Annotated in this window: 51 protein-coding genes and 1 pseudogene (1 of these 52 cut by a window edge); 38 read left to right on the plus strand and 14 right to left on the minus strand. The window is 70.1% G+C overall.

Annotation, left to right across the window (positions count from 1 at the left end):
* Both ACWFRU_RS26400 and ACWFRU_RS26405 read right to left on the minus strand, forming a co-directional pair.
* Positions 1 to 73: the 5' portion of a response regulator gene (locus tag ACWFRU_RS26400; RefSeq protein ID WP_135332738.1), read on the minus strand. 599 nt of this gene lie to the left of the window's left edge; 73 of the gene's 672 nt are visible here — the first part of the coding sequence; it begins with the start codon at positions 71 to 73; its stop codon lies beyond the left edge, outside the window.
* 14 nt (positions 74 to 87) lie between these two features.
* Positions 88 to 969, minus strand: coding sequence for a RecB family exonuclease (locus tag ACWFRU_RS26405; protein WP_453690647.1), 882 nt, complete (start codon positions 967 to 969; stop codon positions 88 to 90).
* 128 nt (positions 970 to 1,097) lie between these two features.
* Here ACWFRU_RS26405 and ACWFRU_RS26410 point away from each other — a divergent pair, with 128 nt between their 5' ends.
* The 3 genes from ACWFRU_RS26410 (at position 1,098) to ACWFRU_RS26420 (ending at position 4,360) form a co-directional block, all read left to right on the plus strand.
* Positions 1,098 to 2,609 (plus strand): site-2 protease family protein, encoded by a 1,512-nt coding sequence (locus tag ACWFRU_RS26410; RefSeq protein ID WP_453690648.1) that lies wholly within the window; start codon positions 1,098 to 1,100, stop codon positions 2,607 to 2,609.
* A gap of 49 nt (positions 2,610 to 2,658) precedes the next feature.
* The gene (locus tag ACWFRU_RS26415; RefSeq protein ID WP_249590980.1) at positions 2,659 to 3,570 is read left to right on the plus strand and encodes a tRNA (adenine-N1)-methyltransferase; all 912 of its coding nucleotides are present in this window, start codon (positions 2,659 to 2,661) and stop codon (positions 3,568 to 3,570) included.
* 202 nt (positions 3,571 to 3,772) lie between these two features.
* Complete coding sequence (locus ACWFRU_RS26420) at positions 3,773 to 4,360, plus strand: hypothetical protein (protein WP_453690649.1); 588 nt, start codon at positions 3,773 to 3,775, stop codon at positions 4,358 to 4,360.
* Positions 4,361 to 4,447: 87 nt separating this feature from the next.
* Here ACWFRU_RS26420 and ACWFRU_RS26425 read toward each other — a convergent pair whose 3' ends face one another.
* Positions 4,448 to 4,762, minus strand: coding sequence for a ferredoxin (locus tag ACWFRU_RS26425; RefSeq protein ID WP_367040204.1), 315 nt, complete (start codon positions 4,760 to 4,762; stop codon positions 4,448 to 4,450).
* Positions 4,763 to 5,016: 254 nt separating this feature from the next.
* On the opposite strand from ACWFRU_RS26425, the gene arc reads away from it, so the two are divergent.
* From arc to prcA, 6 genes and pseudogenes are all read left to right on the plus strand, one after another.
* On the plus strand, positions 5,017 to 6,783 hold the full coding sequence (gene arc, locus ACWFRU_RS26430) for a proteasome ATPase (RefSeq protein ID WP_453690650.1): 1,767 nt from the start codon (positions 5,017 to 5,019) through the stop codon (positions 6,781 to 6,783).
* A 213-nt stretch (positions 6,784 to 6,996) separates the two neighbouring features.
* The gene (dop, locus tag ACWFRU_RS26435; RefSeq protein ID WP_365820895.1) at positions 6,997 to 8,508 is read left to right on the plus strand and encodes a depupylase/deamidase Dop; all 1,512 of its coding nucleotides are present in this window, start codon (positions 6,997 to 6,999) and stop codon (positions 8,506 to 8,508) included.
* Between the two features lie 124 nt (positions 8,509 to 8,632).
* Positions 8,633 to 8,851, plus strand: a complete 219-nt coding sequence (locus tag ACWFRU_RS26440) for a ubiquitin-like protein Pup (RefSeq protein WP_249590985.1) — start codon at positions 8,633 to 8,635, stop codon at positions 8,849 to 8,851.
* Between the two features lie 71 nt (positions 8,852 to 8,922).
* Positions 8,923 to 9,118, plus strand: a pseudogene (locus ACWFRU_RS26445) (endonuclease VII domain-containing protein); the annotation flags it as partial.
* Positions 9,070 to 9,915 (plus strand): proteasome subunit beta, encoded by an 846-nt coding sequence (gene prcB / locus ACWFRU_RS26450; RefSeq protein ID WP_453690651.1) that lies wholly within the window; start codon positions 9,070 to 9,072, stop codon positions 9,913 to 9,915. The pseudogene ACWFRU_RS26445 and the gene prcB, both read left to right, overlap by 49 nt.
* Before the next feature lie 60 nt (positions 9,916 to 9,975).
* Positions 9,976 to 10,740, plus strand: coding sequence for a proteasome subunit alpha (gene prcA, locus ACWFRU_RS26455; RefSeq protein ID WP_453690652.1), 765 nt, complete (start codon positions 9,976 to 9,978; stop codon positions 10,738 to 10,740).
* A gap of 65 nt (positions 10,741 to 10,805) precedes the next feature.
* On the opposite strand, the gene ACWFRU_RS26460 is transcribed toward prcA, so the two are convergent.
* Entirely contained in the window at positions 10,806 to 11,894 is a 1,089-nt protein-coding gene (locus tag ACWFRU_RS26460; protein WP_453690653.1) for a LacI family DNA-binding transcriptional regulator, read from the minus strand.
* A gap of 68 nt (positions 11,895 to 11,962) precedes the next feature.
* Between ACWFRU_RS26460 and ACWFRU_RS26465 the strand changes: the two genes are divergently transcribed.
* The 17 genes from ACWFRU_RS26465 to ACWFRU_RS26545 all read left to right on the plus strand — a co-directional run bounded on the left by ACWFRU_RS26465 (position 11,963) and on the right by ACWFRU_RS26545 (position 29,049).
* A complete protein-coding gene (locus ACWFRU_RS26465) occupies positions 11,963 to 13,222 on the plus strand; it encodes an MFS transporter (RefSeq protein WP_453690654.1) in 1,260 nt (419 codons plus the stop codon).
* A 9-nt stretch (positions 13,223 to 13,231) separates the two neighbouring features.
* On the plus strand, positions 13,232 to 14,593 hold the full coding sequence (gene pafA / locus ACWFRU_RS26470) for a Pup--protein ligase (protein WP_135334215.1): 1,362 nt from the start codon (positions 13,232 to 13,234) through the stop codon (positions 14,591 to 14,593).
* Positions 14,594 to 14,723: 130 nt separating this feature from the next.
* Positions 14,724 to 15,725 carry an FKBP-type peptidyl-prolyl cis-trans isomerase gene (locus tag ACWFRU_RS26475; protein WP_453690736.1) on the plus strand — a complete coding sequence of 334 codons (1,002 nt, stop codon included), beginning with the start codon at positions 14,724 to 14,726 and terminating at the stop codon, positions 15,723 to 15,725.
* 44 nt (positions 15,726 to 15,769) lie between these two features.
* Positions 15,770 to 16,144 (plus strand): FKBP-type peptidyl-prolyl cis-trans isomerase, encoded by a 375-nt coding sequence (locus tag ACWFRU_RS26480; protein WP_363210887.1) that lies wholly within the window; start codon positions 15,770 to 15,772, stop codon positions 16,142 to 16,144.
* A 147-nt stretch (positions 16,145 to 16,291) separates the two neighbouring features.
* Positions 16,292 to 17,245, plus strand: coding sequence for a helix-turn-helix transcriptional regulator (locus ACWFRU_RS26485; RefSeq protein WP_453690655.1), 954 nt, complete (start codon positions 16,292 to 16,294; stop codon positions 17,243 to 17,245).
* Positions 17,246 to 17,262: 17 nt separating this feature from the next.
* Positions 17,263 to 18,261, plus strand: coding sequence for a helix-turn-helix transcriptional regulator (locus ACWFRU_RS26490; protein ID WP_453690656.1), 999 nt, complete (start codon positions 17,263 to 17,265; stop codon positions 18,259 to 18,261).
* 11 nt (positions 18,262 to 18,272) lie between these two features.
* Positions 18,273 to 18,524 carry a hypothetical protein gene (locus ACWFRU_RS26495; RefSeq protein WP_160510146.1) on the plus strand — a complete coding sequence of 84 codons (252 nt, stop codon included), beginning with the start codon at positions 18,273 to 18,275 and terminating at the stop codon, positions 18,522 to 18,524.
* Positions 18,525 to 18,533: 9 nt separating this feature from the next.
* Positions 18,534 to 18,731, plus strand: a complete 198-nt coding sequence (locus ACWFRU_RS26500) for a hypothetical protein (RefSeq protein WP_363312693.1) — start codon at positions 18,534 to 18,536, stop codon at positions 18,729 to 18,731.
* 248 nt (positions 18,732 to 18,979) lie between these two features.
* A complete protein-coding gene (gene tatA, locus ACWFRU_RS26505; protein ID WP_160503964.1) occupies positions 18,980 to 19,273 on the plus strand; it encodes a Sec-independent protein translocase subunit TatA in 294 nt (97 codons plus the stop codon).
* Positions 19,274 to 19,320: 47 nt separating this feature from the next.
* Positions 19,321 to 20,283 carry a twin-arginine translocase subunit TatC gene (gene tatC / locus ACWFRU_RS26510; protein WP_453690657.1) on the plus strand — a complete coding sequence of 321 codons (963 nt, stop codon included), beginning with the start codon at positions 19,321 to 19,323 and terminating at the stop codon, positions 20,281 to 20,283.
* A gap of 41 nt (positions 20,284 to 20,324) precedes the next feature.
* Entirely contained in the window at positions 20,325 to 21,233 is a 909-nt protein-coding gene (locus ACWFRU_RS26515; RefSeq protein ID WP_453690658.1) for a diacylglycerol kinase, read from the plus strand.
* Positions 21,234 to 21,285: 52 nt separating this feature from the next.
* Complete coding sequence (locus ACWFRU_RS26520) at positions 21,286 to 24,096, plus strand: DEAD/DEAH box helicase (RefSeq protein WP_453690659.1); 2,811 nt, start codon at positions 21,286 to 21,288, stop codon at positions 24,094 to 24,096.
* A 383-nt stretch (positions 24,097 to 24,479) separates the two neighbouring features.
* Positions 24,480 to 26,117 (plus strand): ATP-binding protein, encoded by a 1,638-nt coding sequence (locus tag ACWFRU_RS26525; RefSeq protein ID WP_453690660.1) that lies wholly within the window; start codon positions 24,480 to 24,482, stop codon positions 26,115 to 26,117.
* A complete protein-coding gene (locus ACWFRU_RS26530) occupies positions 26,114 to 26,521 on the plus strand; it encodes a roadblock/LC7 domain-containing protein (RefSeq protein WP_363210896.1) in 408 nt (135 codons plus the stop codon). The genes ACWFRU_RS26525 and ACWFRU_RS26530 overlap by 4 nt, the downstream gene beginning before the upstream one ends.
* Positions 26,518 to 26,907: a DUF742 domain-containing protein gene (locus ACWFRU_RS26535; RefSeq protein WP_453690661.1), complete on the plus strand. Its 390-nt coding sequence runs from the start codon at positions 26,518 to 26,520 to the stop codon at positions 26,905 to 26,907. Before ACWFRU_RS26530 ends, ACWFRU_RS26535 begins: the two co-directional genes overlap by 4 nt.
* Positions 26,888 to 27,502 (plus strand): GTP-binding protein, encoded by a 615-nt coding sequence (locus ACWFRU_RS26540; RefSeq protein WP_453690662.1) that lies wholly within the window; start codon positions 26,888 to 26,890, stop codon positions 27,500 to 27,502. Before ACWFRU_RS26535 ends, ACWFRU_RS26540 begins: the two co-directional genes overlap by 20 nt.
* A 35-nt stretch (positions 27,503 to 27,537) precedes the next feature.
* A complete protein-coding gene (locus ACWFRU_RS26545; protein WP_453690663.1) occupies positions 27,538 to 29,049 on the plus strand; it encodes a cytochrome P450 in 1,512 nt (503 codons plus the stop codon).
* Here the strand turns inward: ACWFRU_RS26545 and ACWFRU_RS26550 are convergent.
* The 4 genes from ACWFRU_RS26550 to ACWFRU_RS26565 all read right to left on the minus strand — a co-directional run bounded on the left by ACWFRU_RS26550 (position 29,043) and on the right by ACWFRU_RS26565 (position 32,574).
* Complete coding sequence (locus ACWFRU_RS26550; RefSeq protein ID WP_453690737.1) at positions 29,043 to 29,951, minus strand: RluA family pseudouridine synthase; 909 nt, start codon at positions 29,949 to 29,951, stop codon at positions 29,043 to 29,045. The two genes, ACWFRU_RS26545 and ACWFRU_RS26550, sit on opposite strands and share 7 nt — an antisense overlap.
* Positions 29,952 to 30,062: 111 nt before the next feature.
* Entirely contained in the window at positions 30,063 to 30,659 is a 597-nt protein-coding gene (locus tag ACWFRU_RS26555; protein ID WP_453690664.1) for a GNAT family N-acetyltransferase, read from the minus strand.
* Positions 30,660 to 30,770: 111 nt separating this feature from the next.
* Positions 30,771 to 31,616 (minus strand): siderophore-interacting protein, encoded by an 846-nt coding sequence (locus ACWFRU_RS26560; protein WP_453690665.1) that lies wholly within the window; start codon positions 31,614 to 31,616, stop codon positions 30,771 to 30,773.
* Positions 31,617 to 31,668: 52 nt separating this feature from the next.
* Positions 31,669 to 32,574, minus strand: a complete 906-nt coding sequence (locus tag ACWFRU_RS26565) for a 5'-3' exonuclease (protein WP_453690738.1) — start codon at positions 32,572 to 32,574, stop codon at positions 31,669 to 31,671.
* Between the two features lie 278 nt (positions 32,575 to 32,852).
* Between ACWFRU_RS26565 and ACWFRU_RS26570 the strand changes: the two genes are divergently transcribed.
* The 5 genes from ACWFRU_RS26570 (at position 32,853) to ACWFRU_RS26590 (ending at position 39,222) form a co-directional block, all read left to right on the plus strand.
* On the plus strand, positions 32,853 to 34,013 hold the full coding sequence (locus ACWFRU_RS26570; RefSeq protein ID WP_453690666.1) for a quaternary amine ABC transporter ATP-binding protein: 1,161 nt from the start codon (positions 32,853 to 32,855) through the stop codon (positions 34,011 to 34,013).
* Positions 34,006 to 36,618: an ABC transporter permease/substrate binding protein gene (locus ACWFRU_RS26575; protein WP_453690667.1), complete on the plus strand. Its 2,613-nt coding sequence runs from the start codon at positions 34,006 to 34,008 to the stop codon at positions 36,616 to 36,618. Before ACWFRU_RS26570 ends, ACWFRU_RS26575 begins: the two co-directional genes overlap by 8 nt.
* Before the next feature lie 161 nt (positions 36,619 to 36,779).
* Complete coding sequence (locus ACWFRU_RS26580) at positions 36,780 to 37,784, plus strand: hypothetical protein (RefSeq protein WP_453690668.1); 1,005 nt, start codon at positions 36,780 to 36,782, stop codon at positions 37,782 to 37,784.
* Between the two features lie 105 nt (positions 37,785 to 37,889).
* Positions 37,890 to 38,462: a helix-turn-helix domain-containing protein gene (locus ACWFRU_RS26585; protein WP_365820918.1), complete on the plus strand. Its 573-nt coding sequence runs from the start codon at positions 37,890 to 37,892 to the stop codon at positions 38,460 to 38,462.
* 25 nt (positions 38,463 to 38,487) lie between these two features.
* The gene (locus ACWFRU_RS26590; protein ID WP_453690669.1) at positions 38,488 to 39,222 is read left to right on the plus strand and encodes a helical backbone metal receptor; all 735 of its coding nucleotides are present in this window, start codon (positions 38,488 to 38,490) and stop codon (positions 39,220 to 39,222) included.
* Here ACWFRU_RS26590 and ACWFRU_RS26595 read toward each other — a convergent pair.
* Positions 39,149 to 40,312 (minus strand): TDT family transporter, encoded by a 1,164-nt coding sequence (locus tag ACWFRU_RS26595; protein ID WP_453690670.1) that lies wholly within the window; start codon positions 40,310 to 40,312, stop codon positions 39,149 to 39,151. The two genes, ACWFRU_RS26590 and ACWFRU_RS26595, sit on opposite strands and share 74 nt — an antisense overlap.
* Before the next feature lie 70 nt (positions 40,313 to 40,382).
* On the opposite strand from ACWFRU_RS26595, the gene ACWFRU_RS26600 reads away from it, so the two are divergent.
* Entirely contained in the window at positions 40,383 to 41,351 is a 969-nt protein-coding gene (locus tag ACWFRU_RS26600; protein ID WP_453690671.1) for a LysR family transcriptional regulator, read from the plus strand.
* A 23-nt stretch (positions 41,352 to 41,374) separates the two neighbouring features.
* Here the strand turns inward: ACWFRU_RS26600 and ACWFRU_RS26605 are convergent, their stop codons facing one another.
* From ACWFRU_RS26605 to ACWFRU_RS26615, 3 genes are all read right to left on the minus strand, one after another.
* Positions 41,375 to 42,073 carry a gamma-glutamyl-gamma-aminobutyrate hydrolase family protein gene (locus ACWFRU_RS26605; RefSeq protein ID WP_453690672.1) on the minus strand — a complete coding sequence of 233 codons (699 nt, stop codon included), beginning with the start codon at positions 42,071 to 42,073 and terminating at the stop codon, positions 41,375 to 41,377.
* Between the two features lie 32 nt (positions 42,074 to 42,105).
* Positions 42,106 to 43,551, minus strand: coding sequence for an ethanolamine permease (gene eat / locus ACWFRU_RS26610; RefSeq protein ID WP_453690673.1), 1,446 nt, complete (start codon positions 43,549 to 43,551; stop codon positions 42,106 to 42,108).
* Positions 43,552 to 43,702: 151 nt separating this feature from the next.
* Positions 43,703 to 44,473, minus strand: a complete 771-nt coding sequence (locus ACWFRU_RS26615; RefSeq protein ID WP_453690674.1) for a FadR/GntR family transcriptional regulator — start codon at positions 44,471 to 44,473, stop codon at positions 43,703 to 43,705.
* A 77-nt stretch (positions 44,474 to 44,550) separates the two neighbouring features.
* Here ACWFRU_RS26615 and ACWFRU_RS26620 point away from each other — a divergent pair, with 77 nt between their 5' ends.
* From ACWFRU_RS26620 to ACWFRU_RS26645, 6 genes are all read left to right on the plus strand, one after another.
* Positions 44,551 to 45,921, plus strand: a complete 1,371-nt coding sequence (locus ACWFRU_RS26620) for a glutamine synthetase family protein (RefSeq protein WP_453690675.1) — start codon at positions 44,551 to 44,553, stop codon at positions 45,919 to 45,921.
* A 7-nt stretch (positions 45,922 to 45,928) separates the two neighbouring features.
* A complete protein-coding gene (locus ACWFRU_RS26625) occupies positions 45,929 to 47,323 on the plus strand; it encodes an aldehyde dehydrogenase family protein (RefSeq protein ID WP_453690676.1) in 1,395 nt (464 codons plus the stop codon).
* 5 nt (positions 47,324 to 47,328) lie between these two features.
* Positions 47,329 to 48,111, plus strand: coding sequence for a 3-oxoacyl-ACP reductase (locus tag ACWFRU_RS26630; RefSeq protein WP_453690677.1), 783 nt, complete (start codon positions 47,329 to 47,331; stop codon positions 48,109 to 48,111).
* A 102-nt stretch (positions 48,112 to 48,213) separates the two neighbouring features.
* Entirely contained in the window at positions 48,214 to 49,506 is a 1,293-nt protein-coding gene (locus ACWFRU_RS26635) for a haloacid dehalogenase-like hydrolase (RefSeq protein ID WP_453690678.1), read from the plus strand.
* A 34-nt stretch (positions 49,507 to 49,540) separates the two neighbouring features.
* Complete coding sequence (locus tag ACWFRU_RS26640; protein WP_453690679.1) at positions 49,541 to 50,836, plus strand: haloacid dehalogenase-like hydrolase; 1,296 nt, start codon at positions 49,541 to 49,543, stop codon at positions 50,834 to 50,836.
* A gap of 28 nt (positions 50,837 to 50,864) precedes the next feature.
* On the plus strand, positions 50,865 to 51,833 hold the full coding sequence (locus ACWFRU_RS26645; RefSeq protein ID WP_453690680.1) for a DUF2510 domain-containing protein: 969 nt from the start codon (positions 50,865 to 50,867) through the stop codon (positions 51,831 to 51,833).
* 22 nt (positions 51,834 to 51,855) lie between these two features.
* Here ACWFRU_RS26645 and ACWFRU_RS26650 read toward each other — a convergent pair whose 3' ends face one another.
* Together ACWFRU_RS26650 and ACWFRU_RS26655 are read right to left on the minus strand one after the other, a co-directional pair.
* Positions 51,856 to 53,058 carry an amino acid deaminase/aldolase gene (locus ACWFRU_RS26650; RefSeq protein WP_453690681.1) on the minus strand — a complete coding sequence of 401 codons (1,203 nt, stop codon included), beginning with the start codon at positions 53,056 to 53,058 and terminating at the stop codon, positions 51,856 to 51,858.
* A gap of 234 nt (positions 53,059 to 53,292) precedes the next feature.
* A partial coding sequence (locus tag ACWFRU_RS26655; RefSeq protein ID WP_453690682.1) for a hypothetical protein occupies positions 53,293 to 53,626 on the minus strand: 334 nt, incomplete at its 5' end.

The following is a 53,626-nucleotide window of genomic DNA, read 5'->3' on the forward strand; positions in this document are numbered from 1 at the left end:
CGGCCTCCAGAATCATCCGGAATCCCGTGCGCAGCAGTGGCTGGTCGTCGACCAGTAGGACACGGATCGCCACGTAACTCTCCTTCGCTAGCCCGGGGCCATTCTGCCCTGCGCGTCCTCCTCGGACTCGGGCACCCTCACCGCAAGGGGGTACGGCGGGGGAGTCCCGCCGAATTCCGGACATACGGCCTGGTGGTCGCACCAGCCGCAGAGCTTCGTCGGCCTCGGGCGCCAGTCACCCGTCTCGGTGGCGAGCGTGATCGCCTCCCACAGCGCGTGCAGCTTCCGCTCGACCTGCTCGAGGTCCTCGGTCCTGGGGTCGTACGTGATGACGTCGCCGCTGCCCAGATAGACGAGCTGGAGGCGGCGCGGGACCACGCCCTTCAGCCGCCACACCACCAGGGCGTAGAACTTCATCTGGAAGAGGGCGCCCTCCGCATACTCCGGGCGGGGCGCCTTGCCCGTCTTGTAGTCGACGATCCGCACCTCGCCGGTGGGCGCCACGTCCACGCGGTCGATGATGCCGCGCAGCTTCAGGCCGGACTCCAGCTCCGCCTGCACGAACAGCTCCCGCTCGGCGGGCTCGAGACGGGTGGGGTCCTCCAGGGTGAACCACCGCTCGACGAGCTTCTCCGCGTCCGCCAGCCAGCGCGCGAGCCGCTCACCCCGCTCGTCGCCCGCGAACAGCTCCGTCAGCTCCGGCTTGGCCTCGCGCAGACGGTCCCACTGGCCCGGGATCAGCGACTTGGCGCTCGACGCCGTCCGCTCGCCCGCGGGCGCGTCGAAGAGCCGCTCCAGGACGGCGTGCACCAGCGTGCCGCGGGTCGCCGCCTCGCTCGGCTTCTCCGGCAGCTTGTCGATGACCCGGAACCGGTAGAGCAGCGGACACTGCATGAAGTCACTGGCGCGCGAGGGCGACAGGGACGCCGGACGCACGGCCGTCACGACACCGTCGGTGCTGGTTTCCATAGGGACAGACCCTACGACCCGCCACTGACAACGGCCGCATACCATCGACGACAGACCCTCTCGCCCTGCATGATCGTGCGTGTACCGCGCCGGGCAGGGGCGAGGGACGCTTCGAACGAGGGGACATCGTGGACGAGAGCGGCGGGAGCGGCAGGCCGCGATCCGACGGCACGGACGGCCGACGACCGGGCGCCGCGGAAGACTCCGGCCACCCGGAATCGTCACGTCCGGTGGACACGGCCGCGGACACCGCCGGGAGCGGCGGCACCGAGGACACCGCCCCGGCCCGGACGGGCGAGGCGACGACACCGCGGGCGCCCGAGCCCGTGGAAGCACCGCGCCCCGCGGCCGAACCCGCGCGCCCCGCCGACCGCCTCACCAAGACCCCGCACGACACGCCCGGGAAGCCCCCGCGCGACACGCACCCCGAGTTCGCGCACGCCACCCACGGCCCCGCCCCCAAGGCCACCCCGCCCCAGGGCAAGAAGGGCCCCGGGGGAGGGCTCCTGATGGGACGGCCCTTCGGCGTGCCCGTGTACGTGGCGCCGAGCTGGTTCCTCGTCGCCGCCCTCATCACCTGGGTCTTCGGCGGCCAGCTCGACCGCGTCCTGCCCGAACTCGGCGCCGCCCGCTACCTGGTCTCGCTCTTCTTCGCCGTCGCCTTCTACGCCTCGGTGCTCGTGCACGAACTGGCGCACACCGTCGTCGCCCTGCGCTACAAGCTGCCCGTGCGCCGCATCCAGCTGCAGTTCTTCGGCGGCGTCTCGGAGATCGAGAAGGAGTCCGAGACCCCCGGACGCGAGTTCGTCCTCGCCTTCGTGGGCCCGCTGCTCTCCCTCGTCCTCTCGGGCGTCTTCTACGGGGCCATGCGCCTCGTGGAGCCCGGCACCGTACCCGGCGTCCTGCTCGCCGGGCTGATGATCTCGAACCTCATCGTCGCCGCCTTCAACCTCCTGCCCGGCCTGCCCCTGGACGGCGGCCGCATGCTCCGCGCCGTCGTCTGGAAGATCACCGGCAAGCCCATGAGCGGCACCATCGCCGCGGCCTGGGTCGGCCGCGCGCTCGCCATCTCCGTCCTGATCGGCCTGCCCCTGCTCAACCAGTCCGGCGCCCTCGGCGGCGAGAGCCAGGACATCGGCGGCATGGACACCGTCACCGACGCCCTCCTCGCCGCGATCCTCGCCGCGATCATCTGGACCGGCGCCGGAAACAGCCTGCGCATGGCCCGCCTGCGCGAACACCTGCCCGAGCTCCGCGCCCGCGCCCTGACCCGCCGCGCCGTCCCCGTCGAGTCGGACACCCCGCTCTCCGAGGCGCTGCGCCGCGCCAACGCCTCCGGGGCCCGCGCCCTCGTCGTGGTCGACGCCGACGGCGACCCCATGTCGGTGGTCCGCGAGGCGGCCATCGTCGGCGTGCCCGAGCACCGCCGCCCCTGGGTCACCGTCAGCGGCCTCGCCCAGGACATCACCGAAGGCATGCGGATCTCCGCGGAGCTGGCCGGCGAGGAACTCCTGGACACCCTCCGGGCGACTCCCGCCACCGAGTACCTCGTGGTCGAGGCCTCCGGCGAGATCTACGGGGTGCTGTCCGCCGCCGACGTGGAGCGCGCCTTCGTCAAGGCGATGGCCCGCCCCAGCTGACCTCGCCACCCTGGTCGGCGGCCCCCGAACGGCCCGGTAGGCTGGTCACATGTCCGAACCGACCGGTGCCGCCCGCCGACGCGGGCCCTTCAAGGTCGGGGACCAGGTTCAGCTGACCGACCCCAAGGGCCGCCACTACACGTTCACGCTCGAGGCCGGGAAGAACTTCCACACCCACAAGGGTTCCTTCCCCCACGACGAGCTGATCGGCGCTCCCGAGGGCAGCGTTGTCCGCACCACGGGGAACGTCGCCTACCTCGCGCTGCGCCCCCTGCTCCCCGACTATGTCCTGTCCATGCCCCGCGGCGCCGCCGTGGTCTACCCCAAGGACGCGGGGCAGATCCTGGCCTTCGCCGACATCTTCCCCGGCGCGCGCGTCGTCGAGGCGGGCGTGGGCTCCGGCTCGCTCAGCAGCTTCCTCCTGCGCGCCATCGGCGACGAGGGAATGCTGCACTCGTACGAGCGCCGCGAGGACTTCGCCGAGATCGCCCAGCAGAACGTGGAGCGCTACTTCGGCGCCCCGCACCCCGCCTGGCAGCTCACCGTCGGCGACCTCCAGGACAACCTGAGCGACACGGACGTCGACCGCGTCATCCTCGACATGCTCGCCCCCTGGGAGTGCCTGGACGTCGTCTCCAAGGCGCTCGTCCCCGGCGGCATCCTCTGCTGCTACGTCGCGACCACCACCCAGCTCGCACGGACCGTCGAGTCCATCCGCGAGATCGGCGGCTTCAACGAGCCGACCGCCTGGGAGTCGATGATCCGCAACTGGCACGTCGAGGGCCTGGCCGTCCGCCCCGATCACCGCATGATCGGCCACACCGGCTTCCTGCTCACCGCCCGCCGTCTCGCGGACGGCGTCGAGCCGCCCATGCGCCGCCGCCGCCCCTCCAAGGGCGCCTACGGCGACGACTACACCGGCCCGAACGCCGACGGCGGCACACCCCGCGCGGAGCGCTGACCGCCCCGCCGCCGCAGGCACGCGCGTACCACCGCTGAACGCACAGGCGCCGCCGCCGAGTTCCTTCCGAAGACCGGGGAACTCGGCGGCGGCGCCTTTCCGTTCCGGAACACGCCGACCCCGGTGTTCCGCCGCACTGTGAGGTATGGCACGATGCTGGCCACCTCCCCCACCGGCACAGCCCTCACAGGAGACACTCCTAGTGCAGCACCCCGCCGTCCCGGAACTGGCACACAACACCACCCGCCCCATCCACTGGCTGGCCACCGCGGCCGCGCTCGCCGCCGTCATCGCCGGCTCGTCGTTCCTGCAGCCCGACCCCGCGACCGCCGCCCAGCCGAGCTCCGAGCCGTCCGGCAAGACCGCCGCGGCCCCCGCGCCGCCCGCGACCGCACCGGATCCGGCCACCGTCACGTTCCCCCTCGCCTGCGGCAAGGTGAAACCCGTGGTCAAGAAGAAGGCCTCCGGAGACCTCGACGGGGACGGCAGGCCCGAGACCGTCGCCGTGGTGCACTGCGCCGCCGGCTCGGGCACACCCCCCGACGGCGTGTACGTCATCACCCGCCCCACGCAGGGCAAGCCCCGCGTCGTCGCCACCCTCGTCGACCCGAAGGACCGCCAGAACGTCAGCGACTTCGCCGTGCGTGACGGTGTGATCACCGCGACACTCCTCGGCTACTCCGCGCCGAACGTGCCCAGCTGCTGCCCCGACATCGAGGACGCGGCCAAGTGGCAATGGAAAGACGGCACGTTCGAGCGGTCCACGCCGGCCGAGGCGCACACCGTGTGACGGTTCACGCCGAACAAGGGCCTGTGCCCGCCGTCCAGCGGCGGGCACAGGCCCTTGTCCATGCGTCAGTTCGCGCGGTCGGCGGCCTCAGGCCGCGTCGGGGCCGTAGACCTCGACCCTGTCCGAAACGCGGCGCACGTGAATGCAGTCGCCCGGGCACTCCTTCGCCGAGTCGACCACGTCACGCAGAAGCGGCAACGGAACGGGCGTTGTGGCGCCCGGAGCCTGCAACAGCTCGTCGTCGCCGCTCTTCACATAGGCCAGTCCGTCGATGTCCAGCTCGAAGACCTCAGGCGCGTACTGCGCACAGATGCCGTCGCCGGTGCAGAGGTCCTGGTCGATCCAGACCTCCAGTGGATCACGGCTCTCGGAGCCGGTACCGGCCTTGTCTCCCACGGTCATCTCTCCTGCCGGTCGTCACGCCGAGTGAGCCGACTTTGCAGCAAGTCGGGCCAGCCCTGACGGGTGTTGAACGCTTCGACGATACAACCGCCCGCTTTCCGATGTTGTTGGGTGGGTAATGACCTGACGTGAGGGAGAGCGCAAGGGTGAAGATCGGACACACCTCTACCGTCTTTGTGATCTAGGGGTTTCAATCGACACCCACCCAGGTAGGGTCTGGAAGCGTCCAGCTCCCCTTGGAGGAGGTGAGGACCGTGGCAGCCCACGACGACGACATCAACCGCGGCATCCGGCCGGGGCGAGGGTCTGAGGACCCCGCCGGTCAGGTTGCCTATCTCGAGCAGGAAATCGCCGTCCTGCGACGCAAGCTCGCCGACTCTCCGCGTCATACGAGGATTCTCGAAGAGCGGATCGTCGAGCTGCAGACCAATCTGGCGGGCGTGTCCGCACAGAACGAGCGGCTCGCCAACACGCTCCGTGAGGCCCGCGACCAGATCGTGGCCCTCAAGGAAGAGGTCGACCGGCTCGCGCAGCCGCCGGCCGGCTTCGGAGTCTTCCTCGTGGCGAACGAGGACGGCACGGCGGACATCTTCACCGGGGGCCGCAAGCTCCGGGTGAACGTCAGCCCCGGCGTGGAGCTCGAAGAGCTCAGGCGTGGCCAGGAAGTAATGCTCAACGAAGCGCTCAACGTGGTCGAGGCCATGGAGTACGAGAGCGTGGGAGACATCGTCACCCTCAAGGAGATCCTCGAGGACGGCGAGCGCGCCCTGGTGGTCGGGCACACCGACGAGGAGCGGGTGGTCCGGCTCGCCGAACCACTCCTCGACGTCACCATCCGCCCCGGTGACGCACTCCTGCTCGAACCCCGCTCCGGCTACGTCTACGAAGTGGTTCCCAAGAGCGAGGTCGAAGAGCTCGTCCTCGAAGAGGTACCGGACATCGGCTACGAGCAGATCGGCGGCCTGGGCAACCAGATCGAGCTGATCCGCGACGCGGTCGAACTGCCCTACCTCTACCCGGACCTCTTCAGGGAGCACGAACTGCGGCCGCCCAAGGGCGTCCTGCTGTACGGGCCCCCCGGCTGCGGCAAGACGCTCATCGCGAAGGCCGTCGCCAACTCCCTTGCCAAGAAGGTCGCCGAGGTGACCGGACAGGCGTCGGGGAAGAGCTACTTCCTCAACATCAAGGGTCCCGAGCTCCTCAACAAGTACGTCGGCGAGACCGAGCGTCACATCCGCCTGGTCTTCCAGCGTGCGAGGGAGAAGGCGAGCGAGGGCACCCCCGTCATCGTCTTCTTCGACGAGATGGAATCCCTCTTCCGCACCCGCGGATCCGGTGTCAGCTCGGACGTGGAGAACACCATCGTCCCCCAGCTGCTCGCCGAGATCGACGGCGTGGAAGGCCTGGAGAACGTCATCGTCATCGGTGCCTCCAACCGTGAGGACATGATCGACCCGGCGATCCTGCGCCCCGGACGACTCGACGTGAAGATCAAGATCGAGCGCCCGGACGCCCAGGCGGCCAAGGACATCTTCGCCAAGTACCTCACCGAGCGGCTCCCGCTGCACGCGGACGACCTCGCCGAACACGGCGCCGACCGGCGCACCACCGTGGACGGCATGATCCAGTCCGTCGTGGAGCAGATGTACGCGGAATCCGAGGAGAACCGCTTCCTCGAGGTGACGTACGCCAACGGCGACAAGGAAGTCCTGTACTTCAAGGACTTCAACTCCGGCGCCATGATCGAGAACATCGTCGGCCGCGCCAAGAAGATGGCCATCAAGGCCTTCCTCGACGCCAACCAGAAGGGCATCAGGGTCTCCCACCTCCTGCAGGCTTGCATCGACGAGTTCAAGGAGAACGAGGACCTGCCCAACACCACCAACCCGGACGACTGGGCCCGCATCTCCGGCAAGAAGGGCGAACGGATCGTCTACATCCGTACGCTCGTCACCGGAAAGCAGGGCGCGGACACCGGACGCTCCATCGACACGGTGGCCAACACCGGTCAGTACCTGTAGAAGACAGGACGGCTGCGGGTGTCCTTCGTGGGTACCCGCAGCCGTCTGTTTTTCAATGAAGGCAATGATCTCCCCACCAGCGCAAAGGCGCTCTAGGCTCTTCGGTACCGCCGAGTCGCGCAGTGCGGGGACGGGCACCGCACACGCACCGGAGAACCAGCGGTACTTGAGCGCCGTTCCCGGAGGGGAGCGCCGCCGGGCAAGGAGGGCCGCATGACCGTACGGCGAGTAATGGGCATCGAGACGGAGTACGGCATCTCCGTCCCCGGCCACCCGAACGCCAATGCCATGCTCACCTCGTCCCAGATCGTCAACGCCTACGCCGCGGCGATGCACCGGGCGCGACGCGCCCGCTGGGACTTCGAGGAGGAGAACCCCCTGCGGGACGCGCGGGGCTTTGACCTCGCCCGTGAGACCGCCGACGCCAGTCAGCTCACCGATGAGGACATCGGCCTCGCCAACGTGATCCTCACCAACGGGGCGCGCCTCTACGTGGACCACGCGCACCCCGAGTACAGCTCACCCGAGGTCACCAACCCCTGGGACGCCGTCCTGTGGGACAAGGCCGGCGAGCGCATCATGGCGGAGGCGGCCGAACGCGCCGCGCAGCTGCCGGGGGCCCAGCCGATCCACCTCTACAAGAACAACACCGACAACAAGGGCGCCTCCTACGGCACGCACGAGAACTACCTGATGAAGCGGGAGACCCCCTTCTCGGACATCGTGCGCCACCTGACGCCGTTCTTCGTGTCCCGGCAGGTCGTCACCGGCGCGGGACGCGTCGGCATCGGCCAGGACGGCCACGAGCACGGCTTCCAGCTCAGCCAGCGCTCGGACTACTTCGAGGTCGAGGTGGGCCTGGAGACCACCCTCAAGCGGCCCATCATCAACACCCGGGACGAGCCGCACTCGGACGCCGAGAAGTACCGCCGCCTGCACGTCATCATCGGCGACGCGAACCTCTCCGAGATCTCGACGTATCTGAAACTGGGCACGACATCGCTGGTCCTCGCCATGATCGAGGACGGCTTCATCGCGGTGGACCTCGCCGTCGACCAGCCCGTGCGCACCCTGCACCAGGTCTCCCACGATCCGACGCTCCAGCGCCTGATCACACTCCGTAGCGGCCGGACACTCACCGCTGTCCAGCTCCAGATGGAGTACTTCGAGCTGGCCCGCAAGTACGTGGAGGAGCGGTACGGCTCCGACGCGGACGAACAGACCAAGGACGTGCTGACCCGCTGGGAAGACGTCCTGGGCCGCCTGGAGAGCGATCCGATGAGCCTCTCCGGAGAGCTCGACTGGGTCGCCAAGCGAGAACTCATGGAGGGCTACCGCCGCCGTGACAGCCTCGACTGGGACGCGGCACGACTGCACCTGGTCGACCTCCAGTACGCGGACGTACGGCCCGACAAGGGCCTCTACAACCGCCTGGTGGCACGCGGCAAGATGAAGCGCCTCCTGGAGGAGCCACAGGTCGAGCGCGCCCAGGCCAAGCCTCCGGAGGACACACGCGCGTACTTCCGCGGCCGCTGCCTCGAGCAGTACGCGGACGACGTGGCCGCGGCCTCGTGGGATTCGGTCATCTTCGACCTGCCGGGGCGCGACTCCCTCCAGCGTGTGCCCACACTGGAGCCGCTGCGCGGCACGCGGAACCACGTCAAGGAGCTCCTTGACCGCTGCCGCACGGCGGAGGATCTGGTCCGGGTGCTCTCCGGAGGCTGAAAGACCCGGCGTGTGGGAATCATCGAGGTGGTCCCCGGACGTTGCAGTAACTACGGGGCCGATGTCAGACCTGGCTTATAGGGTCTGATCAAGTACATCGCACCTAACGAGCGGGGTGAGGTAGATGGCGACCAAGGACACCGGCGGCGGACAGCAGAAGGCGACGCGTTCCACCGAGGAGGTCGAGGAGCAGACAGAGGAAGCGCAGGGCTCCGAAGACCTCAAGGAGCGCCAGGAGAAGCTGAGCGATGACGTGGATTCCGTCCTGGACGAGATCGACGACGTCCTCGAGGAGAATGCCGAGGACTTCGTTCGTTCGTTCGTACAAAAGGGCGGACAGTAGGGCACGGCGGACACGGCGCGGGGAGTGCGTGGCGCGGTACCGGGCCACGCACCTCAACGTCCTGGACCGCACATGTGGATCACCGCCGCGAGGCGGGTAGGGTCCGTGACGAACAGCCCTTCAGACGTAATTCGCTTCAACTGCAAATCGGCCACCGGCGAGTTGGGACACGCTCCCGGCGCACAGCGCCCGGCCGTCACTTACCTGGAAGGAAACGCGTGGAAGCCAACACTCGTAGCACCGGGCGTCTACCAGCTGCCTTCCTGACGCCTGGTTCTTCGTCCTTCATGGACTTTCTGTCCGAGCATCAGCCGGAGATCCTGCCGGGCAACCGGCAGTTGCCGCCCACGCAGGGTGTCGTCGAGGCGCCGCACGGCACGACGATCGTGGCGACGACGTTCCCCGGTGGCGTGGTGCTCGCCGGTGACCGGCGGGCGACCATGGGCAACGTGATCGCGCAGCGCGACATCGAGAAGGTCTTCCCGGCTGACGAGTACTCAGCGGTCGGCATCGCCGGCACCGCCGGTCTCGCCGTGGAGATGGTGAAGCTCTTCCAGCTGGAGCTCGAACACTTCGAGAAGGTCGAGGGCGCCACGCTTTCCCTGGAGGGCAAGGCGAACCGTCTCTCCACGATGATCCGGTCGAATCTGGGAATGGCCATGCAGGGCCTGGCCGTCGTCCCGCTCTTCGCGGGGTATGACGTGGACCGCGAGAAGGGGCGCATCTTCTCGTACGACGTCACGGGCGGCCGTTCCGAGGAGCACGGCTTCGCGGCCACCGGCTCCGGTTCGGTCTTCGCGCGTGGAGCGATGAAGAAGCTCTACCGCAAGGATCTGACGGAGCAGGAGGCGACGACGCTCGTCGTGCAGGCGTTGTACGACGCGGCGGACGACGACTCGGCGACAGGCGGCCCTGATGTCGCCCGCCGGATCTACCCGATCGTCACCGTGATCTCCGAAGAGGGCTTCCGGAGGCTGGCGGAGGAGGAGTCCTCCGAGATCGCCCGCTCGATCCTGGAGCGGCGTCTTGAGCAGCCCGACGGCCCGCGGGCCTCGCTGCTCTGATCGATCCGTATTCGCCACTGACTTCAGTTTCAGTCACTGACAGAAAGGGACGGATAGCCGGTGTCGACGCCGTTCTATGTCTCACCCCAGCAGGCCATGGCCGACCGGGCGGAATACGCCCGCAAGGGCATCGCCCGCGGTCGCAGCCTTGTCGTGCTGCAGTTCGCCGATGGCATCGTGTTCGTCGGCGAGAACCCGTCCCGTGCGCTGCACAAGTTCAGCGAGATCTATGACCGGATCGGCTTCGCGGCCGCCGGCAAGTACAACGAGTACGAGAATCTGCGGATCGGCGGCGTGCGGTACGCCGATCTCCGTGGGTACACGTACGACCGTGACGATGTGACGGCCCGTGGGCTCGCGAACGTCTATGCCCAGACGCTGGGCACGATCTTCTCGAGCAACGCGGAGAAGCCGTACGAGGTCGAGTTGGTCGTCGCCGAGGTGGGCGCCACGCCGGACGGCGACCAGATCTACCGGCTGCCGCACGACGGTTCGATCGTGGACGAGCACGGCTCGGTCGCGGTCGGCGGCAACGCCGAACAGATCAGCACGTATCTCGATCAGCGCCATCGTGACGGGATGACGCTGGCGGAGGCACTGAAGCTGGCCGTGCAGTCGCTGTCCCGCGACACGAACGGCAGCGAGCGGGAGATCCCCGCGGAGCGCCTGGAGGTGGCGGTCCTCGACCGTACGCGGCCGCAGCAGCGCAAGTTCAAGCGGATCGTCGGGCGTCAGCTCGCGCGGCTGCTCGAAGGGGGCGCGTCGGCCCCCACGGATGCCGCGTCCGACAACGAAGAGCCGGACGCCGACTCCGACGACGAGTAGGCGAGCCTGCTTCTCGTGTGCCCCGTGTGCCGGCCCTGTGGCCGGGACGCGGGGCACACGCATGTCTAGCGGGCGGCGGGTGCGGTCGAGCCGCGGACCACCAGTTCGACGGGGAGGGTGTCGGTCCGGGGCGTGCGGCCGTCGAGGACGGCGAGCAGGGAGGTCATGCCGCGTTCGCCGAACTGCTCCGCCGGGAGCCGCACGGTGGTGAGTTCGGGTTCCACGGCGGTCGCCAGCGTGAGGTCGTCGAAGCCGGTCACCGAGAGGTCCTCGGGCACGCGCAGGCCGTGGCGGCGGGCCGCCTTGCAGGCGCCCGCGGCGAGGATGTCGTCGTCGCAGACGAGCGCCGTGGGGCGGGGCCCCGGCGCCGCCAGGGCGGCTTCAGCGGCCGCGCGGGCGTCCTCGACGGTGAGGAGTGCCCGGACGGTGCGTACGGCCGCGTCGGTGCCGCTGAGCGCCGTGGCGAGGGCCTCGGAGCGTACGTCGAAGGTCCAGGAGTCGACGCCCGCGGCGAGGTGCAGGAAGTCGCGGTGGCCGAGGGCGAGGAGATGCTCGGTCACCCGGCGCATGCCGTCGCCGATGTCGAGGTTGACGGTGGCGGCGCCGAGGCTGTCGGCCGGGTCGCTGTCGAGCATGACCAGGGGGAGCGCGTCGCCCTGGATGGTGGCGAGCGCGTCGGAGGCCATGGAGGACGCGAGGATGCCGTCGAGGGCGGCGCGGCTGGAGCCGAAGGGGTCGCGGGCGGGGCCGATGCCTTCGGGGGAGGGGTAGAGGACGACTCCGAAGCCGTGTTCGGCGGCGACGCGGGCGGCTCCGGTGTAGACGCGGGCGAAGAACTCGTTGGTGAGGGCGGGGACGACGAGGAGCGCGGTCCTGGTGCGGCCGAGGCGGAGGTTGCGGGCGGCGAGGTTGGGGCGGTAGCCCAGTTCGAGGGCGGTGGCCCGGACGCGTTCGGCGGTCCGCTCGGCGACGCGGCCGCGCCACTTCTCGCCGAACACGAGGGAGACGGTGGCCTGGGAGACCCCGGCGGCGCGTGCGACGTCGCGGCTCGTGGGGCGTGGCCCCGCGGCCTCCTGCTCTGGCCCGGCCACTACTGGTACCTCCCAGGTCGGTGCCGCGGGGGAGATCGGGATGGACCCGCGGTGAGCGCTCATGGTACGTATGACGCTCGACGTTATACGTAAAACCTCTGCGCGTCGGCGCAGCGGGAGGGGCGGGACGCATGGCTGCCGGATACGCGGAGATCCTTCGGACGAGATACGCCGGGCGGCTGCTCGCGGGCACCCTGGTGGGCCGGCTGCCGAACGCGACGGCCGCGATCGCCATCGTGCTGTTCATCCGCGCCGAGGGCGGGACCTACAGCCTGGCCGGCGCCCTCGCCGCGGTGTACGGCGTGGCCAACGCGGTGGGCCAGCCGCTGCTCGGCCGCCTGGTGGACCTGTACGGGCAGCCGTGGATCCAGCTTCCCTCCGCGGTCGTCTCGGCCCTCGGCATGGCGGCCTTCGCCTTCACCGGGCCCGATTCGCTTGGCCTCGCGTATGTCGCGGTGGGCGTGGCGGGCCTCTTCACGCCGCCCCTCGAAGGCGGCCTGCGCGCGCTGTGGCCCAGCGTCCTCGGCAAGGAGGAGCAGGTGCACAGGGCGTACGCCATGGACGCCATCGCGCAGGAAGTCATGTTCACCGTCGGGCCGTTGCTCGTCACGGCCTGCGTCGCGCTCTGGTCGGAGCAGGCCGCGCTGCTGGTGGTGAACGTCATCGGCGTTCTTGGTGCCCTCTCCGTGGTGATGTCGCAGCCCTCGCGCGCGTGGCGCTCGGCGCCCCGTGAGGCGCACTGGCTCGGCGCGCTGCGCTCACCCGGACTCATCGCGCTGCTCGGCGCTTTCCTCTTCATCGGCATGGCGCTCGGCTCCATCACGGTCGCGGGGGTGTCGTACGCGGACGAGCACGGCGGTGACGCGGTGTACGGCTGGATGATGGCGGCGCTCGGGCTCGGCGCCCTGGTCGGCGGTTCCGTGTACGGGGCGCGGCAGTGGGCCGGCGTACCGGAGCGGCGGCTGACCGTCCTGGTGGCCCTGCTCGCCCTCTGCTACTGGCCGTTGACGCTCACGCCCGGCGCGGTCGCCATGACGGGTCTCACGGCCGTCGCCGGAGTCTTCCTCGCGCCGGCGCTCGCGTGCGCGTTCATCATCGTGGACCGGCACGCGCCGCGGGGCACCGTCACCGAGGCGTTCTCATGGCTCGTGACCACGTTCACGGTCGGCGCGTCGCTCGGCACGGCGGTGGCGGGGCCGGTCGTGGAGTGGGGCGGGACGGTGTGGGGCTTCGCCGTTCCGGGGGGCGCGGGCGTCGCCGCGCTGCTTGTCCTGCTGGCCACGGCGCGGGTGCTCGTACTGCCCGCTGATTCGGCGGTCGTTGCGGGTTCATCGGAAAATGATCGAAACGGTGCCGTCGAACCCGGTTTCAGGGCAGGGCATCAGGCGTAATGTTCAGTCATGGACCGCCGCATTTTCGGGCTGGAGAATGAGTACGGCGTCACGTGCACGTTTAGGGGACAGCGCCGTCTGTCTCCTGACGAGGTGGCGCGCTACCTCTTCCGCCGTGTTGTCTCATGGGGCCGCAGCAGCAACGTCTTTCTGCGGAACGGCGCCCGCCTCTATCTTGACGTCGGGTCACATCCGGAATACGCAACACCGGAATGTGACAACGTGACCGAGCTGGTCACGCACGACAAGGCGGGCGAGCGCATTCTGGAAGGCCTGCTCGTCGACGCCGAACGCCGCCTGCACGAGGAGGGAATCGCGGGCGACGTCTATCTCTTCAAGAACAACACCGACTCGGCGGGAAACTCCTACGGCTGCCACGAGAACTATCTGGTGGCCCGGCACGGGGAGTTCTCGCGGCTCGCGGACATCCTCATTCCCTTCCTCGTCACGCGACAGCTGCTCTGCGGCGCGGGCAAGGTGCTGCAGACTCCACGCGGCGCCGTGTACTGCGTCAGCCAGCGTGCCGAGCACATCTGGGAAGGGGTCTCCTCCGCGACCACCCGCTCCCGGCCGATCATCAACACCCGCGACGAACCGCACGCGGACGCCGAGCGCTACCGCAGGCTGCACGTCATCGTCGGTGACTCGAACATGTCCGAGACGACCATGCTCCTGAAGGTCGGCGCCACCGACCTCGTGCTGCGCATGATCGAAGCGGGCACGGTGATGCGCGACCTGACCCTGGAGAACCCGATCCGGGCGATCCGCGAGGTCAGCCACGACATCACGGGCCGCCGCAAGGTGCGTCTGGCCAGCGGCCGCGAGGCCTCCGCCCTCGAGGTCCAGCGCGAGTACTACGAGAAGGCCGTGGACTTCGTGGAGCGCCGCGGCATCCGCACGGGCACGGTCGAGCAGGTCCTCGAACTGTGGGGCCGCACGCTCGACGCGATCGAGGCCGAGGACCTCGACCGCATCGGCACCGAGATCGACTGGGTCATGAAGTACAAGCTCATCGAGCGGTACCGAGCGAAGAACAACATGACCATGTCGCATCCGCGGGTCGCGCAGATAGACCTCGCGTATCACGACATCCACCGCCGTCGCGGGCTGTACTACCTCCTGGAGAGGAAGGGGCAAGCCGCCCGCATCTGCAATGACTTGAAGATCTTCGAGGGCAAGTCGGTGCCGCCGCAGACCACCCGCGCGCGGCTGCGCGGCGACTTCATCCGCAGGGCCCAGGAGCAGCGCCGCGACTTCACGGTCGACTGGGTGCACCTGAAGCTCAACGACCAGGCACAGCGCACGGTGTTGTGCAAGGACCCCTTCCGGTCGGTGGACGACCGGGTGGAGAAACTGATCGCCGGGATGTAACCCCGGATACAGCAGGTGCGTTGCGGGAACGCAACGCGGGGCGCCGTACGTTCCTCGTACGGCGCCCTTCTCCATGCGTAGAGTTGCGCGCACGCCAACCGACAAGATCGACCGATACGAGGCCCCCACCGTGCGCCGACGCTCACTCCTCCTTGCTGTTCCGGCCGGCCTGCTCACGCTGGCCGGGTGTGGTGACGACAAGAAGGCCGACAAAGCCAAGCCCAGCGACAGCCCAGCCCCTTCCAACTCGACCTCGGCCGCACCGACGGCGAAGATCGTGGACGGGCCCCTGCCCGAGATCACGAAAGGGACGAAGTTCGGCCAGAAGCCGACCATCGCGAAGGGGCCCGGCAAGCCGTCCTCCGACCTCGCGGTCAAGACCCTGGTCGAGGGCAAGGGTGCCGAGGTGAAGAAGGGCGATTACCTCCAGGCCAACTACCTCGGCCAGATCTGGGCCACGGCGAAGGTCTTCGACAACTCGTACGACCGCGGCAACCCCACGGTCTTCCCGATCGGCACCGGTCAGGTCATCCCCGGCTGGGACCAGGCGCTCGTGGGCAAGAAGCTCGACAGCCGCGTGCAGCTCGCGATCCCGCCGAAGATGGGTTACGGCACGGAGGGCAACAAGCAGGCGGGCATCAAGGGCGACGACACGCTGGTCTTCGTCGTCGACCTGGTGGGCACCTTCAGCGCCAAGAGCTCGGCCAAGGGCAAGGAGGTCGCGCAGTCCAACATCGACCTGCCCAAGGTCGGCACGAACACGGACGGCAAGGCCCCCTCGATCGACGTCCCGAAGAAGGACGCCCCGAAGAAGCTCGTCGCGAACTACATCCTCGAGGGCGACGGCGACGAGATCAAGGAGACCGACAGCCTCCTGTGCCAGTACAAGGGCGTGCTGTGGGCCGACGGCAAGGAGTTCGACTCCTCGTACAAGAGGAACGAACTGGCCTCGTTCCAGCTCGCGCAGGTCGTCAAGGGCTGGGCGCAGGGCCTGACCGGCAAGAAGGTCGGCAGTCGCGTCCTGGTCGTCGTCCCCCCGAAGCTCGGGTACGGTGACCAGCCGCCGCAGGGCAGCACCATCAAGAAGGACTCCACGCTGGTCTTCACCGTGGACATCCTCGCGAAGATGTAACACTGTCCCGGCTGGCCATTCGTATCAAAGCAGGAGCAATAGACGTGAGCATCGAGAAGCCCGAGATCGACTTCCCCGAGGGCCCGGTCCCCACCGACCTCCAGATCGTGGACATCTGGGAGGGCGACGGCCCGGAGGCGAAGGCGGGCGCCACCGTCTCCGTCCACTACGTGGGAGTGGCTTTCTCCACCGGTGAAGAGTTCGACGCCTCCTGGAACCGCGGCACGCCGCTCCAGTTCCAGCTCGGCGCCGGTCAGGTCATCGCCGGCTGGGACCAGGGCGTCCAGGGCATGAAGGTCGGCGGTCGCCGCCGCCTGACCATCCCCTCGCACCTCGCGTACGGCGAGCGCGGCGCCGGTGGCGGCCGTATCGCGCCCGGCGAGGCCCTGATCTTCGTCTGCGACCTCGTCGGCGTCTGAGCGACGACCGAGCGATGACTGAGGACAAGGTCTGATCAGACCTGTCCGTCGAGGCCCATGCCGGTTCCGGCATGGGCCTCGGCTTTTCCCACGACACCCCGGGGCGGTACGGTCGGCGGTCGGAAGCACTGTTGAGAAAGGGCGTCGATGGCCATTGCCAAGGCCGAGCGGCTGATGAACCTGGCGCTGTGTCTGCTCGGGACGCGGCGGCCGCTCAGCAAGCGCGAGCTGCGCGAGTCCATCGAGGCCTATCTGGAGGCGGGGTCCGACGACTCCTTCAACCGGATGTTCGAGCGCGACAAGGACGATCTGCGCGAACTCGGCCTGGTCATCGAGACGGTGGAGAATCTCGACGGCGAGGTCGGCTATCTCGCGCGCCGCGACAGCAACCGCCTCCCGCCCATCACCATCGACGCCGAGGAGGCCGCGGCGCTCGGCCTCGCGGCCAAGGTCTGGCAGCAGGCACGCCTCGCCGGAGCCGCCAGCGGCGCCCTGCAGAAGCTGCGCGCCGCGGGCCTCCCCGAGGACGTCGACCCGTACGAGGCACACAGCGCGCTCGAGCCGCGCATCCCCGTGCACGAGGCATCCTTCGAGCCGCTGATGCTCGCCTGCCGCGACCGCCGCCCCGTCGTCTTCGACTACCGCAAGGCCACCGCGGCCCGCCCCGAGCCCCGCCACGTCGAGCCGTGGGCGCTCGAATGCTGGCGCGGCCACTGGTACCTCGCGGGCTGGGACCGTGACCGCGGCGCCGAGCGCGTGTTCCGGCTCTCCCGCATCACCGGGAAGGTCCGCGCCCGCGCGGGCAAGTTCACCGCGGGCGTCCCCGATGTCGTCACGGTGCGCGAGACCGTCGCGGGCTGGGCGGGGGAGAGCGCCGACCGCTCCGCCCTGATCCGGCTGCGGACGGGCGCGGGCTACCCGCTGCGCGCCAAGGCCGCCCGGATACGTGAAGTGGGCGAGGGGTGGGACGAGTTGGAGATTCCGTACGGGCACGGGCTCGACGCCTGGCTGGTGGAGTTCGGGCCCGACGTGGTGGTCCTCGAGCCCGCCGAGCTGCGGGCCGACGTGGTGGACCGGCTGCGCGCCGTGGCCAAGGGCTGAGGGGGACACACCGAATCATGGCCACGAACGCCATCGACCAGACCCGGCGGATGCTCTCGCTGGTGACGTATCTGCGCGAGCGCCCCGGCGCCCACGTCAGCGACGTCGCCCGCGCCTTCGGGATCACCGAGGACGAGCTGATCTCCGACCTGGACGTGCTGCCGCTGTGCGGGACCAGCTTCCGCGGCGGCGACCTCCTGGACATCGACACCGACGGCGACCGCATCTGGTGGCACAACCCGGACGACGTGGCGGCCCCCCTGCGGCTCGCCGCCGACGAGGCCACCGCGCTCCTGGTGGCCGCCCGCGCGGTCTCCACGCTCCCCGGGCTGCGCGAGAGCGACCGGCAGGCGCTGGTGCGCGCCACCGCCAAGCTGGAGACGGCGGCCGGGGAGAACGCGGGCGCCAGCGCGCGGCTCTCGGTGACCTTCGAGTCCGAGGGCGGCGTCTTCGCCGAGGTCGACCGCGCCATCTCCGAGCGGCGCAGGCTCTGGCTGCGCTACTACTCACCGGCGCGCGACGAGCTCACCGAGCGCGAGGTCGACCCGATCCGCCTCTTCGCCGTCGGGCACACGTACATGGAGGCGTGGTGCTACCTCTCCGAGGCGCGCCGCACCTTCCGCCTCGACCGGGTGGCCGAGATCAGGATTCTGGACGAGGCGTCCGCGCCGCCCGAGGTCGAGCTGCGTGACCTCTCCGAAGGGCTCGTGCAGCCGGCCGCGGAGGACCCCGAGGTGGTCGTCGAGGTAGGCCCCGGCGGTCGCTGGGTCGCCGAGTACTACCCCCACGACAGCGCCGAGGAACTCCCCGACGGCGGTCTGCGGATCACGCTGCGCACCCCGGACCCCACCTCGCTGCGCAGGCTCGCGCTGCGGCTCGGCGGGGACGGGCACATCGTCTCCCCGGCGGATCTCGCGGACAGCGCGCGGCAGGCGGCGCGCGAGGCCCTCGCGGCCTATGACGAGCACGACAAACACCCCGGCGGGTCGTACGACAGGCAGGAGCAAGGGCGTTGACCACCAGCCTCATGTCCGAGATTCCCGGAATGTCGAGAATCGCCCCCGTGCTCTTCAAGGCCGCCTGCCCCGACTGCCGCGCCCGCTTCGAACTCTCCGCGGGCGCCCTGCGGTTGGCCATCGGCGCCTCGGCCCGCACCACCTTCTACTCGTTCACCTGCCCGGAGTGCGGCAACGCGGTGCGCAAGCCCGCGGGCGAACGCATCGTCGAACTGCTCACCGGCGGCGGGGTGCGGACACTGCGTCTGCACTCGACCGTCTAGGCTCGGCGCATGTTCTGGGCGATGCTGGCGATTGCCGCGGGGTTCTGTGGCCTCGCCGTGCTCGGCGTACTGGCGATTCGGGTCTTCATCGAGGCGCAGCGCCTCAGCACTCAAGTGACGCAGACCACACAGCGGATCAACCGTGCGGCGGAGGATCTCGAGGCGGCGGCGACCGGTGTGGCCCGGGCGAGCCGAGATGTCCTGTAGGTCCAGAAGATCCTGCGGGTGTCGCGGAGACGCACGTCGACACCGCTGCCTGTCAACTTCCCTTGTCCGGAAGGTACGCTGCTGAAGTAGCCCGGAGTGCGAGGCGCGGGCCGCAACTGGGGGTACGCACAGGGATTGCCCTGCGTTCACCCCCGAGCGTTACGATCGCTGTCAGCACGGTGGCCGGACAGCAGTCCGACCTGTCCGGCAGCCCCGCCCCTGCCGCCTCGGTGAGAAGGTAAAGACGTATGTTTTCCGGAAAGATCGGCGCCCCCGAGATCATTCTCATTCTCGTCGTTGTCATTCTGCTGTTCGGCGCGAAGAAGCTTCCCGACATGGCCCGGTCGCTCGGCAAGTCCGCGCGCATCCTCAAGAGCGAGGCCAAGGCGATGAAGTCGGACGGCAAGAAGGACGAAGCCGCCCCGGCCGACCCGCCCGGTGACCCTTCCGCCGCTCAGCCGCGCACCATCCAGGCCGCGCCCGGCGACGTGTCCAGCTCCCGCCCGGTCACCGAGCCCACCGACAGCACCACTCAGCGCTGATCCAAGGCCGGCGACGGCCGGCCTGCCGCACGAGATGAGGACGTGGGTTGCTCAAGTCTGCCCGCAAGAAGGAACAGGATCCCGAGGGGCGGATGCCGCTTGCGGAGCACCTGCGCGAGCTGCGCAACCGGCTCGCGAAGGCCGTGCTGGCCATCATCGTCGTCGCGATCGTCGCTGCCTTCTTCTACAAGGACATCATCGAGTTCTTCACGAACCCGATCCTGAGCTCCGTAGGGTGCGAGTCGAGCTTCGCCGAGCTGGCGGACAAGGGCGGCGAGGAGACCTGCGCGCGCATCGTGCTGAACGGTCTGATCACGCCGTTCACGCTCGCCCTGAAGATCTCGCTGATGGCCGGCGTGGTGCTCGCTTCGCCGATCTGGCTGTACCAGCTCTGGGCCTTCATCGCGCCCGGTCTGCACAAGAGCGAGAAGAAGTACGCGTACGCGTTCGTGGGCGCGGGCTTCCCGCTGTTCATGGGCGGCGCGTTCTTCGCGTACAAGACGCTGCCGACGATGGCGCGCGTGCTGCTTGAGTTCTCGCCCGGGGGCGTCGACAACCAGCTGCCGCTCGATGAGCTGATCGACCTGGTCACGCGCATGGTGGTCGTCTTCGGTCTCTCCTTCGAGCTGCCGCTGCTTCTGGTGATGCTCAACCTCACCGGAGTCATCACGGGCAAGCGCATGCTCGGCTGGTGGCGCGGCATGATCATGGGCATCACGGTCTTCGCGGCCGTGGCGACGCCCAGCACGGACCCGCTGACCATGATGGCCCTCGCCGGACCGATCTGGGTCCTCTACTTCGCGGCCACCGCCTTCTCGCTCCTGAACGACCGGCGCAAGGCCAGGATCGAAGCGGCGAAGCCCGCGGACGACGAAGCGTCCGAGCTGGACCTCACGCCCGAGGACGTCGGCGAGATCGAGCCTGTCTCCGCGCACCGGGCGCTGCCCGAGCAGGCGAGCGGCGACGGAGCGAAGCGAGACCGGGTAAACGGTTTCGACGACGTGACGTGACCTTGTAAGGTCCTCCCGCACACTCCGTCCGGGGGACCCCAGTGACCAGCGACATCACACTCTTCGTCAATCCCACCGCGGGCCGCGGCCGGGGCGCCCACGCGGCGCAGCCGGCCGCTTCCGCGTTGCGGGCCGCGGGCCACTCCGTCCGCACGGTCATCGGGGAGGACTCCGCCGACGCGCTGCGCCGGGCACGCGAAGCCGTGGACGCCGGGACGCGCGCGCTGATCGCCGTCGGCGGTGACGGCATGGCGAGCCTCGCGCTGCAGGCCGTCGCGCGGACCTCGACGCCCTTGGGCGTGGTCGCCGTGGGCACCGGCAACGACTTCGCGCGTGCCCTCGGTCTTCCGGTGCGCGACCCGGCCGCCGCGGGGGCCGTCATCGCCGAGGCGCTCGACGCGGGGCGCACCCGCGACGTCGACCTGGGGCGGGTGGGCAAGACGTGGTTCGGCACCGTGCTCGCCTCCGGCTTCGACTCACGGGTCAACGACCGGGGCAACCGGATGCGCTGGCCCACCGGCCGCTTCAAGTACGACCTCGCCATGGCCGTGGAGCTCGCGGCCTTCCGGCCCACCCCGTTCCGCATCACCCTTGACGACGAGCAGGTCCACGAGATCGACGCGACGCTCGTCGCCGTGGGCAACGGCACCTCGTACGGCGGGGGCATGAGGATCTGCGCGCGGGCCGACATGAGTGACGGCCTCTTCGACGTCACGGTCGTCCGTGACTGCAGCCGTACGACGCTCCTGAAGGTCTTCCCGCGGGTCTACAAGGGCACGCACCTGGATCACCCCAAGGTCACCGTGTTCCGGGCCTCGAAGGTGGAGATCGCCGCGCCCGGAGTCACCGGTTACGCGGACGGGGAGCAGCTCGGCGGCCTGCCGCTGACGGCACAGTGCGTGCCGGGGGCCGTACGTGTGCTCGGGCCCGGGGGACCGCGGGAGCCGTAAGACAGATAATGATCGTCCGTTGTCAGTGGTGGCCGGTAGTCTCGAAAGCACGATGACAGAGGACCTCTCACCGGCCGAGCGGTATGCGGCGGCGCGCGAGCGCGCTGTCGAGCAGGCCACAGCACTCGCCGGCTTCCGCGAGATGTACGAATTCGGCCTCGACCCCTTCCAGATCGAGGCCTGTCGGGCGCTCGAGGCGGGCAAGGGCGTGCTCGTGGCCGCCCCCACGGGTTCGGGCAAGACGATCGTCGGCGAGTTCGCCGTGCACCTGGCCCTGCTTCAGGGCAAGAAATGCTTCTACACCACGCCCATCAAGGCGCTCTCCAACCAGAAGTACGCCGACCTCTCCAAGAGGTACGGCGCGGACAAGGTCGGTCTCCTGACCGGCGACAACAGCGTGAACTCCGACGCCCCGGTGGTCGTGATGACCACCGAAGTCCTGCGGAACATGCTGTATTCGGGCTCGCAGTCGCTGCTGAACCTCGGCTATGTGGTGATGGACGAGGTGCACTACCTCTCCGACCGCTTCCGAGGAGCCGTCTGGGAAGAGGTGATCATCCACCTCCAGGAGTCGGTGACGCTGGTCTCCCTGTCGGCGACCGTCTCGAACGCCGAGGAGTTCGGCGACTGGCTGGACACCGTGCGCGGCGACACCCAGGTGATCGTCTCGGAGCACCGGCCGGTGCCGCTGTTCCAGCACGTCCTCGCCGGACGCCGGATGTACGACCTCTTCGAGGAGGGCGAGGGCCAGCGCAAGGCCGTCAACCCCGACCTCACGCGCATGGCGCGGATGGAGGCCAGCCGCTCGTACAACCCGCGTGACCGCCGCAAGGGCAAGATGGTCCGCGAGGCCGACCGTGAGCGCGAGCGCAGACAGCGGTCGAGGATCTGGACGCCGGGGCGCCCCGAGGTCATCGACCGGCTCGACTCCGAGGGCCTCCTTCCCGCGATCACCTTCATCTTCAGCCGCGCCGCCTGCGAGGCCGCCGTGCAGCAGTGCCTGCACGCGGGACTGAGGCTGAACGGCGAGGAGGCGCGGGCCCAGGTCCGCGAGATCGTCGAGGAGCGCACGGCCGCCATCCCGGACGAGGACCTGCACGTCCTTGGCTACTACGAATGGCTGGAAGGCCTGGAGCGCGGCATCGCCGCGCACCACGCGGGCATGCTGCCGACCTTCAAGGAAGTCGTCGAGGAGCTCTTCGTCCGCGGTCTCGTGCGAGCCGTCTTCGCCACCGAGACCCTTGCCCTGGGCATCAACATGCCCGCGCGCAGCGTGGTGTTGGAGAAGCTCGTCAAGTGGAACGGCGAGCAGCACGCGGACATCACGCCCGGTGAGTACACCCAGCTGACCGGTCGTGCCGGACGGCGTGGCATCGATGTCGAGGGCCATGCCGTGGTCCTGTGGCAGCGCGCCATGAGCCCGGAGCACCTCGCGGGCCTCGCCGGTACGCGCACGTATCCGCTGCGCTCCAGCTTCAAGCCCTCGTACAACATGGCGGTGAACCTGGTCGAGCAGTTCGGGCGCCACCGCTCGCGTGAGCTTCTGGAGACGTCCTTCGCGCAGTTCCAGGCCGACAAGTCGGTCGTCGGGATCTCCCGGCAGGTGCAGAAGAACGAAGAGGGACTTGAGGGCTACAAGGCCTCGATGACCTGTCACCTGGGCGACTTCGAGGAGTACGCCCGGCTGCGCCGCGAGCTGAAGGACCGGGAGACCGAGCTCGCCAAGCAGGGCGCCAACCAGCGCAGGGCTGCGGCGGCCGCCGCCCTGGAGAAGCTCAAGCCGGGTGACGTCATCCACGTGCCGACCGGGAAGTACGCGGGCCTGGCGCTCGTCCTGGACCCGGGCATCCCCGCGGGCCGGGTCAACGGCCACCGCGGCTTCGAGCACCAGGACGGGCCCAGGCCCCTGGTGCTCACCGCCGAGCGGCAGGTCAAGCGCCTGGCCTCGATGGACTTCCCGGTGCCGGTCGAGGCCCTTGAGCGGATGCGCATCCCGAAGTCGTTCAACGCGCGCTCGCCGCAGTCGCGCCGGGACCTGGCGTCCGCCCTGCGCACGAAGGCCGGGCACATCGTGCCGGAGCGGCACCGCAAGGGGCGCGCGGTCGCCGCCGACGACCGCGAGATCGCCCGGCTGCGCACGGAACTGCGGGCGCACCCCTGCCACGGGTGCGACGAGCGGGAGGACCACGCGCGGTGGGCCGAGCGCTTCCACCGCCTGCGGCGGGACACCGTGCAGCTCGAGCGCCGCATCGAGGGGCGCACGAACACCATCGCGCGGACCTTCGACCGGATCGTCGCGCTGCTCACCGAGTTGGACTACCTCCGGGGTGACGAGGTCACCCAGAACGGCAAGCGGCTCGCCCGGCTCTATGGCGAGCTGGACCTCCTGGCGAGCGAATGCCTGCGCGAAGGCGTGTGGGAGGGGCTCAACCCCGCCGAACTGGCCGCGTGTGTCTCGGCGTTGGTGTTCGAGGCCCGGGCGGCGGACGACGCGATCGCCCCGAAGCTGCCGTCGGGGAAGGTGAAGGCGTCCCTCGGCGAGATGGTGCGGATCTGGGGCCGGCTCGATGCCCTGGAGGAAGAGTTCAAGATCAACCAGGCGGAGGGGGTCGGGCAGCGGGAGCCGGACCTCGGGTTCGCCTGGTCGGCGTACATGTGGGCGTCGGACAAGGGCCTCGACGAGGTGCTGCGGGAGGCGGAGATGCCCGCGGGCGACTTCGTGCGGTGGTGCAAGCAGGTGATCGACGTGCTGGGGCAGATCTCGGCCGCCGCTCCCCGCGAGGGGTCCACCGTGGCCAAGAACGCCCGTAAGGCCGTGGATCAGCTGCTGCGAGGTGTGGTGGCGTACAGCTCCGTCGGCTGACCGGCCGCGACGCGCGGTCGGCGCCGAAGGGCGGGCCCGGGGATTTCACCCCCGGGCCCGCCCTTTCTCGTATCCAGATCCGCCTGTTCGACGCCATCACTCCACGTGTTCGATTGATCGCCACGCGTGCAAATGGAGCCGAGTGTATGCCCGTCGATGCGCGCGATGCAGGGCCTTGCTGAATATGACTCGGCGATGATTCCGGCGGACTAAGCTCGCCCGGAGCGCGGCGAGTTGAAACGTGTTGCGACGGATTCGCGCGTTTGTTCATAGATGTTTCGATTGTTCGCTTACGTCTACCGCTGCCAACTCCCCGCTCATTTCCCCCATTTCCCAGCACCGCCCCCCATTCCTCCCCCGAGACAAGTCTTCAGAGGGCATACATGGTGAGTGTTCAATCGCCTCCCGGTGGCCGAGAAGTCCCTTACGCACGCGTGCTGTTGCTGCCCGCCCTGCTGATGGCCGCGGCCACCGGAGCCGCGGTCGCCGCGGTGACGGAACCCGCCCGCATCGCGGTGGGCTGGTGCGGCGCGATCGCGACCCTCGTGGTCGTCGCGGTCGGCGCCGCAGCCGTGCGACGCGGCCGGACCATCCGGGAGTTGCACACCCAGTACGCGCAACGCATCGCTTCCCTGGAGCAGCGCATCGCGTCCCATGACGACGAGACCATCCGCCTGGGCAGGGAGATCATCCCCGAGGCCGTCTTCCGGCTCCGGCAGGGCGAAGCGCCCTCGGAGATCATCCGCCATCTCATCGACGGCGACGAGTCCTTCGCCGAGCTGCCGTTCCCACAGCGCAAGCTGCTCCGGAACGTCCTGGACACCCTGGACTCCGGAGAGGCGAGCCGCGAGTCCTCGCAGCGCGCCTTCGTCAACATCGCCCGTCGCGTCCAGGCCATCGTCCACCAGCAGTCCGCGGAACTGCGCGAGATGGAGGAGTTCCACGGCCGCAACCCCGAGGTCTTCGACGACCTGCTCCGCATCGACCACGGCACCGCGCTGATCGGCCGCCTCGCCGACTCGATCACCGTGCTCGGCGGCGCCCGCCCGGGACGCCAATGGCCCAAGCCCGTACCGCTGTTCAGCGTGCTGCGCGGCGCCATGTCCCGCATCCTGGAGTACCAGCGCGTCGACCTGCACTCGATCGCCAAGGTCGCGATCCGCGGCACGTCCGTGGAACCGCTCATCCACGCCTGCGCCGAGCTGCTCGACAACGCTACGCGCTACTCGCCGCCGCAGACCCGCGTGCACGTCACCGCCGTCGAGGTGCAGACCGGCATCGCCGTCGAGATCGAGGACGGCGGCGTCAGCCTCAGCGAGGAGGCACGGGCCCGGGCCGAGCGCATGCTCGCGCAGGCCCAGGCCGGCTACGACCTGAACGACCTCGGCGAGAGCCCGCGCCTCGGCATGGCCGTCGTGGGACGGCTCTCGCAGATGTACAACCTGCAGGTCTCGCTGCGGCAGTCCGCGTACGGCGGCGTCCGCGCGGTGCTCATCGTCCCGCGCGAGATGCTCACCACCGGACCCGCCCCCGGCCTCGCCCACGGCATCGGCGCGTCCGCGGTGCCCCGGGTGAACTCCGAAGGCGTGCCCATCGAGGAGGCCCACGGCATCCGGCGCAAGAAGCCCCGGGTGATGACGGCAGGACCGCCGCTCCCCAAGTCGTTCGGCGCGGCCATGGAGGACGACATCCCCGAGGTCACCGAATGGACCTCGGGCGGCCTGCCGCAGCGCCGCAGCCGCGTCCGCACCCCGCTGGCCGAGCGTCTCGCCCAGGAAGCCGCGGACGAGAAGTACCACAAGCAGCGCGCTCAATACGCCCCGCAGGCGGCCGCGCCGGTTGTACCCGAACCGGCGAAGAAGGAGGAGAAGGAGCCCGGCCTCTGGATCGAGGCCTTCATGAAGGGCGTGAACGGCGACGACTCCGCAGCCGATGACCCGTTGCTCCCCAAGGGCCACAGCGAGAACGACCACGGCACCGCCGACAGTGCCGACAACGCCGACGAGGGGGGCTGGAAGTGATCCAGCAACGGGCCAATTTCGACTGGATGCTCAAGGAACTCGCCGACGGCGTGCCGCAGACCCGGCAGATCGTGGTGCTCTCCGCGGACGGCCTGCGCATCGCGCGCTACGGCGGCGACCCTGACGCGGCCGACCGGATCGCCGCCGCCTGCGCGGGGCTTCAGTCCCTGGCGGCGGCGGTCGCCACCGAGATCCCGCACGCCGACGGCGGCATGCGCATGGTGATCATCGAGGTCGGCGGCGGCTACTTCTATCTGATGGCGGCGGGCGCCGGGGCGTATCTCGCCGTGCTCGCCGACGAGACCGTCGACGCGGGCCTCATCGGCAACCGCATGCGGGACCTGGTCGTCCGGATCGGCGCCCATCTGACGAGTCCGCCCCGGCGAGACGGGCAGGCCGTATGAATCCTCCGCAAGGGGACAACCCCTCCCACCGAGACGACCCTCCCCAACGGGAACGGCGCAGCCCGGAGAACCCCGAGCGGCTCTACATCCTGACCGGTGAGGACACGGAGCGGGCAGCGATCGACCTCGTCACGCTGATCGTCGCGAACGGCGAGGCACCGCCCACGGCAGAACCCGAGCACTCCGACGTCCTGCGGCTGTGTCAGACGCCGCTGTCCGTCGCCGAGCTCTCCGCGTACCTCGCGCTGCCGTACAGCGTTGTGACCGTGCTCCTCACCAGGATGCTCGAGGCCGACCTGGTACAGGCGCGGGCATCGATCGTCCGCTCCACGCTCCCCGATCGTTCACTCCTCGAAGCGGTGATGCATGGACTTCAAAAGCTCTGACACGATCACCGGGCCCAGCAGCGAAGAGGTCCTGCCGCATACGGCCACGGCCGCCGTGAAGATCGTGATCGTGGGCGGCTTCGGGGTCGGCAAGACGACGATGGTCGGCTCCGTCAGCGAGATCCGTCCGCTGACCACCGAAGAGACCATGACCCAGGCGGGCATCGGCGTCGACGACAACTACGGCTCCGACACCAAGACGGCCACCACCGTCGCGATGGACTTCGGCCGGATCAGCATCTCCGAAGAGCTGGTGCTCTACCTGTTCGGCACCCCCGGCCAGGAGCGCTTCTGGTTCCTGTGGAACGGCCTCTTCGAAGGCGCGCTGGGCGCGGTGGTCCTCCTGGACACCCGACGCCTCGAGGTCAGCTTCGACGTGATCGGCCGCCTGGAGGAACGCGGCGTGCCCTTCGTCGTCGCCGTCAACGACTTCCCCGACGCGCCCCATCACCCGATGGAGACGCTGCGCCGCGCACTCGACCTGGACGACGCGGTGCCGATGGTGAAGTGCGACGCCCGGCAGCGCGCGTCGAGCCGGGACACCCTGCTGACCCTCATGCGGTACCTGCACTCCCTGACCGTGGCCCCCGTCTGACAACTCCCCCTATTCGCAACCCCGGAGCGACGAACGTGACGACTCCTTCCCAACCCCACACCGGCACGGACGACCCCGCCGTGCCACCGCCCGGCTGTCCCGCGCACGGTCTGGGCGCCGGCGGCCTGCGCCGTCTCTACGGACCCGAGGCGGAGACCGACCTCGCGGGCGTGTACGAGAAGCTGCGTGCCGAGCACGGCGCGGTGGCCCCGGCCCTGCTGCACAACGACGTACCCATCTGGGCGGTCCTCGGCCACAGCGAGAACCTGCACATGGTCCGCACCCCCTCGCAGTACACCCGCGACCCACGCCAGTGGCGGGCCATCATCGACGGCTCCATGGGCCCGGACAACCCGCTCGCCCCCGTCGTCACCTACACGCCCATGGCCAGCATGGCCGAGGGCGCGGAGCACGAGCGGCTGCGCGGCGCGGTCACCGGCGCCATGGCGCTCCTCGACCACCGCGGCATCCGCCGCTACATCAACCGGTACAGCAACCTCCTGCTCAACGACATCTGCCAGGCCGGGCGCGCGGACGTCGTGAGCCAGTTCGCCGAGCATCTGCCGATGATGGTGATGTGCCATGTCATCGGCATGCCCGAGGAGTACAACGAGCGGCTGGTGCAGGCCGCCCGCGACATGCTCAGGGGCACCGAGACCGCCATCGCCAGCAACGCGTACATCATGGACGCGCTGACGCGGCTCGTGGCGCGGCGCCGGGCGCAGGCCGAGGAGGACTTCACCAGCAACCTCATCGCGCAGCCCGCGCAGCTCACGGACGACGAGGTCGCCGCGCACCTGCGCCTCGTGCTCATCGCCTCGTACGAGGCCACGGCCAACCTCATCGCCAACGCCCTGCGCATGGTCCTGACCGACCCGCGCTTCCGCGCCCAGCTCAGCGGCGGCCAGATGACGGTCCCCGAGGCGGTCGAGCAGTCCCTGTGGGACGAGCCGCCGTTCAGCGCGATGATCGGCTACTTCGCCAAGCAGGACACCCAGCTCGGCGGCAAGCAGATCAAGGCGGGCGACGGTCTGATCCTCGGCATCGCGCCGGGCAACGTCGACCCCGTCGTACGCCCGGACCTCACCGCCAACATGCAGGGCAACCGCTCCCACCTGGCGTTCAGCGGCGGGCCGCACGAGTGCCCGGGGCAGGATCTCGGCCGTGCCATCGCCGACACGGGGGTGGACGCGCTGCTCATGCGCTTCCCGGACGTGGAACTCGACTGCGAGGAACACGAGTTGAGGTGGACCTCCTCGATCCTCTCCCGGCACCTGGTGTCGCTCCCGGTGCATTTCGCGCCGCGGCCTCCGCAGGACGTGATGGCGCGGCCCATGGCGCGGGTCCCCGACGCGCGCAACGAATGGCATGTGTCGTCGCCGGCTCCACGGCCCGCGTATCCCGCGACGCCCGCGCCCCGGCCCACGCCTGGTCCGGCCGCGCAGCCTGCCGCTCCGCCGCCCGTGCCGGAGGCCGCGCCGGTGGCCGTTTCGGTGCCGCGGCAGGGGGCGTGGCGGAGGTTCGTGACCTGGTGGCGGGGCTACTGACCGCCCGCTGACGGGTTCTCGTTCTCCCAGGAGTCGTACGAGGTCCAGGCGCCCAGGGTGCGGGTGCTGACGAAGCGGTGGTCGGCGCCCGTGACGGGGTCCCTGAACTCCAGTACGCGGGAGAGGAGTTGGAGGGGCCGCCGGAAATCGTCCGGCGGCACCGGCCCCGCCACCAGCGGGTAGACCGGATCTCCGAGGATCGGCAGGCCAAGGGCGTTCATGTGCACGCGCAGCTGGTGGGTGCGGCCGGTGTGCGGAGTGAGGCGGTAGCGCCCCAAGGTGCCGTTGTGCTCAACGAGTTCGACGCGGCTCTCGCTGTTGGGGTCGGCGCCGGGAACCTCGTAGGCGGCGATGATGCCGCGCTCCTTGACGATGTGGCTGCGCACGGTGCGGGGGAGTGCGATGCCGGGGTCGTGGGCGGCCACGGCCTCGTACTCCTTCGACACCCGCCGCTCGCCGAACAGCGTCTGGTACGCGCCGCGTTCCTCCGGCCGCACGGTGAAGAGGATCAGCCCCGCGGTGAGCCGGTCCAGGCGGTGCGCCGCGCCGAGCGTGGGGAGGCCGAGGTCCCTGCGGAGCCGGGCGAGCGCGGTCTCGGTGACATGGCTGCCGCGGGGTGTGGTCGCCAGGAAGTGGGGCTTGTCGGCGACGACGATGTGCTCGTCGCGGTACACCACGTCGATGGCGTACGGCACCGGGACCTCGTCCGGCAGGTCGCGGTGGAACCACACGAAGGTGCCGGGGACGTAGGGGGCGTCCGGCGTCACGGGAAGCCCGTCCACGCCGACGATCAGCCCGTCTCTCAGCATCCCGTCGATGACCCCGGGCCCGGCCTTCAGCCGCTCGACGAGATGGTCCCGTACGGTCGCCCACGCTCCGTCGGCCGGCAGCTTGACCCGCATGGGGTCGACGCCGCGCCGCTGCGGCAGGGGAGAGGGCGGGATACGGGGCTTACGGGTCACAACCGGCAACAGTACGGGGCCTGGCGGGGGTGCCCCGCCGTGTGCCTCGGGTCAGGAGCCCGCGGGCTCGTCCCCGTGGACACGGGCGTGCAGATGCATGTCGTGCCAGCCGTCCGCGTGCAGGACCGCGCTGCGCTTGGTGCCCTCCGGCGCGAAGCCGGCCTTGAGCGCGACACGGCAGGAGGCCTCGTTGGCCGTGGCGTGGGTGAGTTCGAGGCGGTGCAGGCCGATCTCGCCGAAGGCCCAGTCGCTCAGCGCCGTCACAGCGCGCGGGGCTATGCCCCGGCCGCGGGCGGACGGCATGGTCCAGTAGGCGACCTCGGCCTGTCCGTCGGCGAGCACGATCAGCCGCAGCGAGATCCGCCCCACCACCTCGTCCGTCGTGGCGTCGGCGACGGCCCAGTGCGCGTCGCGTTCCTCGGTCCACGCCGCGCGCCAGCCGTCGATCCAGCCGCGGGCCTCGTCGACGGAGTCGGCCTCGCGCGCGTGCCAGCGCCGCAGCACCGGGTCCTGGAACGCCTCGTACACGGCGGGCGCGTCGTCCAACGACCAGGGGCGCAGGAGCAGCCCTCCGGGAACGTCGATGGTGGGCTGCTTCTGCCGGGCGAGGGCGCCCGCCGCGACTACGTCCGAGATCTTGAAGGGCATGGGCGCATCGTGCCAGCGGGCACTGCCCGGGGAAACCGGTTTTGGTCTCTGCTCACGTGCGAGCCGGTGGGGGGGCTGATCGCGCAGATCCCCGCACCCCTGACGGGGCTGTCACGCCGAGGGCAGCGGTGCCTCCTGCTCGGCCTCGACCTGTGCGTTCCAGTCGCGCTTGGACGCCTGCCAGCCGTCCTCGTTGTCGCCCAGGCGCCAGTAGCCGGAGATCGAGAGGCGCTCGCGCGGGACCTGGCGCTCCACGCGGAGGTAGCGGCGCAGCTCCTTCACGAACCCGGCCTCACCGTGCACGAACGCCTGGACGTCGCCCGCCGGGAAGTCGAGGGCGCGTACGGCCTCGACGAGGGCCTCGCCCACCGGCCGCTGCCCGCGGTGCAGCCACACGATCTCCGCGACCGAGCTGATCTTCTGCTCCTCGTCCGCGTCGGCGACCTCCACGAAGGCGTACGCCTTGGCGCCCTCGGGCAGCGCCTCCAGCGACGCGGCGATCGCGGGCAGCGCGCTCTCGTCACCGGCCAGCAGATGCCAGTCGGCGTCGGCGTCCGGGGCGTACCCGCCGCCGGGGCCGAGGAAGCGGACCGTGGCGCCGGGCTGGACGTGCTGGGCCCACGGGCCCGCGAGGCCCTCGTCGCCGTGGACGACGAAGTCGACGGCGAGCTCGCGGGTCTGCGGGTCCCAGGAGCGCACCGTGTACGTACGCGTCACGGGCCACTGGTCGCGGGGGAACTCCTCGCGGATCCGCTGCATGTCGAACGGCTCCGGGTAGGTCACGCCCTCGGCGTCGAAGAGCAGCTTCACGTAATGATCGGTGGAGTCGCCCACCGTGAACTCCGCGAGACCCTCACCGCCCAGGACCACGCGCTGCATGTGCGGGGTGAGGCGCTCGGTGCGCACCACCTGGGCGACGTGGGCCTTCGGTGCCTTGCGTGCCGGACGTTCTGCCATGGCGGCGGCCTCCCCTGATCAAATGTTGCTTAGGCTTACCTAAGCTAACACCTCATCCCTGGAGAGTCGTGAGAAGTCGCTTCAGCGCCCCGCCCAGATTCCACCGCTCGGCCAGGTCGTCCAGGGCCGCGGGATCGCGGGGCTCGGCCGGCAGGGCGAGGTCGACGTCCGGCAGGGGTACGTCTCCCGCGACGCGGACCACCTTCGGGGCGACGGCCACATACGCCCGGGACTCGTCGAGCCGCTTGCGCTGGGAAGGCGTCAGCTTGCTCGTCCGGTCGTCCACCGCCGCCATGATTCCGGCCAAGTCTCCGTACGCGTCAAGGAGCTTGGCCGCCGTCTTCTCGCCGATGCCGGGGACGCCGGGCAGGCCGTCGCTCGGGTCGCCGCGCAGCAGTGCCAGGTCCACGTACCCGGAGCCGTCGACGCCGTACTTCTCGCGGAGCCAGGCCTCGTCGGTGAGTTGGAGGGAGCCGACGCCCTTGAGGGGGTAGAGGACGCGGATGCCCCGCTCGTCGTCGACCAGTTGATAGAGGTCGCGGTCGCCGGTGACGATGTCGACCGGGCCGGTGGCGCGGCCGGCGTACGTGCCGATCACGTCGTCCGCCTCGTACGACGGGACGCCCACGCGGGCGATGCCGAGCGCGTCCAGGACGTCCTCGATGATCGGGACCTGCGGCGCGAGGGTGTCCGGGGTCTCCTCGGCGTCCGGGCCCTGCTCGACCTCCTCGGCGACGCGATGCGCCTTGTACGAGGGGATCAGCTCGACCCGCCAGTGCGGGCGCCAGTCCGCGTCCATGCAGGCGACCAGGTCGTCCGGGCGGTGGTCCTGGACCAGCCGGGCGATGAAGTCGAGCAGACCGCGCACCGCGTTCACCGGTGTGCCGTCCGGGGCCTTCACGGAATCGGGGACCCCGAAATAGGCCCGGTAGTACAGGGACGCCGTGTCGAGCAGCATGAGCCGTCGCGTTCGCTGAGTCACCTTCGCATCATGCCGCACGGCACTGACACCGCACCTGATGCCGACCAGCCCTTCTCGGCCATCAGAAGTGAACGCAATGTGAACTGGAACACTCTTGCGTTTGATCTGCGTAAGTCAGGGCAGGCGCCGGGCCGGAGCGCCTCCGGTCGAGGATTCAACTATTTCGGCGGGCAAGTAAGCGGGCAGAACCCGCGTCGCTCCACGGCCCGCCGGCGGGGGAGGCGGGCCGTCTTGGTTCAACCCGAGAGGTGTATGTGTCCAGGCTGCAAGCCGAACACCTGTACAAGGTATTCGGCAGACGACCCGCTGACGCGGTGGAGAAACTCCGCCACGGAACCGACCGAGAGGAGCTGCGCGCCGAAGGCACCACCGCCGCGGTGATCGACGCCTCCTTCACGGTCGAGCCGGGCCAGATCTTCGTCGTCATGGGTCTCTCCGGATCCGGCAAGTCCACGTTGTTGCGCATGCTCAACGGACTGTCGGAGCCAACGGCCGGACAGGTGCTGTTCGACGGTCAGGACCTGACGGGTCTGAGCGCCCGTGAGCTGCGCGAGGTGCGCTCCAAGAAGATCAGCATGGTCTTCCAGCACTTCGCGCTCTTCCCGCACCGCAGCGTCCTCGAGAACGCCGGCTACGGCCTCGAGGTGCAGGGCGTGCCGCGCGCCGAGCGCGAGAAGCGCGCCACGGTCGCGCTCGAACTCGCCGGGCTCAAGGGCTGGGAGAAGTCCTGGCCCGACGAGCTCTCCGGCGGCATGCAGCAGCGCGTGGGCCTGGCCCGCGCGCTCGCGACCGACGCGGACCTGCTCCTCATGGACGAGTCGTTCAGCGCGCTCGACCCGCTGATCCGCCGCGACATGCAGGACCAGCTCCTGGAGCTCCAGAAGCGGCTGAAGAAGACCATCGTCTTCATCACCCACGACCTGAACGAGGCCATGCGCCTGGGCGACCAGATCGCCGTCATGCGCGACGGCGAGATCGTCCAGATCGGCACCGCCGAGGACATCCTCGTCACACCGGCCAACGACTACGTCGCCGCGTTCACGCAGGACGTCGACCGCTCCCGTGTCCTCACGGCGGGCGCGATCATGGCCGAGCCCGAGACCGTCTTCGGCACGAAGACGGCCGATGGCAAGGAGCTGCAGACCGCGCAGGACGTGCTGTCCGCGGCCCCCGCCACGGTCAGGGCCGAGACGCCGATCATCGAGCTGTTCACGCCATGCTCCACCAGTGACGTGGCCGTCGCCGTGACCGACGACGAGGGCGCGCTCGTCGGCGTCGTGCCGCGAGAACGGCTCCTCGCCGTACTCGGCGAGCCGATGACCAGTGAGGAAGAGCCGCAGGACGCTGCCGTCCCGCTCGACAAGACGCAGGACGACGGCGAGCAGGCCGTGGGCAAGGTGGTCAGCGGTGCCTAGGATTCCCTTCGGCGAGTGGGTCAACGACGGCGTCGACTGGCTGCTCAGCCACATGGCCTGGCTGTTCGACTTCTTCCAGACCGTCTTCCAGGGCGCGTACGACGGCATATCCGACCTGCTCCAGGCGCCCGAGCCGCTGCTCCTCGCGGGCATCTTCGCGGTCATCGCGTTCTGGCTGCGCGGTGTGGTCGCCGGCGTGCTGACCTTCGCGGGCTTCGCCTTCATCGTCTCGATGGAGCTGTGGGACCACGCGATGATGACGCTGTCCCTGGTGCTCGTCTCGACGATCATCGCGCTGATCATCTCCGTGCCCGTGGGCATCTGGGCGGCGCGCTCCAGCACCGTCAGCGGCATCGTCCGCCCGGTGCTCGACTTCATGCAGACGCTGCCGGCGATGATCTACCTCATCCCCGCCATCCTCTTCTTCGGGATGGGCGCCCCCGCGGGCATCGTCGCCACCCTGATCTTCGCCCTGGCCCCCGGCGTCCGCATGACGGAGCTGGGCATCCGCCAGGTCGACAAGGAACTGGTCGAGGCCGCGGACGCGTTCGGCACCACGCCGCGCAACATCCTGATGCGCGTCCAGCTGCCCCTCGCGCTTCCCACGATCATGGCCGGTGTCAACCAGGTCATCATGCTGGGCCTGTCCATGGCCGCCATCGCGGGCATGGTCGGCACCGAGGGCCTGGGCGCCGACGTCAACGAGGCCATCGGCCAGCTGAACGTCGGCCTCGGCTCCGAGGCGGGCGTCGCGATCGTCATCCTGGCGATCTACCTGGACCGCATGACCAGCTCGCTCGGCACCCAGGTCTCGCCGCTCGGCCGCCGCGCCGTCGCGAAGCTGCGGGCCGCGCACGGTCTGAACATCTGGACCTACCGTCCGCAGGCCGCCGTCGCGGTCGTCGGCGTCGTCGTCCTCGCGCTCGTCGCGGGCGGCATGGGCGTGTTCGGCGGATCGAAGTCCGGGGAAGCGGCCGCCGACTCCAAGAACGTCGGCCAGGGCAAGGAAATCAACATCGGCTACATCCCCTGGGACGAGGGCGTGGCCTCCACCTTCCTCTGGAAGGAGATCCTGGAGCAGCGCGGCTTCAAGCCGCAGACGAAGCAGCTCGAGGCGGGCCCGCTCTACACCTCGCTCGCGCAGGGCAGCATCGACTTCCAGACCGACTCGTGGCTGCCGACGACGCATGCCTCGTACTGGAAGAAGTACGGCGACAAGCTGGAGGACATGGGCTCGTGGTTCGGCCCGACCTCGCTGGAGCTCTCCGTGCCCTCGTACGTCAAGGGCGTCGACTCGCTCGAGGACCTCAAGGGCCAGAGCGGGAAGTTCAAGGGCAAGATCGTCGGCATCGAGCCGAGCGCCGGAATGATGGGCCTCCTCAAGGACAAGGTCCTCAAGGAGTACGGCCTCGACAAGGAGTACAAGGTCGTCGACGGCTCCACCCCGGCGATGCTGGCCGAGCTGAAGCGCGCGTACGCCAAGAAGGAACCGATCGTCACCACGCTCTGGTCGCCGCACTGGGCCTACAGCGACTTCAAGCTGAAGAAGCTCAAGGACCCCAAGGGTTCCTGGGGCAAGGGCGACGGCGTGCACTCGCTCGCGCGCAAGGGCTTCTCCAAGGAGAACCCGCAGGTCGCCAAGTGGCTCAAGGACTTCAAGATGAGCGAGAAGCAGCTCACGAGCCTTGAGGCGGAGATCAACAAGGCGGGCAAGGGCAAGCAGCAGGAAGCCGTCCGCGCCTGGCTGAAGAAGAACCCGGGCGTCGTCGACAAGCTGGCCCCGCTGCCGAAGAACTCCACCCCCGCGGAGGCGAAGCGTCCGCTGAACGCCGCGTACTTCGCGTGGGACGAGAACATCGCCGTCACCAATCTCTGGAAGCGTGTCCTGGAGAAGCGCGGCTACAAGATGAAGCTGACGCCGTCCGACGTCGGCCCGGTCTACACCGCTCTCGCGCAGGGTGACCTCGACCTGGATCTCGACGCCTGGCTGCCCACCGCCCAGAAGCAGTACTGGGAGAAGAACAAGGCGAACCTCAAGGACCTGGGCTCCTGGTACAGCCCGACGTCCCTGGAGATCGCCGTCCCGTCCTACGTCAAGGACGTGAAGTCGCTCGAGGACCTCAAGGGCAAGGGCGACAAGTTCAAGGGCAAGATCATCGGCATCGAGCCCGGTACGGGTGTGATGACGGCGCTCAAGGACAAGGTCCTGCCGGGCTACGGCCTGGACAAGGAGTACAAGATCGTCTCCGGTTCGACGCCCGCGATGCTCTCCGAGCTGAAGTCGGCGTACGCCAAGAAGGAGCCGGTCGCCGTCCTGCTCTGGTCGCCGCACTGGGCGTACAACGAGTACAAGCTCACCAAGCTGAAGGACCCCAAGGTCGGCTTCGGCAAGGGCGACACGATCCGGACGATCTCCAGCAAGGAGTTCCCGAAGCAGTACCCGCAGCTCACGAAGTGGCTCAAGGACTTCAAGATGAGCGAGAAGGAACTGGCCAGCCTGGAGAACGAGATCAACAAGGCGGGCAAGGGCAATGAGCCCAAGGCCGTCGACTCGTGGCTGAAGAAGAACCCGGGCTTCGAGCAGAAGATGACTCCGCAGTCGTAGCCCTGTACCGCTGAATCACCTTGAGGGGTGGGCGTCGTCCTTGTGGCGAAGCCCACCCCTCTCGGCGTTCCCGGGGGCAAATGCGCTCCCTAGGCTGGGCAGCCTCCCCGCTGCTCGAACGTAAGTGCCCCTCCGTGCCCTCCGTGCCTTCTGTGTCCCCCGTGCCCTCTGTGTCCCCCGTGAGCGTGCGCGTCTCCCGCACCGTCCTCGGCCTCGCCGTGTGCCTGGCCCTCGCCGCCGCCCTGCTCCTCGCGCACGTTGCGGGGGCGAGCTCCGCACCCGCCTCCGCGGGCACCGCCCGCCTCGCCGCCCTCGCCGAGGACGTCACCGCCGCCGACGGCCACCGCTACGACACGCGGGACCACACCGGCCGCACCATGGACGCCGCGCAGATCACGCAGGCCCCCGACGGCACCTATCTGGCCGTCTACCACACCCTCCTGGACGACGGCCGCTTCCATGCCGCCGTCGCCACCTCCACCGATCTGCGGCACTGGCACCGCCGCCACGACTTCGGTCCCGGCACCCATCAGGCGTCGCTCGCCTCCGACGGACGCGGCGGGTACGTCCTCGCCTACGAGAAGGACCCCAAGAACCACATCGCCGTACGCGGGTACGGGGACCGGGCGGCGCTGCTCGACGGGCGGGCCGCCCGGGCCTTCGACGCCCCGCGCACCCTCTCGCGGTGCGCCGAGGGCACGCCCGACGTCACCGCCGTACACGGCGACACCATCGAGCTCACCGGCCACTACCGCGCCGACTGCGACACCGACCGCCAGCTGCGCGCCACCCTGACCGGGTTCCGCCACTGGCACGCGACCCCCGACCGGCGGCTCGACCGGGCGCTGCAGACGTGGGGCAACGGCGGAAACCTCGGGGACCGGGCCGCCGTGCAGCTCGACGGGCGGGGCGTCCTGCTCGTGGAGGGGCAGCGGTGGCGGGGTGACTTCGGGAGCTGGCGGACCTACGCCTACGACCCCGCGAGCGGCCGGGCCGACCGCCTCGCCCTCTCCACCCACGGCAAAAGCCGCGCCTTCGCCAATCCCTCGGCGACCCTCCTCAGGGACCCGCGGGGCAGGCCTGCGTTGCTGGTCAGCCTGTTCATACCGGCACAAGGGGCGGCCCCCGGCGAGGCGGGTCAGCTTGTCTACTGGCGCAAGCTGTAGACGGCGGTCCTCGCAACGGGGCAAAACCGTTTGGCGAACATGCGTAGGGTGCAGAAAACCCAACAGGGTTGAGAGTGGACCGATGCGCAGAAGGGAGCCGAGGCGATGGACGAGCAGAAGGAAACCCTCCGGGTGGGCTCGGCCGTGCGGCGCCGCCGCCGGCAGCTGGAGCTCACCCTCGCCGTGGTGGCCGAGCGCAGCGGTCTCTCGGTGCCCTTCCTGAGCCAGGTCGAGAACGAGCGGGCGCGGCCCAGCAGGCGCTCCCTGCAGCGTGTCGCCGACGCGCTCCTGACGACCGACGTCGAACTGCTTGCCGCCGCGGATCCCGCGTGCACGGTCGACCTGATGCGCGCCGACGAGGGCGAGGGGGAGGGTTCGTCCCCCGACGTCCGTGTCCGCAACATGGTGCGCGGCCACCATCAGCTGCATGCCGTCGAGTTCACCGGCGACCACGACGAGGGCCGCGAGTTCCAGCACCGCAACGACGAGTTGATGTACGTGGTGGGCGGCGCCGTCGAGGTCGAGGCGGAGGGCAGGGCCTACCGCCTCGGACGCGGCGACAGCCTCTATCTGACCGGCGGAGTGCGCCACCGCTGGCGGGCGACCGTGCCGGACAGCCAAGTGCTCGTCGTGGCCGTCGCCGACCACATCGAGGCCGTGGACGGCTCGCGGCGCTGAGGGAATCGCACGGAGGGGGAGCACGGTGGCTGCTGGAACGCGGGTCGTCTCCCTGGTGCCCTCGCTGACCGAGGCGGTCGCGGTGAGCGCGCCGGGGGCGCTGGTGGGGGCCACGGAGTGGTGCAGCCATCCGGAGGACCTCGACGACCTGGGTGTCGTCCGCGTCGGCGGCACCAAGAATCCCGACGTGCGCCGGATCATCGCCCTCACCCCGGACCTGGTGATCGCCAACGAGGAGGAGAACCGCGCACCCGACCTCGCGGCGCTGCGGGCGGCGGGCATCCAGGTCCTCGTGACGGAGGTACGCGATCTGCCGGGCGCCTTCCGCGAACTGACCCGGGTGCTGGCCGCGTGCGGCGCCGGACGGCCGGGGTGGCTGTCCGACGCCGAGCGGGCGTGGGGCCGACTCCCGCTCCCCGAAGCCCGGTTGAAGGCGGTGGTCCCCATCTGGCGGCGCCCCTGGATGGTCCTGGGGCGCGACACGTTCGCAGGGGACCTGCTGCGGCGCCTCGGCGTCGACAACGCGTACGGGACGCACGCCGAGCGCTATCCGCGCGTCCCGATCGAGGAGCTGCGGGCCGTGGCCCCGGACGTGGTGGTCCTCCCCGACGAGCCCTACCGCTTCACCCCGGAGGACGGCCCCGAGGCGTTCACCGCCCCCACGGCCCTGATCAGCGGCCGCCACCTCACGTGGTACGGCCCGTCCCTGACGGAGGCCCCGACGGTACTCGGCGCGGCGCTGCGAGCAGCGTGCCGTTGAGGAGGCCGCGGAGGGTTTGGGTGAGGGCCACTGTCCAGGCGGTCAGGAGCAGGGCGTACAGGGCGAGGGCCAGCCAGTCGTAGAACGCGAGGCCGGTGTGTTTGCCCAGGCCCTCTGCGCCCGTGACGCAGGTACCGACGGGGAAGGTGAACGCCCACCAGGTCATCGCGAAGCGCATGCCCCGGCGCCTGGCCCGCACCACCATCGCGCCCGCGAGCGCCAGCCACAGCAGGGCGAAACCCATCACCGGGACGCCGTAGAGCACGGCGAAGACGGCGAAGCCCTGGTCGTACGGGGCCGGGACGACGCCTGCCGCGGCGGTGTCGGCGAACTTGTTCACGGCGGTCGTCGACTGGCCCAGCGGGCCGAGGACCAGGAACAGCGCGGGGGTGAGCGCGAGGGGGTACGGGCCGCCGGTCAGCAGGCGGGCGAAGATCATCGGGAGCATCACCAGGGTGGCGAGCAGGCTCAGGCCGAACATCGCGAAGCAGGCGTAGAGGAGTGTCTGTTGGGCCTGGCCCGCCGGGAGATGGGGGACCAGGAGCGGGCCGAGGGCGGCCGACACCATGGGTGCCACCAGGGGCAGCAGCCAGACGGGGGACGCCTGGGCCGGCTCGATGCGGTGCTTCACCACCATGAGGTACGGGATCGCGACGGCCGCCGTGAGGCCGATGACCGTGCCCGCGGTGAAGAGGACGGCGTCCAGCGCGACCGCCGCGGTCGTCCCGATCCAGTCCTCGCCCACCAGGAGGGCGCCGCCGCCGACGGCGAGCAGGGCCATGGAGAGGCATCCGTAGAAGGGCGCCACGGCGGGGTCGAGGAGGTGGGCGCGGGCCTGGTCGCGGTGGTGGATCCAGTGCAGCGTCCGGGCGGCGAGCAGGGCGGCCAGCATCAACAGGGAGAGCGCCCAGACCGCGGTGCAGGCGCTCCGCAGGCCGGGGACGTGGACCGGCAGGGTCGCGCCGGCGCCGCCGATGATCGCCGTGCCCATGACGGCGGCGTACCAGTTCGGGCCGAGGTGTCGGGTGATACCGGGGGTGGTGCCGGCGGTGGTTCTCGTGAGTGTCTGGGGGTGGGCGACGGTGACCATGGTTCCACCGTCGCCGTTCGGCGGGCCCCCCACCAGGAGGCATCTTCGTATGAGGGCATAACCTGGGCTTATGAGTACGTCTTCTGGTTCCTCCGGTGTGTCCGATACGTCGCCGGGGGCGTCGCCGCTCGCGCATCGCGTGCCGGATCTCGGGGCGCTCGAACTGCTGCTCGCCGTGGCGCGGCTCGGCAGCCTGGGGCGGGCCGCGAAGGAGCTCGGCATCACGCAGCCCGCCGCGAGCAGCCGTGTCCGGTCGATGGAGCGGCAGCTCGGGGTCGCGCTGGTCGACCGGTCGCCGCGGGGGTCGCGGCTCACGGACGCCGGGGCGCTGGTCACCGACTGGGCGCGGCGGATCGTAGAGGCGGCCGAGGCGTTCGACGCGGGTGCGCAGGCTTTGCGGGACCGGCGGGACTCCCGGCTGCGGGTCGCGGCGAGCATGACGATCGCCGAGTATCTGCTGCCGGGCTGGCTGATCGCGCTGCGGACGCAGCGGCCGGACACGGCGGTGTCCCTGACGGCGGGCAACTCGACCGCGGTCGCGGAGCGGCTGCTCGCGGGCGAGGCGGACCTCGGCTTCGTCGAGGGGCTCGCCGTGCCGACCGGTCTGGACTCGGCGGTCATCGCCCACGACAGCCTGGTCGTCGTCACGGCGCCCGGCCACGCCTGGGCACGGCGCCGAAAGCCGCTGGGGGCGGGGGAGTTGGCGGCCACGCCACTGATTCTCCGGGAGGAGGGTTCGGGGACGCGGCAGGTTCTCGACGCGGCGCTGGGCGGTCTCGCGCGTCCGCTGATCGAGCTGTCGTCCACCACGGCGGTGAAGGCCTCCGCGGTGAGCGGGGCGGGGCCCGCGGTGCTGAGTGAGCTCGCGGTGGGCGAGGAGTTGTCGGCGCGGCGCCTGGTGGCCGTCCCCCTGGAGGGGGTTCAGCTACGCCGTGCGCTTCGGGCGGTGTGGCCCACGGGGCATCGCCCCACGGGACCGGCGAGGGACCTGCTGTCGCTCACTCGGGCGGGGGGCCCGGCTTCCCCCGCCGGGGGCTGAGTTCAGCCCCGCCCCCCGAACGCCTACCGCCCCGCCGCCTCCACCAGCGCCGACATCACCCGGAGGTCCGTACCCATCTCCGGGTGCCACTGCACCCCCAGTACCCAGTCCGCGGACGGCAGTTCCACCGCCTCCACCGTGCCGTCCTCCGCGTGGGCCGATGCGATCAGCTCGCGGCCCAGGCGGTCCACCGCCTGGTGGTGGTAGGTGGGGACGGCCGTCGCGGCCGGCGCGATGGACGCGTAGAGCGTGCCCGGCACCGGCTTCACCTCGTGCGTGCCGAAGACGCCCACCTCCACCACATGACCGTCCAGGTGCTGCACCAGCGTCCCGCCGAGGGCCACGTTCAGGAGCTGCATCCCCCGGCAGATGCCGAGCAGCGGCGTACCGGACGCCAACGCCGCCCCGATCAGGGCGAGTTCCCACGCGTCCCGCTCCGGCGCCGGAGGGCCGGTACGCTCCTCACGCTCCGCGCCGTAACAGGACGGGTCGACATCGGGGCCACCCGCGATGACCACGCCGTCCAGCCTGGCGACGACAGCATCGGCGTACGAAGGATCATCCGGCGGAAGCATGGCGGTGAGTCCGCCCGCCGCCTGCACAAGGCCCGGGTAGCCGGCCGGGAGCAGCGCCGCGGGCAGCTCCCACACGCCCCACCTCGCCTTCGCCTCCAGGTACGTGCTGACACCGATCAGCGGTCGGCCGGTGGTCGTCGTGCTCACCCTCGTCTCCCTCACACTCAGCCGCGACATGCTCAGTCGCGTTCCAGTTCCGCCTCCGCGGCCGCCAGCGCCGCGAACTCCTCCTCGGGCGCCCGCGCCACGAGATGCTTGCGGCTGTAGAGGCCGAAGTACGCGATCGCCACCACGTATACCGCGAGCGCGATCAGCGCCGCCGTCACGTCCACCAGGAACGTCGCGACCAGCGCCGAGCAGGCGAGGACCAGCGCCACCGACGACGTCAGCATGCCGCCCGGCGTGCGGTACGGCCGCTCCAGGTGCGGCTCCCTGCGGCGCAGCACGATGTGCGACAGCGACATCAGGGCGTACGAGATCGTCGCCCCGAACACCGCCACGTTCAGCATCCGCGCACCGTCCCCGGTCGCCGCGGCCAGGCTGAAGCCGATCGCCCCGGGGACCAAAAGTCCCAGGTAGGGAGCCTTGCGGCTGCTCGTGAGGGAGAGGAAGCGCGGCAGGTAGCCCGCCCTGGACAGGGCGAACAGCTGGCGCGAGCCCGCGTAGATCAGGGAGAAGAAGGAGGCCACCAGACCCGCGAGGCCCGCGTAGTTCACGATCCGGCTCAGTGCCGTCGCCTCACCGTTCGGCTGCAACGCCTCCACCAGCGGATTGCCCGCGTCCTGGATCGCGTTCGCGCCGCGTGCCCCCGCCGACGCGAAGAACGTGAGGAGCGCGAGGACGATGAGGATGGCCATCGACCAGCGGATCGCGCGCGGCAGGGTGCGGGCCGGGTCCTTCGTCTCCTCCGCCGCCAAGGGGACGCCTTCCACCCCCAGGAAGAACCACATGCCGAACGGGAACGCCGCCCAGATGCCCAACAACCCCATCGGCAGCCAGGAGTTGGAGCCGAACGCGTCCGCCTCCACGGGGATGTCGTTCAGCTTCGACGCGTCGAAGTCCATGAACGCGCCGACCGCGAAGACGAGCAGCGCCGCCACCGCGATGCCCGTGACCACGAAACTGAACCGCAGCGCTTCGCCGACCCCCCACAGGTGGATGCCGATGAAGATCACGAAGCAGGCCAGGTACACCGGCCAGCCGGAGGTGAGTCCGAACAGGCCGAGCGACTCGACGTAGTCGCCGATGAAGATGGAGATCGCGGCCGGCGCCAGGATGTACTCGATGAGGATCGCCGTGCCGGTGAGGAAGCCTCCCAGCGGGCCGAGCGCCCGGCGCGCGAAGCCGTAGCCGCCGCCCGCCGTCGGCAGGACCGACGACAGTTCCGCCAGCGAGAACACCATGCACGCGTACATGACGCCCATCAACGCCATGGCGATCCCGAGGCCGCCGAATCCGCCCTCCGCCAGGCCGAAGTTCCAGCCCGAGTAGTCGCCGGACACCACATAGGCGACACCGAGGCCGGTGAGCAGCAGCCAGCCCGCGCTGCCCCGGCGCAGTGTCCTGCGCTCCAGATAGTCGTCCGCCGGTTCGGCGGCGCTCGTCTTGGGGGACTCCATGGTCATGGCACGGCTCCTATGTGACTGCGCGGCGGCGGCACTGCGGCGGGGTGACTCAATGGAACGGATGCATACCTTTGCCGTGCGACCGGCGAGAAAGCAAGACCCCTGCGTTACGTCGCCGTTAATCGCCCCTCTCCGCCCCTCACCCCGCCCCTTATGTCAGGAAGCCCCGCAGCAAGGCGGCCGTACCGGCGCAGTGCTCGCGCATCATCTCCCGCGCCCCGTCCGCGTCCCCGTCGAGCACGGCCTCCACCAGAGCGGTGTGCTGGCGCTGCGAATGCTCCAGGTTCCGGACCAGGAGCGGGATGCAGTCCAGGAGGTCGTTGACGGTCGCGCGGACCGCCGCGTACTGCGCGGTGAGCGAGGGGGAGCCGCACAGCTCGGCGAGTGTCAGGTGCAGCAGCGTGTCCAGACGACGGTATTCGGAGAGGGGCGCCTCGTGCGTCTGTACGAGCGCCGCACGCAGCCGCTCCCGCTGCTCGTCGCTCAGGCCGTGCGCCGCGCAGAGCCCGGCCGCGCCGACCTCGAGGACCTCGCGGAACCGCAGTGCGTCCTCGACGTCGACATCCGCCACGCGCCGCCGCAGCTCGTCCTCGCCGGCCGCCTCGGGGCGCGGACGCACGAACGTGCCGCCGTACCTGCCCCGCCGCGACTCGACCAGGCCCTGGTCCTGGAGCACCTTGAGGACCTCGCGCAGCGTGACCCGGCTGATGCCGAGGCGGTCGGCCAACTCCCGCTCCGACGGCAGGCGTTCGCCGCCGGGCACCAGGCCGAGGCGTACGACCTGGAGGATCTGTTCCAGGGCCTCCTCGAAGCCGTTGCCCGCCCGTACGGGGCGCAGGACCGGTGTGAGCCGGTCGTCCGCGGTCGCGGCGGAGCCGTCAGGGCCCGCCTCACCGGCGACGTCGGCATCCGTGTGCGACATCTGGCCGTACCCCCTTCCCAATTAATGGTTCTCGGCAATACCTTATGGCTCTCGGCTGACCCAAGGAGGCTTTTCCCGTGGCAGACCGCACACCACCGCTCGGGATCGAGGAGCTGCGTGCTCTCGTCGCGAGCGGCGAGATCGACACTGTCGTCCTGGCCTTCCCCGATATGCAAGGGCGGCTTCAGGGCAAGCGGTTCGCCGCCCGCTTCTTCCTCGACGACGTCCTTGAGCACGGCACGGAGGGCTGCAACTACCTCCTGGCCGTAGACGCGGAGATGAACACCGTCGAGGGCTACGCGATGTCCTCCTGGGACCGCGGCTACGGCGACTTCGCCATGCACCCCGACCTGAGCACCCTGCGCCGCGTCCCCTGGAACGAGGGCACCGCGATGCTGATCGCGGACCTCGCCTGGAACGACTCCTCGCCCGTCGTGGCCGCGCCCCGCCAGATCCTGCGCCGCCAGCTCGACCGCCTCGCCGAACTCGGCTACACCGCCAACGTCGGCACCGAGCTTGAGTTCATCGTCTTCAAGGACACGTACGAGCAGGCCTGGGACGCGGGCTACAAGGCCCTGACCCCGGCCAACCAGTACAACATCGACTACTCGGTGCTCGGCACGGGCCGCATCGAGCCGCTCCTGCGCCGCATCCGCAACGAGATGGCGGCCGCCGGGCTCGTCGTCGAGTCGGCCAAGGGCGAGTGCAACCCCGGCCAGCACGAGATCGTGTTCCGCTACGACGACGCCCTCGTCACCTGCGACCAGCACGCCATCTACAAGACCGGCGCCAAGGAGATCGCCTCCCAGGAGGGTGTCTCGCTCACCTTCATGGCCAAGTACAACGAGGCCGAGGGCAACTCCTGTCACATCCACCTCTCGCTCGCCGACGCGGACGGCGCCAACGCCATGGCCGGTACCTCTGACGATCCCGGGGGCATGTCGCCCGTCATGCGGCACTTCCTGGCCGGGCAGCTCGCGGCGCTCCGGGAGTTCTCCCTGCTCTACGCGCCCAACATCAACTCCTACAAGCGGTTCCGGCCGGGCTCCTTCGCGCCGACCGCCGCCGCCTGGGGGTACGACAACCGCACGTGCGCCCTGCGCGTCGTCGGCCACGGCCGCTCGATGCGCTTCGAGAACCGCCTGCCGGGCGGCGACGTCAACCCGCACCTCGCGGTCGCCGGACTCGTGGCCGCCGGTCTGCACGGCATAGAGCAGAAGCTGGAACTGCCCGACGAGTGCACGGGCAACGCCTACACCGGTGACTACGCGCACGTCCCCACCACCCTGCGCGAGGCCGCCGAACTCTGGGAGAACAGCGCCATCGCCAAGGCCGCCTTCGGCGACGAGGTGGTCGCGCACTACAGCAACATGGCCCGGGTCGAGCTGGACGCCTTCGACTCCGCGGTGACCGACTGGGAGCTCCGCCGCTCCTTCGAACGCATGTGAGGCACCCTTGCCCGACGAACAGCACCTCGAAGTACTGAATCCGGCGACCGAAGAGGTCGTCGCGACCGTCCCGGCCGCCACCCCGCAGGACGTCGACGCCGCCGTCGCGCGTGCGACATCCGCACAGGTCAAGTGGGCCGCCACAGCCCCCGCCGACCGCGCCCGCCTGCTCCGCCGTTTCGCGGCGAAAGTAGACGAACACCTGGAAGAACTGGCCCAGTTGGAGGTCCGCGAAGCCGGACACCTCATCGGCAACGCACGCTGGGAGGCGGGCAACGTCCGCGATCTCCTGGACTTCGCGGCCGGGGGAGTCGAGCGGCTGAGCGGCCGTCAGATCCCGGTGCCCGGCGGCCTGAACGTCACGATCCTCGAACCCCTCGGGGTCGTCGGCGTCATCGCGCCCTGGAACTTCCCCATGCCGATCGCGGCCTGGGGCACCGCCCCGGCGCTCGCGGCCGGCAACGCGGTCATCCTGAAGCCCGCCGAGACCACCCCGCTCACCGCGCTGCGCCTCGCCGAACTCGCCCTGGAGGCAGGCCTACCCGAGGGCCTGTTCCAGGTACTGCCCGGCGTCGGCGGCGTCGCGGGCAACGCCCTGGTCGAACACCCCGGCGTCGCCAAGATCGTGTTCACCGGCTCCACGGGTGTCGGCAAGCAGATCATGGCCAAGTGCGCCGACCGCGTGAAGCGCGTGACGCTCGAACTGGGCGGCAAGAGCCCGAACATCGTCTTCGCCGACGCGGACGTGGAGGCCGCCGCCCTCGCCACCCCCATGTCGTACCTCGACAACTCCGGCCAGGACTGCTGCGCCCGCACCCGCATCCTCGTCCAGCGCTCGGTCTACGACCGCTTCCTGGAGATCGTGCGGCCCGCGGTCGAGTCGGTCGTCGTCGGCGATCCGTCCGACGAGAAGACCCAGATGGGCCCGCTGATCTCCAGGTCCCAGCTGGAGCGCGTGCGCGGGTACGTCCCCACCGGCACCGGAATCCACGGCACGGTCCCCGAAGGCCCCGGCTTCTGGTTCCCGCCGACGCTCCTCACCGACGTCGACCCCACCTCGGCGGTGGCGACGGAGGAGGTCTTCGGCCCGGTCGCCGTCGTCCTCCCCTTCGACGACGAGGCCGACGCGATCCGCCTCGCCAACGCGACCGAGTACGGCCTCTCCGGGTCCATCTGGACGCGGGACGTGGGCCGTGCGCTGCGGGTCTCGGCTGCCGTCCAGGCCGGGAACCTGTCCGTCAACTCGCACTCCAGCGTGCGCTATTGGACCCCCTTCGGGGGTTACAAGCAGTCCGGGCTCGGCCGTGAGCTCGGCCCGGACGCGCTGGCCGCCTTCACGGAAACCAAGAACGTCTTCATCAGTACGGAACGCACAGAACGCACGGAAAGCACGGAGGCCTGAGCCTTATGTCCGACCAGAACATCTGCCGCCGTCTCGTCGGCCGCACCGCCGTCATCACCGGCGCCGGCAGCGGCATCGGCCTCGCCACCGCGCGCCGTCTCGCGTCCGAGGGCGCGCACGTCGTCTGCGGCGACATCGACGAGACCGCGGGCAAGGCCGCCGCCGACGAGGTGGGCGGGACCTTCGTCAAGGTCGACGTGACCGACGCCGAGCAGGTCGAGGCGCTCTTCAAGACCGCGTACGACACCTATGGCTCGGTCGACATCGCCTTCAACAACGCGGGCATCTCGCCGCCCGACGACGACTCCATCCTGGACACGGGCCTGGAGGCCTGGAAGCGCGTCCAGGAGGTCAACCTCACCTCCGTCTACCTGTGCTGCAAGGCCGCCATCCCCTACATGCGGCGCCAGGGCAAGGGCTCGATCATCAACACGGCCTCCTTCGTGGCGAAGATGGGCGCGGCGACCTCGCAGATCTCGTACACGGCCTCCAAGGGCGGCGTCCTCGCCATGTCCCGCGAACTCGGCGTGCAGTTCGCCCGCGAAGGCATCCGCGTCAACGCGCTCTGCCCCGGCCCGGTCAACACCCCGCTCCTCCAGGAGCTCTTCGCCAAGGACCCCGAGCGGGCCGCGCGCCGCCTCGTCCACATCCCCGTGGGCCGCTTCGCCGAGGCCGACGAGCTCGCCGCGGCCGTGGCGTTCCTCGCCAGCGACGACTCCTCCTTCGTGAACGCCACCGACTTCCTCGTGGACGGCGGCATCGCCGGGGCGTACGTCACGCCCATGTAGTTCACCCGCACGACGCCCATGTAGTTCATCCTCCAGCAACCACCCCGTCAGCCGGGCGTCGCACGACGCCCGGCTGACCTGCGTAAACACGGGAGTGTGTTCGTGAACTTCAAGCGCCGCGCCGCCGCGGCAGCAGCAGTGATCGCCGTCGCCGGAGCCGGTCTCGTCACCGTCCAGGCCACCGCGGAAGCCACCCAGCCGGTGCGGGCCGAGGTGAAAAACTGCCCCTCGCTCACCCTCTCCAAGGGCTGGTACGGCGACAACAAGGCCAGACTCCAGAAGATGATCGACACGTACGGGACGTGCGGCGAGCGCCACGGCCGAGGAGGTGCCAAGCCCGTCGCCACCTTCGACTGGGACAACACGGTCATCAAGAACGACGTCGGCGACGCCACCATGTTCTGGCTCCTGCGCAACAGCAAGATACGTACGCCGCGGAATGCCGACTGGCACACCACCAGCCGCTATCTCACCGACCCGGCGGCCAAGGCCCTCGCCAAGGCCTGCCCGGCCACGCGGACCACCCTTCCCACCGGCCGCGACACGGGCTGCGCCGACGAGATCGCCTCCGTCTACAGCGAGGGCACCACCACCGGCGGCGACCCGGCCTTCGCAGGCTTCGACCACCGGCGCATGGAACCCCAGTACGCCTGGCTCGCCCAGCTCACCCGCGGCTGGTCCGCCCAGCAGGTCAAGGGGTTCGCCGCCGCGGCCCGCAAGGAGAACCTCGCCGCGCCCGTCGGCACCGAACAGCGCGTCGGCACCGGCGAGTTCACCGGCTGGGTCCGCTACTACGACCAGCAGCGCGACCTGATCCGCACGCTCAAGAAGGCCGGGTTCGACGTCTACGTGGTCTCCGCGTCCCCCGAGCCGGTCGCCGAGGTGTGGGCCAGGAGCGTCGGCGTCGACGCCCGGCACACCATCGGCATCCGCAACGTCGCCACCCACGGGAAGCTGACGGCCCATCTGAAGGGGTGCGGCACCGTCAAGGACGGCGACGACTCGATGATCACGTACATCGACGGCAAGCGCTGCTGGATCAACCAGGAGATCTACGGGGTCCGGGGAGCGGCCGCGGAGAAAGTCCAACCCGCGTCCAGGCGACAGGTGTTCGCCGCCGGGGACTCCGACACCGACATCTCCTTCCTGCGCGACGCCACGGCCCTGCGCCTCGTCCTGAACCGCAACAAGAACGAGCTGATGTGCCGCGCCTACGACAACGGCGACGGCCGCTGGCTGGTGAACCCCATGTTCATCGAGCCCAAGGGCAGGCTCGCCGAGCCGTACCCCTGCGCGAGCACCGCTTACACCGAACGGAACGGCGACGAGGGCCCCGTGCGCCGCGCCGACGGGTCCATCATCCCCGACCAGAAGGACACGGTGCACGGGGCCTGACCTGGCCAGGGAGATTGATGTACGGTCCATGCGCATGCGCAACAGACATGCCTTGGCGTTGACGCTGGCCACGGCCGCCACTCTGGCCGCCGTGCCCGCGTCGCTCCCCGCGGCCGCCGCCACGCCCGCGAACCCCCCTGCTGCGAAGGCGCATTGCCCGCAGCTCTCCACGAAGCTGACCTGGTTCGGCGACAACCGCGACCGGCTCCAGCAGATGATCGACGAGCGCGGACGCTGCGGCTCCCACCGGGACCACGACGAGAAGCGTCCCGTCGCCGCCTTCGACTGGGACAACACCGTCGTCAAGAACGACATCACCGACGCGACGATCGCCTGGTCCCTGCGCCACGACAAGATCCCGCGCCCCGCCTCCTGGAAGTCCACCAGCAAGTGGATGACGGACGAGGCCGACAAGGCGCTCACCAAGGCCTGCGGCACCAAGGTGCCGGTCGGCAAGCCGCTGCCCACCTCCACGGACACCGACTGCGCCGACGAGATCTTCGAGGTCCGCGAGGACGGGAAGACGATGAGCGGCGCGGCCGCCTTCGCGGGGGAGTGGGACCACCGGCACACCGTCCCGCAGTACGCCTGGGTGCCCCAGCTCTTCGCCGGACACACCGTCCCCGAACTGAGGTCGTACGCCGCGAAGGCCCGCAAGCAGGTGCTCGCCGCCCCCGTGGGCGCCACGCAGACCGTCGGCACGCACGAGATCCCCGGCTACGCCCGCTACTACGACCAGCAGCGCGACCTCATCCGCACGCTCAAGAAGGCCGGGTTCGACGTCTACATCGTCTCGGCGGGCTCGGAGCCGGTCACGGAGGTCTGGTCGAAGAGCGTCGGCGTCGACCGCGAGCACACCATCGCCATCCGCTCCGTCCTGGACCGCAAGGGCCGGATCACCACCTGGAACCAGGGCTGCGGCGACGTACCGGTGAACAAGGGCGAGGCCATCCCCTACATCGACGGCAAGCGCTGCTGGATCAACCAGGAGATCTTCGGCGTCAAGGGCAAGTCGGCCTGGGACAAGCAGGACCCGTCCCACCGCATCGCGCTCGGCGGCGGTGACGCCGACACGGACGTGACGTTCGTCGGCGACGCCACGGGCGCCCACCTCGTCCTGAACCGCAACAAGGACGAGTTCATGTGCCGTGCGTACGACAACGCCGACGGCCGCTGGGTCGTGAACCCCATGTTCATCGAGCCCATGAAGCAGAAGTCCGGCCGCTACCCGTGCTCGACGGCCGCGTACAACGTGCCCGAGGGAGGCAAGGGTCCGGTCCTGCGCGAGGACGGCTCGGTGGTGCCCGATCAGGAGGACGCGGTGTTCTGATCTTCAGGGCACGTCCTAGAGTGCCGGGATGAGCATGTCGCCCCCTCCCGGCTGGTACACCGACCCGTCGGCGCCGCCGACGCAGCACGTCGAGCGCTGGTGGGACGGGTCGGCGTGGACCGAGCACCGGCGTGCGCCCGAGACGCCCCACATGGGCCAGGCGCAGCCGGGGTTCGGCCCGCCGCAGCCACAGACGCAGGTCCAGCCGCTCGCGGGAACCACCCCTGGAAACGGCCGGGCCAAGGTGGTGGCGCTGACCACCGCCGGGGTCGTCCTTGTCGCGTCGATCGTCACCGGCGTGGTGCTCCTGGGCAAGGACGACGGAGGCGACCCGCAGGTCGAAGGACCCGTTCCGGGAGCGTCGGAGCCGGTGGACCCGCCGTCGCCGACCTCGCCGTCGCCGACCACCTCGGCGCCGGACCCCGACCCCTCCACCCTCGTCGACCAGCTCAACGGCATCACGATCCCCGTCCCCGACGGCTGGGAGAAGGCCGACAGCACGGTCGGCGGCGACCCGACCGTCCGCACCCCGGACGTCTACGACTGCCCCGGCGAGGGCAGCCTCTGCCGCCACGGCACGGTGTACTCGCGCACGTCGACGGCGACCGACGAACGCTCGCCCAAGGTGCTCGCGCTGAGGGACATCAAGGACGCGGCCGACCGGGCGTACGACGAGGACAAGGTCGGCATGGAGCCGTTCGGCGGGATCGTCCGGCACCAGAAGGTCAAGGAGGGGACCGTGGCGGTCGCGGGCCGCTCCGGCTACCTCGTGCGCTGGCGCGTCCACACGGAGAAGGGCTCCGGCGGATACGTCCAGTCGCTCGCCTTCCCCTCCAGCGTCGGATCCGAGGCGATGGTGATCGTCCGCTTCGCCATCGACGCCGGGACGAAGACGCCGCCCCTCTCCGACATGGACGAGATCACCAAGGGGATCAGGGCGGTCGGCGACTCGGAGACGAGCGGCGGCGTGGGCAGCAGCGTGGGCGCGACGCCCTGACTGTCTGACCCGCCGCCTCGCGCTACAGGAACGTGTGGCCTTCCCCGCGGTACGTCGGGACCGTCGCCGTCACGCGGTCGCCCTCGACCAGATGCAGTGCGTCGAACCGCTCGCACATCTCCCCGGCCTTGGCGTGCCGGAACCACACCTTGTCGCCGATCAGCAGATCGTCGGCGGGTGCGCCCAGCAGCGGGGTCTGCACCTCGCCCGCGCCCTCCTGCGGGTCGTAGCGCAGACCCTCCGGGAGGTACGGCACCGGGGAGCGGTCGGCGCCCGCGGCGCCCGAAGCGGGGTAGCCGCCGCCGAGCACGGTCACGGTGCCCACGCCGGGACGGCGCACGACGGGCTGGGCGAAGAGCGCGGCCGGACGCCCGCTGAACGACGTGTAGTTGTCGAAGAGCCGCGGCACGTAGAGGCCTGACCCCGCCGCGATCTCGGTCACCGCCCGCTCGGCCGCGGTGTGCTGCACGCTGCCCGTGCCGCCGCCGTTGACGAACTCCAGGTCCGGCGCGACCGCCCGCACCGCGCGGATGGTCTCGGCCCGGCGCGCCGCCAGCTCCTTGCGGGCGGCGGCCTGCATCAGCCGGATCGCCCGCGAGCGCGCGGGGCGGCCGGCGATCGCGTCACCGACTCCCGCCACATGACCCTCGTACGCCATCACGCCCACGAGCCTGAAGCCCGGCCGGCGGACCACGGCGCGGGCCAAGGCGGCGACTTGGGCGGGGGAGTGCAGGGGCGAGCGCAGCGCGCCGATGCGCAGGCGCCCGCCGAGGATCTTGTAGGCGGTGTCCAACTCCAGGCAGACCCGCACCTCTTCGCGTCCGCCGTCCCTGGCCTCGTCGATGAGCCGCAGCTGCGCGGGGTCGTCGATCATCACCGTCACCGAGGACGCGAGCTTCGGGTCGGCGGCAAGCTCGGCGAAGGCGGCACGGTCGGCCGAGGGATAGGCGAGCAGGATGTCCTCGAACCCCGAACGCGCGAGCCACAGGGACTCGGCGAGCGTGTAGGACATGATCCCGGCGAAGCCGTCGCGGGCCAGGACGCGTTCGAGCAGCGCCCGGCACCGTACGGACTTGCTCGCGACCCGGATCGGCTTGCCGCCGGCCCGGCGCACGAGGTCGTCGGCATTGGCGTCGAATGCCTCCAGATCGACGATCGCGACGGGGGCGTCGAGGTGTGCGGTGGCCCGGTCGTAGCGGGCCCGGTCTGCTGCACGGGAGGTCATGGCCGAAGCCTGCCAGACGGGATTACCCGAGGGTAGGGGGATGATCCGGGCAGATCGCCCGGGGCCGCGGACTGGTTCCCGCACGACCGGAATCTGCCCTTAGAGTTACGCGCAGAAGAGCGAGGAAACGGGGGGTGCATGAGCACGGAAGCGCGACGGGCCCCGGTCCCGCCACGTCCCACGACTCCGCCCCCGCCGCCGGCCCCGCCCTCGTCGATGCCGCCGCCCGTTCCTTCATCCCGCTTCCCAGACGCGAGTCCGCCCCCGGCGGATCCCGACCCGTCCGACTCCGACGACGACCAGGACTCCGTCATCGGCGACCTGCTCGCGCCCTTCGACCGGGTCCGGCTGCCACGGCCATCGGCGGCGCCGGACGACGCGGACGCTCCGGGCAGCACGGACCAGACTCCCGCCGAGGCGCCCCGAGGCACTGACGAGGCGCCCCGAGGCACTGACGAGGTGCCGCGTGGCGCTGACGAGGTGCCGCGTGGCGCTGACGAGGTGCCGCGTGGCGCTGACGAGGTGCCGCGTGGCGCTGACGAGGTGCCGCGTGGCGCTGACGAGGTGC

This window comes from Streptomyces sp. NPDC055099, assembly GCF_053607685.1.

Excerpts from the sequence above, each read along its gene's own strand:
- ACWFRU_RS26440 (WP_249590985.1), top strand. The coding sequence starts at position 8,633 with ATGGCGACCAAGGACACCGGCGGCGGACAGCAGAAGGCGACGCGTTCC.
- ACWFRU_RS26650 (WP_453690681.1), bottom strand. The coding sequence starts at position 53,058 with ATGACCTCCCGTGCAGCAGACCGGGCCCGCTACGACCGGGCCACCGCA.
- eat (WP_453690673.1), bottom strand. The coding sequence starts at position 43,551 with ATGACCATGGAGTCCCCCAAGACGAGCGCCGCCGAACCGGCGGACGAC.
- ACWFRU_RS26560 (WP_453690665.1), bottom strand. The coding sequence starts at position 31,616 with ATGGCAGAACGTCCGGCACGCAAGGCACCGAAGGCCCACGTCGCCCAG.
- ACWFRU_RS26520 (WP_453690659.1), top strand. The coding sequence starts at position 21,286 with ATGACAGAGGACCTCTCACCGGCCGAGCGGTATGCGGCGGCGCGCGAG.
- ACWFRU_RS26415 (WP_249590980.1), top strand. The coding sequence starts at position 2,659 with ATGTCCGAACCGACCGGTGCCGCCCGCCGACGCGGGCCCTTCAAGGTC.
- ACWFRU_RS26460 (WP_453690653.1), bottom strand. The coding sequence starts at position 11,894 with ATGAGCGCTCACCGCGGGTCCATCCCGATCTCCCCCGCGGCACCGACC.
- ACWFRU_RS26425 (WP_367040204.1), bottom strand. The coding sequence starts at position 4,762 with ATGACCGTGGGAGACAAGGCCGGTACCGGCTCCGAGAGCCGTGATCCA.
- ACWFRU_RS26615 (WP_453690674.1), bottom strand. The coding sequence starts at position 44,473 with ATGTCGCACACGGATGCCGACGTCGCCGGTGAGGCGGGCCCTGACGGC.
- ACWFRU_RS26525 (WP_453690660.1), top strand. The coding sequence starts at position 24,480 with ATGGTGAGTGTTCAATCGCCTCCCGGTGGCCGAGAAGTCCCTTACGCA.
- ACWFRU_RS26535 (WP_453690661.1), top strand. The coding sequence starts at position 26,518 with ATGAATCCTCCGCAAGGGGACAACCCCTCCCACCGAGACGACCCTCCC.
- ACWFRU_RS26585 (WP_365820918.1), top strand. The coding sequence starts at position 37,890 with ATGGACGAGCAGAAGGAAACCCTCCGGGTGGGCTCGGCCGTGCGGCGC.
- ACWFRU_RS26550 (WP_453690737.1), bottom strand. The coding sequence starts at position 29,951 with ATGCGGGTCAAGCTGCCGGCCGACGGAGCGTGGGCGACCGTACGGGAC.
- dop (WP_365820895.1), top strand. The coding sequence starts at position 6,997 with ATGACCGTACGGCGAGTAATGGGCATCGAGACGGAGTACGGCATCTCC.
- ACWFRU_RS26540 (WP_453690662.1), top strand. The coding sequence starts at position 26,888 with ATGGACTTCAAAAGCTCTGACACGATCACCGGGCCCAGCAGCGAAGAG.
- ACWFRU_RS26490 (WP_453690656.1), top strand. The coding sequence starts at position 17,263 with ATGGCCACGAACGCCATCGACCAGACCCGGCGGATGCTCTCGCTGGTG.
- tatA (WP_160503964.1), top strand. The coding sequence starts at position 18,980 with ATGTTTTCCGGAAAGATCGGCGCCCCCGAGATCATTCTCATTCTCGTC.
- ACWFRU_RS26485 (WP_453690655.1), top strand. The coding sequence starts at position 16,292 with ATGGCCATTGCCAAGGCCGAGCGGCTGATGAACCTGGCGCTGTGTCTG.
- ACWFRU_RS26640 (WP_453690679.1), top strand. The coding sequence starts at position 49,541 with ATGCGCAACAGACATGCCTTGGCGTTGACGCTGGCCACGGCCGCCACT.
- pafA (WP_135334215.1), top strand. The coding sequence starts at position 13,232 with ATGGACCGCCGCATTTTCGGGCTGGAGAATGAGTACGGCGTCACGTGC.
- ACWFRU_RS26405 (WP_453690647.1), bottom strand. The coding sequence starts at position 969 with ATGGAAACCAGCACCGACGGTGTCGTGACGGCCGTGCGTCCGGCGTCC.
- ACWFRU_RS26565 (WP_453690738.1), bottom strand. The coding sequence starts at position 32,574 with ATGCTGCTCGACACGGCGTCCCTGTACTACCGGGCCTATTTCGGGGTC.
- ACWFRU_RS26500 (WP_363312693.1), top strand. The coding sequence starts at position 18,534 with ATGTTCTGGGCGATGCTGGCGATTGCCGCGGGGTTCTGTGGCCTCGCC.
- ACWFRU_RS26595 (WP_453690670.1), bottom strand. The coding sequence starts at position 40,312 with ATGGTCACCGTCGCCCACCCCCAGACACTCACGAGAACCACCGCCGGC.
- ACWFRU_RS26465 (WP_453690654.1), top strand. The coding sequence starts at position 11,963 with ATGGCTGCCGGATACGCGGAGATCCTTCGGACGAGATACGCCGGGCGG.
- ACWFRU_RS26555 (WP_453690664.1), bottom strand. The coding sequence starts at position 30,659 with ATGCCCTTCAAGATCTCGGACGTAGTCGCGGCGGGCGCCCTCGCCCGG.
- ACWFRU_RS26630 (WP_453690677.1), top strand. The coding sequence starts at position 47,329 with ATGTCCGACCAGAACATCTGCCGCCGTCTCGTCGGCCGCACCGCCGTC.
- ACWFRU_RS26495 (WP_160510146.1), top strand. The coding sequence starts at position 18,273 with ATGTCCGAGATTCCCGGAATGTCGAGAATCGCCCCCGTGCTCTTCAAG.
- ACWFRU_RS26645 (WP_453690680.1), top strand. The coding sequence starts at position 50,865 with ATGAGCATGTCGCCCCCTCCCGGCTGGTACACCGACCCGTCGGCGCCG.
- ACWFRU_RS26600 (WP_453690671.1), top strand. The coding sequence starts at position 40,383 with ATGAGTACGTCTTCTGGTTCCTCCGGTGTGTCCGATACGTCGCCGGGG.